The organism is Sphingomonas sp. CCH21-G11 (assembly GCF_001555965.1).
GTDB lineage: Bacteria > Pseudomonadota > Alphaproteobacteria > Sphingomonadales > Sphingomonadaceae > Sphingomonas.
In genome coordinates this window covers 1-57,671 of record NZ_LSHX01000049.1, presented here as the reverse complement: position 1 = coordinate 57,671, position 57,671 = coordinate 1, and the positions used below count along the sequence as shown (strand labels likewise).

At 66.8% G+C, this 57,671-nt stretch carries 46 protein-coding genes (1 of these 46 running past the window's edge); 21 read left to right on the top strand and 25 right to left on the bottom strand.

What is annotated here, in order from left to right:
- Window positions 1-863, top strand: partial view of an ATP-dependent protease ATPase subunit HslU gene (gene hslU / locus AX676_RS12995; RefSeq protein ID WP_066480552.1) — the 3' portion only. 436 nt of this gene lie to the left of the window's left edge; only the last 863 of its 1,299 coding nucleotides appear in the window; its start codon lies off the left edge, out of view; its stop codon occupies window positions 861-863.
- A 3-nt stretch (window positions 864-866) separates the two neighbouring features.
- Here hslU and galU read toward each other — a convergent pair whose 3' ends face one another.
- Window positions 867-1,727, bottom strand: a complete 861-nt coding sequence (galU, locus tag AX676_RS12990; protein WP_066480551.1) for a UTP--glucose-1-phosphate uridylyltransferase GalU — start codon at window positions 1,725-1,727, stop codon at window positions 867-869.
- Window positions 1,728-1,871: 144 nt separating this feature from the next.
- Between galU and wecB the strand changes: the two genes are divergently transcribed.
- Together wecB and wecC are read left to right on the top strand one after the other, a co-directional pair.
- A complete protein-coding gene (gene wecB, locus AX676_RS12985) occupies window positions 1,872-3,014 on the top strand; it encodes a non-hydrolyzing UDP-N-acetylglucosamine 2-epimerase (RefSeq protein WP_066480641.1) in 1,143 nt (380 codons plus the stop codon).
- Window positions 2,998-4,293 (top strand): UDP-N-acetyl-D-mannosamine dehydrogenase, encoded by a 1,296-nt coding sequence (gene wecC, locus AX676_RS12980; RefSeq protein ID WP_066480550.1) that lies wholly within the window; start codon window positions 2,998-3,000, stop codon window positions 4,291-4,293. The genes wecB and wecC overlap by 17 nt, the downstream gene beginning before the upstream one ends.
- A gap of 265 nt (window positions 4,294-4,558) precedes the next feature.
- Here wecC and AX676_RS12975 read toward each other — a convergent pair whose 3' ends face one another.
- The 3 genes from AX676_RS12975 to AX676_RS12965 all read right to left on the bottom strand — a co-directional run bounded on the left by AX676_RS12975 (window position 4,559) and on the right by AX676_RS12965 (window position 7,445).
- Complete coding sequence (locus tag AX676_RS12975) at window positions 4,559-5,158, bottom strand: class I SAM-dependent methyltransferase (RefSeq protein ID WP_066480549.1); 600 nt, start codon at window positions 5,156-5,158, stop codon at window positions 4,559-4,561.
- A 101-nt stretch (window positions 5,159-5,259) separates the two neighbouring features.
- Window positions 5,260-6,390 carry a glycosyltransferase family 4 protein gene (locus AX676_RS12970; RefSeq protein WP_066480548.1) on the bottom strand — a complete coding sequence of 377 codons (1,131 nt, stop codon included), beginning with the start codon at window positions 6,388-6,390 and terminating at the stop codon, window positions 5,260-5,262.
- Window positions 6,387-7,445 (bottom strand): glycosyltransferase, encoded by a 1,059-nt coding sequence (locus tag AX676_RS12965; protein ID WP_066480547.1) that lies wholly within the window; start codon window positions 7,443-7,445, stop codon window positions 6,387-6,389. Before AX676_RS12965 ends, AX676_RS12970 begins: the two co-directional genes overlap by 4 nt.
- Window positions 7,446-7,558: 113 nt before the next feature.
- On the opposite strand from AX676_RS12965, the gene AX676_RS12960 reads away from it, so the two are divergent.
- Complete coding sequence (locus AX676_RS12960) at window positions 7,559-9,022, top strand: right-handed parallel beta-helix repeat-containing protein (protein WP_066480546.1); 1,464 nt, start codon at window positions 7,559-7,561, stop codon at window positions 9,020-9,022.
- Window positions 9,023-9,029: 7 nt separating this feature from the next.
- Here AX676_RS12960 and AX676_RS12955 read toward each other — a convergent pair whose 3' ends face one another.
- The 5 genes from AX676_RS12955 to AX676_RS12935 form a co-directional block, all read right to left on the bottom strand.
- Complete coding sequence (locus AX676_RS12955) at window positions 9,030-10,346, bottom strand: hypothetical protein (RefSeq protein ID WP_156437761.1); 1,317 nt, start codon at window positions 10,344-10,346, stop codon at window positions 9,030-9,032.
- A gap of 70 nt (window positions 10,347-10,416) precedes the next feature.
- Entirely contained in the window at window positions 10,417-11,427 is a 1,011-nt protein-coding gene (locus AX676_RS12950) for a glycosyltransferase family 2 protein (RefSeq protein ID WP_082731148.1), read from the bottom strand.
- On the bottom strand, window positions 11,420-12,340 hold the full coding sequence (locus AX676_RS12945; RefSeq protein WP_066480544.1) for a hypothetical protein: 921 nt from the start codon (window positions 12,338-12,340) through the stop codon (window positions 11,420-11,422). The genes AX676_RS12950 and AX676_RS12945 overlap by 8 nt, the downstream gene beginning before the upstream one ends.
- A gap of 5 nt (window positions 12,341-12,345) precedes the next feature.
- Window positions 12,346-13,608, bottom strand: coding sequence for a sugar transferase (locus AX676_RS12940; RefSeq protein WP_066480543.1), 1,263 nt, complete (start codon window positions 13,606-13,608; stop codon window positions 12,346-12,348).
- Between the two features lie 135 nt (window positions 13,609-13,743).
- A complete protein-coding gene (locus AX676_RS12935) occupies window positions 13,744-14,172 on the bottom strand; it encodes a hypothetical protein (RefSeq protein WP_066480542.1) in 429 nt (142 codons plus the stop codon).
- 75 nt (window positions 14,173-14,247) lie between these two features.
- On the opposite strand from AX676_RS12935, the gene AX676_RS12930 reads away from it, so the two are divergent.
- The gene (locus AX676_RS12930) at window positions 14,248-14,997 is read left to right on the top strand and encodes a metallophosphoesterase family protein (RefSeq protein ID WP_066480536.1); all 750 of its coding nucleotides are present in this window, start codon (window positions 14,248-14,250) and stop codon (window positions 14,995-14,997) included.
- Window positions 14,998-15,022: 25 nt separating this feature from the next.
- Here the strand turns inward: AX676_RS12930 and AX676_RS12925 are convergent, their stop codons facing one another.
- The 6 genes from AX676_RS12925 to AX676_RS12900 all read right to left on the bottom strand — a co-directional run bounded on the left by AX676_RS12925 (window position 15,023) and on the right by AX676_RS12900 (window position 22,534).
- Entirely contained in the window at window positions 15,023-16,234 is a 1,212-nt protein-coding gene (locus AX676_RS12925; RefSeq protein ID WP_066480535.1) for a hypothetical protein, read from the bottom strand.
- Window positions 16,234-18,387: a GumC family protein gene (locus AX676_RS12920; protein ID WP_197417133.1), complete on the bottom strand. Its 2,154-nt coding sequence runs from the start codon at window positions 18,385-18,387 to the stop codon at window positions 16,234-16,236. The genes AX676_RS12925 and AX676_RS12920 overlap by 1 nt, the downstream gene beginning before the upstream one ends.
- A gap of 66 nt (window positions 18,388-18,453) precedes the next feature.
- Complete coding sequence (locus AX676_RS12915; protein ID WP_156437759.1) at window positions 18,454-19,155, bottom strand: polysaccharide biosynthesis/export family protein; 702 nt, start codon at window positions 19,153-19,155, stop codon at window positions 18,454-18,456.
- 38 nt (window positions 19,156-19,193) lie between these two features.
- A complete protein-coding gene (locus tag AX676_RS12910) occupies window positions 19,194-20,690 on the bottom strand; it encodes an O-antigen ligase family protein (RefSeq protein WP_066480532.1) in 1,497 nt (498 codons plus the stop codon).
- A 166-nt stretch (window positions 20,691-20,856) separates the two neighbouring features.
- The gene (locus AX676_RS12905; protein WP_066480638.1) at window positions 20,857-21,096 is read right to left on the bottom strand and encodes a hypothetical protein; all 240 of its coding nucleotides are present in this window, start codon (window positions 21,094-21,096) and stop codon (window positions 20,857-20,859) included.
- A gap of 244 nt (window positions 21,097-21,340) precedes the next feature.
- Window positions 21,341-22,534: a M48 family metalloprotease gene (locus AX676_RS12900; RefSeq protein ID WP_066480531.1), complete on the bottom strand. Its 1,194-nt coding sequence runs from the start codon at window positions 22,532-22,534 to the stop codon at window positions 21,341-21,343.
- Window positions 22,535-22,796: 262 nt separating this feature from the next.
- On the opposite strand from AX676_RS12900, the gene AX676_RS12895 reads away from it, so the two are divergent.
- The 5 genes from AX676_RS12895 to AX676_RS12875 all read left to right on the top strand — a co-directional run bounded on the left by AX676_RS12895 (window position 22,797) and on the right by AX676_RS12875 (window position 31,490).
- Window positions 22,797-25,499 (top strand): beta strand repeat-containing protein, encoded by a 2,703-nt coding sequence (locus AX676_RS12895; RefSeq protein ID WP_066480530.1) that lies wholly within the window; start codon window positions 22,797-22,799, stop codon window positions 25,497-25,499.
- 251 nt (window positions 25,500-25,750) lie between these two features.
- On the top strand, window positions 25,751-27,190 hold the full coding sequence (locus tag AX676_RS12890; RefSeq protein WP_082731145.1) for a TolC family protein: 1,440 nt from the start codon (window positions 25,751-25,753) through the stop codon (window positions 27,188-27,190).
- The gene (locus AX676_RS12885; protein WP_066480527.1) at window positions 27,187-28,911 is read left to right on the top strand and encodes a type I secretion system permease/ATPase; all 1,725 of its coding nucleotides are present in this window, start codon (window positions 27,187-27,189) and stop codon (window positions 28,909-28,911) included. Before AX676_RS12890 ends, AX676_RS12885 begins: the two co-directional genes overlap by 4 nt.
- Before the next feature lies 1 nt (window position 28,912).
- The gene (locus tag AX676_RS12880) at window positions 28,913-30,226 is read left to right on the top strand and encodes an HlyD family type I secretion periplasmic adaptor subunit (RefSeq protein WP_231726098.1); all 1,314 of its coding nucleotides are present in this window, start codon (window positions 28,913-28,915) and stop codon (window positions 30,224-30,226) included.
- Between the two features lie 13 nt (window positions 30,227-30,239).
- Window positions 30,240-31,490 carry a glycosyltransferase gene (locus AX676_RS12875; RefSeq protein ID WP_066480526.1) on the top strand — a complete coding sequence of 417 codons (1,251 nt, stop codon included), beginning with the start codon at window positions 30,240-30,242 and terminating at the stop codon, window positions 31,488-31,490.
- A 195-nt stretch (window positions 31,491-31,685) separates the two neighbouring features.
- Here the strand turns inward: AX676_RS12875 and AX676_RS12870 are convergent, their stop codons facing one another.
- From AX676_RS12870 to AX676_RS12855, 5 genes are all read right to left on the bottom strand, one after another.
- A complete protein-coding gene (locus tag AX676_RS12870; protein WP_066480525.1) occupies window positions 31,686-32,111 on the bottom strand; it encodes a DUF7674 family protein in 426 nt (141 codons plus the stop codon).
- Between the two features lie 113 nt (window positions 32,112-32,224).
- Complete coding sequence (locus tag AX676_RS17420) at window positions 32,225-32,362, bottom strand: DUF2474 domain-containing protein (protein WP_082730859.1); 138 nt, start codon at window positions 32,360-32,362, stop codon at window positions 32,225-32,227.
- 1 nt (window position 32,363) lies between these two features.
- On the bottom strand, window positions 32,364-33,371 hold the full coding sequence (cydB, locus tag AX676_RS12865) for a cytochrome d ubiquinol oxidase subunit II (RefSeq protein WP_066480524.1): 1,008 nt from the start codon (window positions 33,369-33,371) through the stop codon (window positions 32,364-32,366).
- Window positions 33,368-34,864 carry a cytochrome ubiquinol oxidase subunit I gene (locus tag AX676_RS12860; RefSeq protein ID WP_066480522.1) on the bottom strand — a complete coding sequence of 499 codons (1,497 nt, stop codon included), beginning with the start codon at window positions 34,862-34,864 and terminating at the stop codon, window positions 33,368-33,370. Before AX676_RS12860 ends, cydB (AX676_RS12865) begins: the two co-directional genes overlap by 4 nt.
- Window positions 34,865-35,112: 248 nt before the next feature.
- Entirely contained in the window at window positions 35,113-36,573 is a 1,461-nt protein-coding gene (locus AX676_RS12855; RefSeq protein ID WP_066644518.1) for an oligosaccharide flippase family protein, read from the bottom strand.
- Between the two features lie 436 nt (window positions 36,574-37,009).
- Between AX676_RS12855 and AX676_RS12850 the strand changes: the two genes are divergently transcribed.
- From AX676_RS12850 to AX676_RS12835, 5 genes are all read left to right on the top strand, one after another.
- Complete coding sequence (locus tag AX676_RS12850) at window positions 37,010-38,470, top strand: oligosaccharide flippase family protein (protein WP_066644518.1); 1,461 nt, start codon at window positions 37,010-37,012, stop codon at window positions 38,468-38,470.
- A gap of 248 nt (window positions 38,471-38,718) precedes the next feature.
- The gene (locus tag AX676_RS12845) at window positions 38,719-40,215 is read left to right on the top strand and encodes a cytochrome ubiquinol oxidase subunit I (RefSeq protein ID WP_066480522.1); all 1,497 of its coding nucleotides are present in this window, start codon (window positions 38,719-38,721) and stop codon (window positions 40,213-40,215) included.
- Entirely contained in the window at window positions 40,212-41,219 is a 1,008-nt protein-coding gene (gene cydB / locus AX676_RS12840; RefSeq protein ID WP_066480524.1) for a cytochrome d ubiquinol oxidase subunit II, read from the top strand. Before AX676_RS12845 ends, cydB (AX676_RS12840) begins: the two co-directional genes overlap by 4 nt.
- A 1-nt stretch (window position 41,220) precedes the next feature.
- Complete coding sequence (locus AX676_RS17415) at window positions 41,221-41,358, top strand: DUF2474 domain-containing protein (RefSeq protein WP_082730859.1); 138 nt, start codon at window positions 41,221-41,223, stop codon at window positions 41,356-41,358.
- A gap of 113 nt (window positions 41,359-41,471) precedes the next feature.
- A complete protein-coding gene (locus AX676_RS12835; protein ID WP_066480525.1) occupies window positions 41,472-41,897 on the top strand; it encodes a DUF7674 family protein in 426 nt (141 codons plus the stop codon).
- 195 nt (window positions 41,898-42,092) lie between these two features.
- Here the strand turns inward: AX676_RS12835 and AX676_RS12830 are convergent, their stop codons facing one another.
- The 5 genes from AX676_RS12830 to AX676_RS12810 form a co-directional block, all read right to left on the bottom strand.
- A complete protein-coding gene (locus AX676_RS12830; RefSeq protein ID WP_066480526.1) occupies window positions 42,093-43,343 on the bottom strand; it encodes a glycosyltransferase in 1,251 nt (416 codons plus the stop codon).
- A gap of 13 nt (window positions 43,344-43,356) precedes the next feature.
- Entirely contained in the window at window positions 43,357-44,670 is a 1,314-nt protein-coding gene (locus tag AX676_RS12825) for an HlyD family type I secretion periplasmic adaptor subunit (protein ID WP_231726098.1), read from the bottom strand.
- A 1-nt stretch (window position 44,671) separates the two neighbouring features.
- The gene (locus tag AX676_RS12820; protein WP_066480527.1) at window positions 44,672-46,396 is read right to left on the bottom strand and encodes a type I secretion system permease/ATPase; all 1,725 of its coding nucleotides are present in this window, start codon (window positions 46,394-46,396) and stop codon (window positions 44,672-44,674) included.
- A complete protein-coding gene (locus tag AX676_RS12815) occupies window positions 46,393-47,832 on the bottom strand; it encodes a TolC family protein (protein ID WP_082731145.1) in 1,440 nt (479 codons plus the stop codon). The genes AX676_RS12820 and AX676_RS12815 overlap by 4 nt, the downstream gene beginning before the upstream one ends.
- A 251-nt stretch (window positions 47,833-48,083) precedes the next feature.
- The gene (locus AX676_RS12810; protein ID WP_066480530.1) at window positions 48,084-50,786 is read right to left on the bottom strand and encodes a beta strand repeat-containing protein; all 2,703 of its coding nucleotides are present in this window, start codon (window positions 50,784-50,786) and stop codon (window positions 48,084-48,086) included.
- 262 nt (window positions 50,787-51,048) lie between these two features.
- Here AX676_RS12810 and AX676_RS12805 point away from each other — a divergent pair, with 262 nt between their 5' ends.
- From AX676_RS12805 to AX676_RS12780, 6 genes are all read left to right on the top strand, one after another.
- The gene (locus tag AX676_RS12805; RefSeq protein WP_066480531.1) at window positions 51,049-52,242 is read left to right on the top strand and encodes a M48 family metalloprotease; all 1,194 of its coding nucleotides are present in this window, start codon (window positions 51,049-51,051) and stop codon (window positions 52,240-52,242) included.
- 244 nt (window positions 52,243-52,486) lie between these two features.
- Complete coding sequence (locus AX676_RS12800) at window positions 52,487-52,726, top strand: hypothetical protein (RefSeq protein WP_066480638.1); 240 nt, start codon at window positions 52,487-52,489, stop codon at window positions 52,724-52,726.
- A gap of 166 nt (window positions 52,727-52,892) precedes the next feature.
- Window positions 52,893-54,389: an O-antigen ligase family protein gene (locus AX676_RS12795; RefSeq protein ID WP_066480532.1), complete on the top strand. Its 1,497-nt coding sequence runs from the start codon at window positions 52,893-52,895 to the stop codon at window positions 54,387-54,389.
- A gap of 38 nt (window positions 54,390-54,427) precedes the next feature.
- Window positions 54,428-55,129: a polysaccharide biosynthesis/export family protein gene (locus AX676_RS12790; RefSeq protein WP_156437759.1), complete on the top strand. Its 702-nt coding sequence runs from the start codon at window positions 54,428-54,430 to the stop codon at window positions 55,127-55,129.
- Window positions 55,130-55,195: 66 nt separating this feature from the next.
- Window positions 55,196-57,349 (top strand): GumC family protein, encoded by a 2,154-nt coding sequence (locus AX676_RS12785; protein WP_197417133.1) that lies wholly within the window; start codon window positions 55,196-55,198, stop codon window positions 57,347-57,349.
- Window positions 57,349-57,671: hypothetical protein (locus AX676_RS12780; protein ID WP_197417803.1), on the top strand; the 323-nt coding region annotated here is incomplete at its 3' end. The genes AX676_RS12785 and AX676_RS12780, both read left to right, overlap by 1 nt.

Sequence of the window (57,671 nt, the reverse complement as noted above, 5' to 3'; positions counted from 1 at the left end):
GCGAGGCATTCCGCCAGCGCTTCCGCGACGGCCATCTCGACGACAAGGAAGTCGAGATCGAGGTCGATGCGGCCCCGACGATGCCGTTCGAAATCCCCGGTGCGCCCCAGATGGGCATGATCAACCTGAGCGAGATGATGGGCAAGGCGTTCGGCGGCGGCCAGCTGAAGCGCCGCAAGCTGCCGGTCCCCGCCGCCTGGGCCAAGCTGGTCGAGGAGGAAGCCGACAAGCGGCTGGACCAGGACGAGGTGAGCCGTGCCGCGCTGGCCGATGCGGAGGCCAACGGGATCGTTTTCCTGGACGAGATCGACAAGATCGCGGTCAGCGATGTTCGTGGCGGATCGGTCAGCCGCGAGGGCGTGCAGCGCGACCTGCTGCCGCTGATCGAGGGGACGACGGTGGCGACCAAATACGGGCCGATGAAGACCGACCATGTGCTGTTCATCGCATCCGGCGCATTCCACGTCGCCAAGCCGAGCGACCTGCTGCCCGAGCTTCAGGGCCGCCTGCCGATCCGCGTCGAGCTGAAGGGGCTGACCGAGGAGGATTTCGTCGCGATCCTGTCCGACACCAAGGCGAGCCTGCCCGAACAGTATAAGGCGCTGATCGGCACGGAGGATGTGACGATCGACTTCACCCCCGACGGCATTCGCGCGGTCGCGCGCATTGCCGCCGAAGTGAATGGCGAGGTCGAGAATATCGGCGCGCGCCGGCTTCAGACCGTGATGGAAAAGCTGCTCGAGGAAGTCAGCTTCGATGCAGAGGATCGTCGCGGCGAAACGCTGGTGATCGACGCGGCCTATGTCGATCGCCAGCTGGCCAGCATCGCCCGCAACACCGACCTCAGCCGTTACGTGCTGTAGCTTCTAGCGCGCGGCCAGGAACGCCTCGACCTGCGGGGCGAGCTCGGGACGGGCCAGCGCCAGCGCGATGTTGGCGCAGATGAAGCCCGCCTTGTCGCCGCAATCATAGCGGTCGCCGTCGAAGGTATAACCGTGGAAGGGCTGGACGCCGATCAGCTTGGCCATGGCATCGGTCAGCTGGATTTCGCCGCCCGCGCCGGTGACGGGATTGTCGAGGATCTTCATCACCTCGGGCTGCAGGATGTAGCGGCCCGGGATCATCAGATTGGATGGCGCGGTGCCCGCCTTGGGCTTTTCGACCAGCGCGGTCACTTCGGTCAGCTTGCCGTCGCGTGTACCCGGCGTGATGATGCCGTACTTGTCGGTTTCGCTGTCCGGCACCTCCAGCGCACCGATCACATTGCCGCCGACTTGTTCGTACGCCGCGACCATCTGGGCGAGGAAATTGGGGGTGCCGACCATCAGCTCGTCGGGCAGCAGCACCGCAAAGGGTTCGTCGCCGACGATCTCGCGCGCGCACCACACCGCGTGGCCGAGCCCCAGCGGTTCCTGCTGGCGCACATAAACGGGCGATCCGGGGGTCATCCGCGTGCCCTCGATCAGCGACATCGACTTGCCGCGTGCACGCATCGTCGTCTCGAGCTCGAACGCGATGTCGAAATGGTCCTCCAGCGCGCCCTTGCCGCGACCGGTGACGAAGATGATCTGCTCGATACCCGCTTCCAGCGCCTCTTCGACCGCATATTGAATCAGCGGCTTGTCGACGACGGTCAGCATCTCCTTCGGCATCGCCTTGGTGGCGGGCAGGAAGCGCGTGCCGAGACCGGCGACGGGAAAAACGGCCTTGCGGACGGGCTTGATCATCTTGGCAGAACCTCCGGTGACGCCGCTGTCGGATAGTGGGCCGTCCGGGGCAAGGCAAATCCTTTCGCGGGTGCAGCATGAAATGCATCCGCGAACCGTCCCGTTTTAGCGACGAGTTAAGCCGCCACGGCTATGGGTCACGTCATGACCGCCGCCGCCGCTCAGAAAACCGTGCTCCTCGTCTTCGGCACCCGGCCGGAGGCGATCAAGCTGTTCCCCGTCATCCGCGCGCTGCGCGAAACACCCGGTCTGCGGGTCCGCACCTGCGTCACGGCGCAGCACCGCGGGCTGCTCGATCAGGTGCTGGCGATTGCCGGAATCTCGCCCGACATCGACCTGGACCTGATGGAGCCAGGCCAGACGCTCGACCGGCTGACCGCGCGGCTGCTGACCGGGCTCGGCGAAGTGATGGACGCCGAGCGCCCCGGCCGGGTGATCGTGCAGGGCGATACCGCCACCGCAATGGTCGGCGCACTGGCGGCCTATTATCGCCGCGTGCCCGTCGCGCATGTCGAGGCGGGGCTGCGTTCGGGCGACATCTGGCAACCCTGGCCCGAGGAAGTGAACCGGCGCATCGTCGCCCCGATCGCCGACCAGCATTTCGCCCCGACCGAGACTGCCGCCGAGGCGTTGCGGCGCGAGAATATCGACCCGGCAACGATCCACGTCACCGGCAACACGGTGATCGACGCGCTGCTGGCGACGCGGGCGGCGATTGCCGACGATCCGGCGATGGCGGCGGGGCTGGACGCGATCGCCCATCGCTTTGCCGGCAAGCGCATCGTGCTGGTCACCACCCATCGCCGCGAGAATTTCGGCGAAGGGATGGAATCGATCGCGCGCGCTATCCAGCGCATCGCCGATCGGCCCGATGTCGCGGTGCTGTTCCCCATGCATCCCAACCCCAACGTGGTGGCGGTGATGGACCGACATCTGGGCGCCCGCGACAACGTCGCGCGGATCGACCCGCTCGATTACCCGCACTTCATACGCGCGCTCGATCTCGCCCACCTCGTCCTGTCCGATTCGGGCGGGGTGCAGGAGGAAGCCCCCGCGCTGGGCAAGCCGGTGCTGGTGATGCGCGAGACGACCGAGCGGCCCGAAGGCGTCGCGGCGGGCACCGCGCGGCTGGTCGGCACCGATACCGACCGCATCGTTTCCGGAATCTTCACCCTCCTCGACGATAGCCATGCCTATTCGGCCATGGCGCGCGCCCACAATCCGTTCGGCGACGGCCATGCGTCCCAAAGGATCGCAAGGATCGTCGCTGATGGTTTCGGATGCTGAACTGAACGTCGTCATGATGGGGCTGGGCTATATCGGCCTGCCCACCGCCGCCGTCATCGCGCGCAGCGGCGCGCGCGTGCTGGGGATCGACGTCAACGCCCAAGTCGTCGAAACCGTCAATTCGGGCCGCGTCCATATCGAGGAAATCGATCTGGACGGCCTGGTTTCCGGCGTGGTCGCGCGCGGGATGCTGCGCGCTGCAACGCTGATCGAACCCGCCGACGTCTTCGTCATCGCCGTGCCGACGCCGTTCGATGCCGATCACGCGCCCAATATCGGTTATGTCCTGCAGGCCGCGACCAACATCGCCGCGGTGCTGAAGGCCGGGGATACGGTCATCCTCGAATCGACCTCGCCGGTCGGCACCACCGACAAGGTGGCGGAACTGCTCGCCCGGCTGCGCCCCGACCTGAAGGTGCCCGGCCATTGCACCGGCACCGCCGACATCGCGGTCGCCTATTGCCCCGAGCGCGTGCTGCCCGGCCGCATCCTGGTCGAGTTGATCGACAATGACCGCGTGATCGGTGGCGTGACCCCGCGCTGCGCGCGCAAGGCATTGCAATTCTATCGCCGCTTCGTGCGCGGTGCCTGCGTCACCACCAGCGCGCGCGCGGCGGAGATGACCAAGCTGACCGAAAACGCCTTCCGCGACGTCAACATCGCCTTCGCCAACGAATTGTCGGTGCTGGCCGACGGCATGGGCATCGATGTGTGGGAAGTGATCCGGCTGGCCAACCGCCACCCGCGCGTCAACATCCTGGCCCCCGGCCCCGGCGTCGGCGGGCATTGCATCGCGGTCGACCCCTGGTTCCTGGTGCATGGCGACCCCGCCAACAGCCGCCTGATCCGCACCGCGCGCCACGTCAACGACGACAAGATCGCCTATACGATCGGCCGCGCCGAGGGGCTGATCGACAGCCTGCCCGGTGCGCCGGTCGCGTGCCTGGGCCTGGCGTTCAAGGCGAATATCGACGATTTCCGCGAGAGCCCGGCGCTCAAGGTCGCCTCGCATCTGGCCCAGCGTTATGGCAGCCGGGTGCGGATCGTCGAACCCCATGCCGCCGAACTGCCCGGCGATTTCGCGGGCACGGCAGCGACGCTGATCGACATCGACGAAGCGATCGAAACGTGCCCGATCTTCATCGTCCTGGTCGACCACGACGTGTTCAAGTCCGTGCCGCTCGACGAGCGCGCGGGCAAGCTCGTCTACGACACGCGCGGAATCTGGCCCGACCAGCCGCGTGCGACGCTTGCAGTGGAGTTACGCAAAGCAGGGTGAGCGGGCGGGAAGATCGCCTCCAAAGCCCTCCTAACCCGCACACCGTTACCGTCACCCCGGCCTTGTGCCGGGGTCCACCGTGCCGCCTGGCGTGTCGCGTGGCAATCGTCGCTGAACCCTTAGCGATGGCCCAGCGTCGCGGAATGTCGGGGGTCAGCGCCTGTGGCGCGGTGGACCCCGGCACAAGGCCGGGGTGACGAAAATGAGGCCGTGCAAGAAGGAAAGAATCCGGGGGGGCACGCTGACGGGCGGGCGGCCCCGCCCCTCACGCTTTGGCGAAATCCGCCATCAATTGTTCCAGCCGCTCGCGCTCGACCGGCTGCTTGGTCGCGATCAACCACAGGTCGAACGCCTTGGGCCGCCGCCGCACGCCGAGCGACGGGAAATATACCTTAGCCGCCTCGGTCAGCGTCTTGGCGGTGAAGCCGGTCTTGTGCGCCATATAGGTCTGGCCCCGCGCGATCGCGTCCGAATGGCCATAGAAGATGTCGAGCGGCGTGATCGGCCCGGCGGGCGACTGATAGAGCGGATCGCCCAGCCGGTCGGCGACGATATGCTCGGCGACGCTCAACAAGTCGGGACAGGTCACGACGATGAAGCCGTCGGGCTTCAGCACGCGGCGAAACTCGGCGAGCACCGATGCGACCTCGTGCGCGAAGACATGCTCGATATTGTGCGAGGAGAAGACCGCATCGACGCTGTCGCTTTCGACATTGGTCATGTCGGTGATCGTACCCACGATGTCCGGGCGTGCGCCGGGATCGATGTCGAAGCGGATCTCGCGCCAGCGGCCGTCCTGGAACCCCGCAGTCATGTTCTCCAGCGATGCCCAGCCGCAGCCGACGTGAAGGACGGTTTTGGTCATTTGCCTCGACTCACTCCAATGCACCCCGTGTCCGAACGGGCGTGCCGGTTGCTCAAGCACATCGACGGCGATCGGCCAAGGCGCGCGCCGCCTCGCGCCGTTTACCCCTCACCATCGATGATCGCGATCAGCCGCCGGTTGATCTCACGCACGTCGAAGCGCGCTTCCGCCATCGCCCGGCTCGCCGCGCCCATCGCCGGGATCAGGCCGGGCTGGTCGACGAAGCGCATCATCGCGGCCGCCAGCGCCTCTGCATCGCGCGGCGGCACCATGAAGCCGTTGACGCCCTCCTCCACGGTTTCACGGCATCCGACCGCGCTGGTCGTGACGACGGGCCGCGCCATCGCCATCGCCTCCTGCGTGCTGCGCGGCACCCCCTCGCGATAGGAGGGCAGGACGAAAACGCTCGCGTCGCGGATCCAGTCGGCGACGTTGTCGACATGACCATGCCATTCGACGATCCCGTCAGCGACCATCGCGTCGATCTCGTCCGCGCTCAGCCCGCCGGGATTGAGATCGCGGCCGCCGAGCAGGATGAACCGCGCGCCCGGCGCCTGCGCGCGGACACGGGCGGCGGCGCGGACATATTCACGCACCCCCTTTTCGCGCAGCAGTCGTGCGACCATGAGGAACACCGGCGGTCCCGCCACCGGCGGCGGCGCGCTGAACCGATCGAGGTCGACGCCGATCCCGCCGAGCACCGTGACCTTGGCCGCGTCGACCATGCCGGCATCGATGAATTGCCGGGCGTCGTCGCGGTTGAGCATGACGACGCGGTGGGCGGCCCCCAGCCCGAGGCGATAGAGCGTCGTCGCGGCCGTCCGCAGCGCACGACGCTTAAGGGTCGTCGCCCCCTCGCCCTCGGTGAAGACGAAGCCGAGACCCTCGATCATCGCGATCCGCCGCCGCACGCCAGCCGCGCGCGCCGCCAGCATCCCGTAGATCACCGGCTTCACGAAATAGCCGAACACGATGTCGGGCTTCAGCGCGTCGAGCTGTCGCCACAGCCGCGCGGTATCCCGCAGGTCGCGCAGCGGCCGCAGCCCGACGCGGTCGAGCGAGAAGTCGACCGGCTCCGCGCCGCAGGCCCGGGCAACCGCGCGCTGCGGCTCATCCCAATCGGGTGCAAGGGCGAGCACATGGTCGCCGCGCGCGGCAAGCTCGCGGATCAGGTCCCCGCGGAAATTGCCGACGGTCGAGCCGTTGTTGGTAATGAACGCGATCGTCTTCATGCCGGGCGTGCCGCGGCGATCGCATCGGCCAATGTCGCGACGACCGTCGGCGCGATGGCATCCACCGAATAATGCCGTTCGACGCGGGCCCGCGCGGCATTGCCCATGGCGAGCCGGCGCGCGCGGTCGGTGGCCAGTTCGGCGATCGCCGCGCTCCATTCCTCGACGGTGTCGGCGAGCAGCCCGACCGCGGGGTCGACGATCGTCGCGTTGACGCCGACGGGCGAGGCGATGACGGGGCGCGCGGCGGCCATATACTGGATGAGCTTGTAGCCGCACTTGCCGCGTTCCCACGGGCTGTCGCGCAGCGGCATCACGCCGATGTCGATCCCGGTCAGCAATTCGGCTTCCGTCGCTTCGGTCCACGGATGGCAATGCTGGGTGAACGGCAGGTCGAGGATCGGGTCGGCGCCGATCGTGACCAGCTCGAGCGGAACGGTTCCCGCCAGTTGCGCCATCGCCGCGATGACGGGGTCCAGATAGCGCGCATTGGCCGGCGTCCCGATCCAGCCGATCCGCACCGCGCCGGTTTTCGCAGGTGCCGTGACCGGATAGCGGCCCGGATCGACCACGGTCGGCACCTCGACCACCCGCCGTGCGCCATGACGCACGGCATAATCGGCGAGATAGGGGTTGCCCGCAGTGATCGCCGCCGCCCCCCGGATCAGCGGCGTCAGCTTCTCCGCCAGCACCCGGCGGACGAGTGCCGACCCGCTCAGATCGTAATTGTGGAAGATCGCGTCGTCATAGTCGACGACATAGGGAATGCCCCGCGCCGTCAACGCCCGCTCGGTCGCGCCGGGCAAATAGGGAAACAGCTCCTTCTCGATCCATGCGACATCCGGGGCGGGACCCGCGAGACGCGCCGCGCGGCGGGCGATTGCGCGAACGGTTTCCACCTTGCTCTTCGCGCCATCGTTGAAATAGCCGTTCAGATAACGGTCACTGAAGAAGGGCGATACATCCACCGACGCGCCTGCTTCGCGGAGCGCCGGGATGAACTGGCTCAGGCGCAGCCGGCTGCTCGGGCCCAGATCGGTGTAGCGGGGCATCATCAGGATGGTGCGACCCTGAAGGGATGAAACGACGCGATGGATGATCGAAACTCCGGCTTTTGCGGCGCTGCCCCTAGCATCGCCGGCGTGTCGCCGCCAGTGCGCCGCCGGCCATGAAGGCGACACGTCGCGCAATCGTCGGCGGACTGGCCGGCGCCGGGATTGCGGCCGCGATCGCCCGCGCAACCGGCGCGGATGCGGTGCGCGTGACCGATTTTCGCCGCGCGGACGACGTCGACGACAGCGACGCCTTTCGCCGCGCCCTTGAGACCGGACGCCCCGTCCACGCCCCGGCGGCCGGCGGGTCGGGACCGGAAGGGCGCTATCTGGTCGCGACCGCCGAACCGAACCTGCCAACGGGCGCCATGCTGTTCGGCGACGGGCCGGGGCGCACGATCATCGCGCGGTCCTATGCGCGCCCGGCACCGTTCCTGTTCCATGCCGACAGCAAGTCACCCGACCCGGCCCGAAACCTTCAGGGCATCGCCTTTCGCGACCTCTCGCTCGAGGACGATGTGGTGCGCCGCGGGTTCAGCGAATTCGACTATCTGGTCATGCTGAACGGCGTCACCGGCGCGCGCTTCGAGCGCGTGAACTTCACCGGCTTTCGCGGCGACGGGCTGCATCTCGGCTCGTCGACAATCTCCGCGGTGGAGCGCCACAATCGCGATGTCGTGGTCCGCGACTGCCGGTTCGACGGCATCAACGCCAACAATCGCAACGCCATTTCGGTCATCGACTGCGACGGGCTGCTGATCGAGGACAGCGCGTTCCTGAACTGCACCCGGCCGGGCGACGGGACGCCGCTTCGCGGCGATCCGATGAATCCGCGGACCGGGCTGGCGCAGCCAGGCGCCATCGACTGCGAGCCCAATGGCGACCGTTTCGCGATCATTCGCAACGTCGTCATCCGCCGCAACCTGTTCCAGGGGGGCGGCGGCAACGCGGTCGCCCTCAACCTGCGGCCCAACGACGCGGTCGACATCGCGCAACAGGGCTTTACCATCACCGAAAATCGCATCGTCGATCGTGCCGGCGGCTTCGCGATCTTCGGCTATGGCCCGGGCAGGTCGCTCACCGGAACCCCGCGCTACGAGCTGATGGTCGCGGAAAACGAGATACGCGGCTGCGCGACCCCGTTCATCGTCGATGGCGTCCGTGGCGTGCGGATCACGCGCAACCGGATCATCGAATGTTCAAAGATGGCGGAGATCGGCTATCGCGGCATGGTGGCCGAGGTCGAGGTCGACGAAAACCGCTTCGAGCGCGCCGGCAATCAAGCCCCCGGCCACGCGCTGTGGATACGGTCATCCGACCGGCTGGCGTTGACCGGCAACATGTTCGTCGACTGCGGCGCGGCAGGGGCACGCAACGGCGTTGCCATCGCCTTTGTCGACGGCGTCAACCGCAACCTGACGCTGTCCGGCAACCGCTTTGCGAGCCCCGATGGTCGAACCGCGCAGGCGATGACCGTGTTCGCGGCGGCAAGGATCGACGCGAGGAGCGCGCGGGTCAGCGCCAACCGGGTCGAATTCCGCGCAACCCCGGTTGAGGCAGTGCTCGGCCTGGGCCGCTGAGATCGGCTCAGGCGGTCGCCACGTTTGCTGCTGCCGCCCCGCCCGGATCGACGTTTCGACGGATGCCCAGGCTGAGCACCGGCAGGAAATACATCCACTGGAAGATGAAGGATTCGATGTACGGGTTGGTGAACATCGCCATCGCGCTCGCGGTGAAGCCGCCGGCCATGTAGATGTCCTCCGGCCGCAACAGCTTCTCGGCGACCCGGCGGAACAGCAGAGCCCCGTACACGACAAACACGCTGGCATAGACCAGCGTCCCGATGAAGCCGACGCGAAGCAGCGAGGCGAGCGGAATGACCTCGTAGCGCCAGGGGAACAGGTCGCTGCGCAGATAGCGAACGCCGATGCCGTGGCCGACGCCCAGTCCCCAGCTTTCCTCGACGCCGTCCCATAGCGCGACCACCTGTTCGGTGCGGAGCGCGCCCCCGCCAGACTGGAGCTCGTCGATGAATTCCCCGATGACGACCTGGAGGTCGACGGTGTCCAGGGCGACGTCGATCAGGACCACCGCCAGCAGCGACAGAACGCCGAGCAGGACGGTCGGCCAGAACACGGACTCGCTGTTGCCGTCCTCGTCCGTCAGGCCGACGCGCGCGCGCAGCACCACGCCTGTCACGAAGCCGACCGGCACCGCGAGGATCAGCGCGGAGCGGCCCGAGGTCAGCGCGCAGACGACCAGCGCAAGCGGCAGCAGCATCCGCAGGAAGCGATTTCGCACCAGCGTCGGCTGCGCGAAAAATGCCCCCGACAGGAAAATGAGCGAGCCATAGACGAGGATGTTGGCACCCGAATATCCGCGCGCGACGTTGACGTTCACGTCCTCCGACAGGAACTGCACCGATTCCTTGCCGAAGGTCAGAAACGCATAGAAGAAGGCCGCCACCGAGAGCACTGCGACCCAGGTGAGGAGCACGAGCAGCCGGACAGGCCGGGTCGTTCCCATTTGCTGGAACATCGCGGTTCCGATCAGCAGCCAGATCAGCGGTGCGAGGATGTAGACGATCAGCGTCTGGTTGACCGCCTCACGCGGCGCGCCAGAGGAATAGCCGATCCATATGTAGAAGGCGGTCACGACGACGCCGCAGAAATACAGCATCAGCATCGTGTCGAGATATGCCGCCTTGCGAACGATCAGCAGCGACGCGATCGCCGTCAACAGCAGCAGCGCCGCGGTCGCCTCCTGAAAGGAGTGGGGTACGACCACACAAATGGCGAGCGTCGCGAAGATCAGCCAGCGGGTGATCCCGGACAACAGGATCTCTCCGGCGGAACGGCCCATCACCGGCGGCTGGTACATCCCCGGGGTCAGTGCAGACGGCATGACGATCGCCTTGTCGCCCGCGCGTCGGACGACAGCGCCGCGTGTCCGGTCCGCAGATCATCGCACAGCTTCACGCGCCGCCCTTCCCTTGTTCCGCGTCGATCCGGATCGCGGTGCGGTTCCGGTCAAGCGCGCTCGCAAGCGTGCGCGCCAGACGCGGGGTCGCGCCATATAGCATGGCAAAACCTTGCCAGGTGAAGCCCAATTCTTCCGGCGAGCGCCGCAGCACCGCGCGCGCGGAACGGGCCAGCGGTTCGGCGACATAGGTCGCCAGCGCGACCGCGAACGCGCCGGCCCGCGAGAAATGCTTGAAGGCGTAAATCAGATTGGCCTGGAGCGCGTAGGACAGGCGGTGCGCCTTGACCTGTTCGGAGGTGCCGCCACGCTTGTGATAAACCTCGGGCTCGGCGAAATAATGGATGCGATGGCCCCGTGCGCGGATCCGCCGCGATAGATCGAGGTCTTCGAGGTACACGAAAAAGCGTTCGTCGAACCCGCCGATCGCGCGATAGATGTCCCGCCGGACCAGGTAGAACGCGCCGATGACATGGTCGACATCGCGGCTGCTGAGGTGATCGAAGTCGGCCATGATGATTGGCGGGAACCACCGTCGCGCCAGCGCCGAGACATGGCTGAGACCCAGGCTGGCGCCGACGAAACTTCGCCAGGTCGGAAAGCGGCCGCAATGGCGCTGGACCGCCCCGGCTTCGTCGACCAGACGCACGCCAAGCACGCCGATCTGCCCGCCGTCGGCCTGTTCAAGACGGGCGACGCATTGATCGAGCGCACCCGGGTGAAGCTCCGTATCGGGGTTGAGCAACAGGATAAGGGGCGCGCTGCCGCGATCCGCCGCCAGGTTGCACGCCCGGCCGAAACCCAGATTGGCGCCCGCACGAATGACGACGAGAGGCAGGCCGGGCACGTCGACATCCGCCGATCCGTCGGTCGATCCGTTGTCGACGACATAGACGCAGCCGACACGGTCGCCGCCATGCGTCGCGATCGACGACAGGCAACGCGCCAGCAACGGCCCGGCGTTCCAGTTGACGATGACGATGTCGATGCACGCCCGCTCAGCCATGTTCGAGCCCGGGATAGCCATATCGGGCCGCCACCGCGGCAACCCGGGCGCGGTCCTGAAGATGCGCGTTCCGGCCGAGCAGCGATTGCTTCAGGAACGGAAAGCCCATGTCGACCAGCGCGGTGGCCGAGGTCAACGAAGGATCGTTGACCGGCCCGCTGATCACCGGCGTGCCCGTTATCTTCCGCCACAGTGCCGTCACCAGTCCCGGAACATCGGACCGCGAATCCGGATCGTACCACAGCGCCCCCACCGCCAGCGCCCGTGAAGCGACCCGCGCCAGCCGCGTTTCCTGCAGCGTCACGACATCCTGCCAGCGGTCATAGGCGTGCATCATGTCGATCACGGGCCGCAGTGCCGCGATCAGGTCGGGCGTCACCTGACGGAAGAACAGGGCATAGGACTGCACATGGTTTTCGGCATTCGCGCTGGCGAGAAAGCCGGTCAGCCGCCACGATGTCGTCGCGATCAACGCATCGACATCGCCCAACGGGCCGAGGACGGAATCGTTCTGAAGGTAAAGATGTGCACCCGGCGCGCCGTTCGCGACCGCGTGCAGCGCAATCGAATAGGCGGAGAAATCGAAGCCGCCGAGCGCCTTCCAGTAAAGCGCGTCGCACGTTTCGACGAGGCCATCGGGAATCTGGCCGGGATCGGGCGTCGCCACGACGACCATCAGCCTGCCCGACAGGCCCCGTACGAGGGCGAGCGTATGGCGTTGCGTCGCGCTGAGCGTGCCGTCGGGGGCGAACAGGAACAGGCAGTTCCAGCGATCCGCCGGACGCACGGGGACGACCGCGTGCCATTGCGGAAAGGCGCGCCGGCCGGCGAGCCGCCGTTTCAGCCTGGACAACCGCACCAGCAGCGACGGCGCGGAGGGCACGAAATCCCAGTTGCGGATCATCGACGCCATGCGGGTCAGCGTGATCCGAAGCCCGTTATCATCGTGCGGATCGTGCGCGCCACGATCAACAGGTCGATCCAGGGCGAGTAGTTCTTGATATAGTAGAAGTCGTAATGGAGCTTGGCCCGGACCTCGTCGACCTCGGCGACATGGCCCTGGCACACCTGTGCCCAGCCCGCGATTCCGGGGCGGACGACGTGGCGATAGCGGTAGAAGGGGATTTCGCGCTCGTACCAGCGCGACAGCACCTCCGCTTCGGGGCGCGGCCCGATCCAGCTCATTTCACCGCGAAGGACATTGATGATCTGCGGCAGCTCGTCGATGCGGCTGTGGCGCAGAAAGCGCCCCACCGGCGTGACCCGGTCGTCGCCTTCGCGCGTGATCGCGGCCTCGAGCGTCGAGGGCTGGGTCTCCAGCACCCGCATCGTGCGGAATTTGTAGACGGTGAACGGCTTGCCCCGGTAGCCGATCCGCGTCTGGCGAAACAGCGCGGGGCCCGATGAGGTCAGCCGGATGATCAGCGCGACCAGCAGCAGCGGCACCAGCAGCACCACCCCGGCGATCAGCGCCATGATCCAGTCGACCGCGTGCTTGATCGACATGTAGGCCGACAGCGGCACCAGCGAACCGAAGCTGTTTTCCGACAGATGCTCGAGCTCGACGCGCCCCGTCAGCGACTCCAGCAGGTGCTTGACGTGATAGACGGGTACGCCCGCGAGCGCGAAGTCGGCCAGCCGCCGGTCCCATTCGGTCGGCAGATCGACCCGCAGATCGGTGGCCACGGCATCCAGCTGACCGAAATCCGCATCCGGCGACGATAGCGGGACCCATGTGACGCCGGTCACATGGTTGATCAGCTTGACGTCGTCGAACGGCAGGTAGCCGATCCGAAGCATCCGGAACCGTTCGGTATGCACCTGGAAAAACAGGAACCAGCCGACACTGACCGCGAAGGCGGAGATCAGCATGATGCGGTTATAGTCGAGCCGCCCGAGCAGGTAGATCATCGTCAGCGTGAAGAACGAGATCGTGAACGCCGGAAGGATATAGACGCTCTTCTCGACGCCCGGAAAAATCGTCACGTTTCGCAGGAGCCACGCGCCCGCGACAATCGCCAGCGTCGCCCCGATCAACGTCTGGTTGAGGATTTCGATCGTGTCGACTTCAAGGGTAAGGGCACGGATGACATAGGGCAGCAGCACCGCAGCGCACAGGCAGCCGATGACCTGAACGTCGAAACGGATCCACAGGGATCTTTTGGGCTGAACGGAGACCATCACACTCTCAAATTCGGCGCCGGGCCGGGTCGGAAGGCGCAACGCTGCGGGGATCGGCCCGCCACGGCGCGGCGTTAGGGCGAAATGGGGTCGCTGGGCAAGCCGCTGAATGCGCCGCGTCGCCCGTCCGCGTCGCTATTTCGGTCCGTTGGGGCTCGGCAGGGTGGCGGTGCGCCTCACGCTCAGCGTACCCTCGGTCGCGCGCGTCGAAGGCAGGTCGCTCGGCCCGATGCGGTTCTGGACGCGGCTTTCGATCCGCCCCAGCACCCGCTGGTTCAATCGCTCGCCCGCCTGTCGATACTGGCGGCGCGCCACGCGCTGCTGCGGATCGCTGACCCGCTGGCCCAGTCGCGGCGTAGGACGCACGCTCGGATCCGGGGCGGATACACGATCCAGATCCGCGACATTCTCATCGGTGATCAGGAGGGGACGTTCGGACCGCTCGACGGGTTTGGCCACACGCTCGCCGGGCTTGCGCAGTCGCTTTGCCTCGCCGGCGACGCCGGGCGACGGAAAAAGCGCGATCAGGGCCCACGCCAATGCCAGGGCCAACAACTTGTTCATGGCGACCCTCTGCCACGATTGTGTGCAGAAGCGAAGAGCCTATATGGACGTCCGATTAGTACAGGCCCCCGAAGAATGTTCCAGTTCCTGCTTGGCAAGCGCAAAGGCGTTCCTGACGCACGCGTTCCCGACGAAAGACGCTTCTACGCGATCGGCGACATCCACGGTCGTCACGACTGTCTGGTCACGTTGCTTGCGGCGATCGACGACGATGCCGCGCGCGCGGGCCAGCCCTATCAACTGATCTTTCTGGGCGATCTGATCGATCGCGGCCCGGACAGCGCGCGCGTGGTCGAACACCTGATGTCGATCGCGGAGGCCCGCCCCGACACCATCCTGTTGATGGGAAACCACGAGGAGGTGCTGCTGCTCGCCGCCTCGGGCAATCGCAACGCGCTGTCGTTGTTCAACCGGATCGGCGGGCGCGAGACGCTGCTCAGCTACGGGGTCAGCCAGGCCGAATATGACGAGGCCGATCTGTCCGAGCTTCAAAAGCTGATCATCCGCAATGTCCCGGAAGCGCACCTGACGTTCATGGCGCAATTCGCGCAGTCAGTGACGATCGGCGACTATCACTTCGTCCATGCCGGCGTTCGCCCCGGCATCCCGCTGGACGAACAGCGCGACAGCGACCGGCGGTGGATCCGCGAGGAGTTTACCCGCTTCACCGGCGATCACGGCGCGGTGATCGTGCATGGCCACACCGTCACGAGCGAGGTCGAGATGCTACCCAACCGGATCGGCATCGATACCGGCGCCTATCAGAGCGGACGGCTCACCGCGCTGGGCCTGACGGGCAGCGAGCGGTGGATATTGCAAAGCTGATCGGTATCGCGACCGGCGGCGGCGGTCAGCGGCTCAGGCTGACATTGTCGATATAGCCTGCCGCCCCCCCGAGCGAGTCAGCGGCCTGCGCAACGACCTCGATCCACTGCGCCGGGCAATCGCGCGGAACGACCGCATCGAGCTTGAACGGCTGCCCCTCGGGTCCGACACTCGGGAACGCCTGTCGGCCCAGTTCGCGGCGGCCATCGGCGCAGGCGAGCCTCAGATACGGCAGATTGTCGCCGAGCCCCGCCGTATCGCTGGCCATCGCGCGGATCGAAACCGCACCCGGCGACAGCAGCAGCAGCTGACGCGCGGCGACGCCCCCCACGCCCATCGGCGTCTCGAAATACAGCGCCGGACCGTCAAAGGCGGGCCGTTGCTCGACGACGATTTCGCTTTCCGGTCCGCGCGACCAGTCAAAGGGGGTCGCGTCGGCCAGCGGCTGGTCGAAGCTGCCATTGCGCAGACCGCGACGGTCCGCACCGGGGCGATAGCTCTGGAACAGTGTCCACGCGCCGGCGACCTGGCCGCGTTCGACCATCCGCGTCGTCACGGTCGCCAGCGTCAGGTCGCTGACCGGCGCGCCGCGTTGCCGGAGCGCGCGATAGAGCTGGTTGACGCTGTCGAACGCGGTGCCGCTCTGGGCCAGTTGCTGGACGAACTGGGTCGACCAGGAGGGGCGACGCGCGAGGATGTCGGCAAGCGGTGCCCGGATCGCGGGATCATCGATCGCGCCGATCAGGATCGGGAACAGGATGCCCAGCGCATCGCGCGACGTGCGCATCGCGGTGTCATAACGGCGCAGCGCGCCCGGAATGTCATCGCGTGCGACCGCATCCTCGATCAGCCAGAGCTGAACCACGAGCTCGCGGCGCGAAAGCTGTTCGGAAAAGGCGATCTGCCGGCGGGCCAGCGCGGTCTGACCGCGCCGATCGTTTGCCAGGCCCAGCGCACCCGCCGCCACCGCTGACAGGGGCTCGCTTCGCAATGCCGACTGGGCCAGCCGGCGCGCGCGCGCGATGTCGCCGGCGGTCGCGGCCGCGGTCATGCTGCGAAGTGCAACCAGCCCCGCGGCCTCCGCATGTCCCGGCGCGATGCGCAGCGCCAGTTCGGGGTTTCGCTTCGCGACGACGGAGGCCAGGCTGTGCTGGCCCACCAGAACCAGCAGGCCGAGCAGCACGAGGGCAAAGAGGATCGCGCGCCCGGTCGGCAGCTGGATGGCGCGTGACGGCATCAGCCGTTGCCGCCCCGGCCCTGCTCCGATCGGCCGTAACCATAGCCATAGTCATAGCCATAGCCGAAATGCGCCTTTTTCGGCTCGAATTTGGTCACGACCACGCCGATGATGCGCGCATTTGCGCTGGCGAGGCGGCTCAGTGCGGTGCGAACGATGCTGGCACGGATGCCGTGCGATTCGACGGCGTAGACGATGCCCTCCACGCGGCTGCCGATCAGCGGCGCATCGGCCAGGCCCATCACCGGGGGGGAATCGATCACGATATGGTCGAAATGCTTCGACAGTTCCTCGATCAGCGAGGCCAGCCGGTTGCCGGTCAGCAGTTCGGCGGCATTGGGCGGGATCGGCCCGGCGGTCATCGCGACGAAGCCGAAATCGTTCACCGGCACGAGCAGGCTGTCGATCACCGCGCCGCCCGACAGGTAATTGCTCAGCCCGCGATCGTTCTGGGCACCGATCAGGTGGTGAACCGAGGGCGACCGCATGTCGCCGTCGATCAGCACCACCTTGCGATCGGCGCGCGCCAGCATCGTCGCCAGCGCGAACGACGTCGTCGACTTGCCTTCGGCCGGCCGTGAGCTGGTGACTGCAAGCGATTGCGGCACGCCGTGATCGGTCGAGAACTGCAGGTTCGTCTGGACCGCAAGATAGGCGTCGACGATCGAGGACTTGCGATCGCGCAGCGCATCGATCGGCGAGTCCGACGACTTGGGCACGCTGCCGAGCAGCGGCAGGCCGAGCATGCGCTCGACCGCCCCCGGATCGGCGATCGCCTCGTCGCTCTGCTCAAGGATGAAGGCCGCGATGGCACCCAGCGACATGCCGACGAACAGCGCGAGAACCAGGTTGAGCACCAGGCGGGGGCTCGACGGTCGCGACGGCAGTTGTGCTTCGTCCACGACGGCGACGTTGTTGACGCCGACCCCGCCGGCGATGCCGATTTCCTTGTACCGCTGGAGCAGCGCGTCATAAAGCTGACGATTGGTGTCAACTTCGCGCTGGAAGATGTTGTACTGGATGCTGCGACGACGCTGGTCGAGGAAGCTTTCCTTCAACGCGTCGACGCGTTCGCGCAACGATTCCTCGCGGTTCACCGCGGCCTGATATTCGGCGGCAAGGCTGCTGCCGATGCGCTGCTCTTCACGCGCGATGCTCCGGTCGAGCTGCCGGATTTCGCCCGCCGCCGCGCGCAGCGGCGGATAATCGGGCTCAAACTGGACGAGCAGCTTCTCATATTCGGCGGCGCGCTCCGCCCGGCGTGCCCGCAGCGAATTGAGCGCGTTGTTGTCGAGCGCCTCCTCGACGTCACCCGACCGGCCGCGCGACGCCTTGTACTTGCCCTCGACCGCCAGCCGGTCCGCGGTGGCGGCGGACAACACGCCGTTCAGCGCGACAAGGTCATACGCAATCGTCGACTGTTCGGAGCCTTCCTTGCCCTGCGGCAGCGTAATGATCCGCTCGTTCGAGGCGTAATTCTGCAGCGACCGCTCCGACGCATCGAGGCGGGTGCGCAGCTGCGCCAGCCGGCTTTCCAGGAAACGCCGGGCGTAGGAGGTCGCCTCGTAGCGCCGCTCCAGCGTCGCGCTGATGAAATTTTCCGACCAGGCATTGGCGACGCGCTGCGACAGGGCCGGATCGGGGCTGGTAAAGCTGATCTCGACCAGGCGCGACTGGCGCGCCGGCGTGATGCGGATGTTGTCGAGCAGGATTTCGCCCGCCTTCTTCACGCGCTTCGACCGGCTGACCGCCGACAGCCGCCGGTCGCTGCTGTCGGTGAACAACCCTTCGCTGTCGGCCTCGCCGAACATCTCGAAAAAGGCGACGTCGTCGACCAGACGCAGACGCGTCGCGACCTGCTCGGCCAGCGAGCGCGCACGCAACAGGCCATATTGCGTCTGATAGAATTCCTGGTCGGCGTCGGTCGCCTCCTGCTCGACACCCTGAATGTTCACGATCTTGCCCGATTCACGCGAAATCTCGATCGTGTTGGTCGCGGTATATTGCGGCGTCATCAGCAGCGTGATGATCAGCCCCAGGACGAGGCACACGCCGATGATGCCCAGGATCACGCGACGCCAGCGCCACACGATCCGCCAATATTGGCGCAGCAACGGTGTCTGGGCCTCCGCCGTCATTTCGACCGGGACCAAGCCGACACTTCCCGAGCCAAGCCTGCGAACATTATTTGCTTTGTTCATGAACAGTGCTCGACTTCGTTATTGCAGCAGGACGATGAGGGGTGCCGAGATGATCGGCGAGAGCGCGACGAGATCGCGGAACAGCCGGCGCTCCGGCGAATCCCCCACGATGATCACGTCATTGGCGAAGATCGGCGGGTCCTTGTAAACCCCGCGGCGGATCGCCGCGATGTTGTACAGCCCGGCCATGCGCTGGTTGTCGACCGTGCGCAGCACCACCACGTCCTCGAGCTTGCCGAATTCCGACACGCCCTTGGCCGACGCGATCGCGCGCATCAAGGTCATCTGGTTGGTCACGGGATACAGCCCCGGCTCCGTCACCGACCCGTCGACCGTGACGACCTGGCTGACCGAATTGAGGATGTTGACGGTGACGACCGGATCCTTGACGTAGCGGCGCAGCGCATTCTCGATATCGCGCGCAACCTCATATGCCGCCTTGCCCCGTACATCGATCGTGCCCGCCAGCGGCATCGAGATCCGCCCGCTCGCATCGATCTGGACCTCCAGGCTCAGGTCGGAAATGCCGTAGACGTCGATACCGATCGTATCGAGCGGCCCCACCAGCGCCGGGCGGTCGGCGGCAACCAGGTCGCCGCGCGTCGGCTCCGGCAGCGCCTCGGTTTCGACCACCGTCAGCCCGGGGCGGGAAACCAGACGCTCCCTCGAGCAGCCCGAAACGAGCAGCGCGACCGCAAGAACAGATAAAATTAACCGCATATCGTCAAGTAATCCGCCAAAAATCCCGCGAGCTATAGTCAGCCGGCATGGACAGGTAAAGCATTGTCGGTCCGCGTCCGCCGTGCCGTCACGGCGGTCACGCCAGGAACCGGCAGCAGCATCCAGATCGCACCGATCGCGGTCACCACCATGATGATCGGTGTCCGTGCCGGATAATCGACCGCGCTGGCCAGCAGCACCATCAGCAGTATCGCCGATCCCGCGCGCGCCGGGCGAATGAACGCGGTGTCGGGCGCCATGCGCCAGACCCGGATCGAGCGGATCAGCCACCAGGCGATGAACGCCACGATCATCGCCACCCCCGGCACTCCGGCCTCGATCAGGACCTGAAGATAGTCATTGTGCGCTTCGTTCAGATAGCTCGTCGAAAGCAGGTCGAAAGGCTCATAATGCCGATAGAGCGGCTCGAAAGCGCCCAGCCCCGCCCCGAACGGCGCATAGTCCCGGGCGATTTCAAGCAACGTCGGCCAGGCGCGCAGGCGCAGGTCGTCGTCGACCGACAATGCAAACAGCCGCTGCACCGATGCCGCGCGACCGATGGTCAGTGCGAGCGCGACGATCGCCGTCGCGCCGAGCGCCGCCCCGCCGGCGACCAGGCGCCGGGTGCGCCTGCGCATCCCGCGAAGGAGCGTCCCCAGGCGCGGCAGCACCAGCACGATCGCGGCCAGGAGGCCGATCGTGCTGACGACCAGCCCCGCGCGCGACCCGGTCACGGGCACCATGACGATCAGAAATGCCGCCGCACCCGCACCCAGCAGCGCGCGCAGGCGCGTGCGATCCGCCGCCATGCCGCGCGGCGTCGCCCACAGCGCCACCAGCGGCAGGCCGCAGCCGAGCAGCAGCGCCTGATGATTGCGGTTCGCGAACAGGCCGACCGCAGCCTCGCGATTCGTCACGGCATACCAGCGCAGCGGCGAATCTTCGCCGCTCGACACCTGCGCCAGCCCGAGCACCGCGCTGGCAAGCACCAGGAACATGACCGGGGTGACGAGGTTGGCGATCCGCTGGCGTGACAGGAACTGCAGGCCGATCAGCGTCGCCGCCGCCGGCAGCAGCGCGAACAAGGCGTTGGCCGCGCGGTCGGGCGACAGGGCGAAGGGGCGCCAGGGCTGATCGAACTGCGCGACCGTCGCCGCCTGCTCGGCGAGGTCGCGACCCGGTAGCGCGGTCCAGATCATTGGCGGAAGCGGCACGAGCTGCGCGACGATCAGCGCGGCAATCAGCGCCAGGAACATCGCGGGCAGGCGGGACAAGCCGGGGCGCGCCGGCGGGATCAGCAGCACGAACAGGCCGATGACGACCACGCTGACGCAACGTACCACGGGCTGGGCGAGCGAATCCGCCCGCGATGCGCCGCCCAGCAGCGCAATGACCAGCAGGAAGCTCCAGAAAAGCCAGGTTTCGGTGCCGATCCGCCCCCCGCGAACGGCGTTTTCGTCAATCTCCGCCAGCTCTACCGTCAACACCCTGATCCAGTCTTCTGCCGTGCGCGCCGGCACCCTGTCACGTGCCATATCCGCGTCCGGGCGGGGGACTCAAATGAAAATCGCGCGGCGAGCGATGCGATGCAGTCCACTGCGCGAACCGGGAAACCGGGCCGCGCGATCGCGGCGCGCACACAAATAAAAAGGGCGCTCCTTCCAGCGAAGGAGCGCCCTTTTCTATTCCGAGAGCCGAGGCTTACGGGCTGGTCGCTTCATCATCGTCGGCGATGATGATGATGCCGGCGATCACGGCAGCCGCCGCGACGACGCCAATGATGATCCCGCTGCTGCCTTCAGCCTTTTCCTTCTCAGCAACCACCTTGCCGGCGCGAACCGACGGCGCAAGCGACAGCTTGCTGGCGTCAGCGGCCGAGGCGATCGCCGGAACGCTGACCAGCGACATCGCTACCGCGGTAGCCATCGCCTTCTTCAACATGTTCATTTCCGACACTCCCTTCGCAATATACTCGTACTCGTGCGGTGCTATTGCACGAGGCTTACACGCATTCAACCCGTTTCCGTTCCCGATCGGCGGGCGCGGAACCAATCTCACGCGGGATGCAGCAAAAATGCAACGCAGTCGCCGCATTTTCCCGGGCCGTCGCCGCGCCTCGCAAGAGACCCGGCCCCGACCCGGACTGCTTCCCGTCCTTCGCTAACTTACAGTCATTAATCAAGTGTCACCTGTCGAACGCTTTCATTTTGGCGTCGAGCTGGCGCCTGCGGTCAACGAGTTGAGCGCGTAAGTCGTCCGGCGGCATGGCATCTTCGCGGTTGGCGGCGATCGCGGCCGAAATCGCGTCGGCATCGCGCGCGCGCGTCCGCCAGCCGGGATGTGTACCGTCGCCGATCAATGGCGCCGCCGCCCTTCCGGCCCGGCGCCAGAATGCTGCAGGCGCGAACACATCATAGCCGGCCCGTGCGCTGAGGACGATGCCGAGCCGGTCGGCATCCGCCTCGGCGGCGCGAAGGATCGCGCCGTTTCGTCCGAATCCGGCGAACAGGCCTTTATCCACGCGCGCACGCGCGAAGCGCTCGCGGTGGCCCAGCATGATATGCGCCAGCTCGTGCCCGATCAGAAAGGCCAGTTCGTCGTCATTGGCGACCCGGTCGAGCAGTCCGGTCGAAACGCTGATCGTCCGCGCGTCCGCCGACGCTTCCGATCGGGGATCGGGCAGCAGCTGGACGAACGCCGCGCAGACCGGCCGGGGGTCGAGCGCGATGTCGACCTCGCCGGCGCCGCGCGCGACCCTTAGCGTGACCGGGCGTGCACGCGCGGCTGCCTCGCTCGACGCGCGGTCGAGCAGCGCCAGGGCAGCTTCCACGCCGTCAAAGGTTGCCTGCGCAGCCGGCAGTTTGCGCGGCAGCGGTCCGCCGTCGATCGCGACGATCCCGTCGCCGGGCCGCAGCCCGGCCCGGTCGCCCGGCCCGTCAGGCACCACCACGCTCACCGCGACCGGCGCCGCCAGCCCGAACAGGTCACCGGCCACCGACCGCACCTCGGGCGCGAATTGCGCCGCATCATAGAGCATGATGCCAAGCTCGGGCCGCGTTTCGGGGCACAGGGCGACGTTGGCCGCCTTCAGCTGCCACCCGATACGCGCCACGCGCGCATCCGCCGCCTGAAGCAGGCGCAGCTGGGCCGCAAGCCCGTCGTCAGTGGCCGCGCGGGCCCGCGGATGTCCCGGCGACAGGATCGCGACAACGGCCAATGCCGCCGCAATCGGGAGGGTCGGGCCACCCCCGCGGCGGCGGCCGCGCCGAAGGCGTTGACCGCGCTCGTGGGAAAAACCCCGGAACGGATTGAATACGGTCGTCGCAACGATGCTGCGGATCGTCTTGACGTTAACCAGATATTTACCTGCGATCACCATCGCTTGGCCCCAAGTCCGATCCCATTGTTGCACCCGCGACAACACGGCAGAAAAATAGGGCTAGTCGCTTGCCATCGATTCCACGCTCGGTTAAGTCGTGCACGATTTGTGATCAAACGGGGGGGCACGCCGAGCATTTGCGGGACTATCCAACCGTTCGTCGGTCCGCAAGGCGCGGACGGTGCGGCGAACTGTTTTCACGTTTTTGAATTTTGGTTTCGCGCGGCCCCGCCGCGACAAGCATCCTGAAGGGAGTAGTTAAATGGCGACGTTTATCGGAACGGCAGGCGACGACAATATTGTCGGCACCGCCGAGAACAACACGATCATCGGCAATGCGGGCAACGACACGCTCGACGGTGCGGCGGGTGATGACAGCATCGACGGTGGTGCAGGCACCGACACGCTCATCGGCGGAACCGGCAACGACACCCTGAACGGTGGCGCGGACAACGACACGTACACGGTTGCCGACGCCGGCGACGTGATCGTGGAAAGCTCGACGGGCGGCGCGAACGACGTGGTCAACGCCAGCGTGTCGTATGTGCTGAACTCGGGTGCGTGGGTCGAAACGCTGAACCTGACCGGCACCGGCAACAACTTCGTCATCGGCAACCAGTTCGCGCAGACGCTGAATGGCAACGCGGGCAACAACGTGCTCGACGGCGGCCGCAACACCGCGCAGCCGACGCTCGGTGACACGCTGGTCGGCGGTGCTGGCGACGACGTCTACGCCATCCGCAACCCGGGTGACGTGGTGACCGAACTTGCGGGTGGCGGCACCGACATCGTGTACATCGACGCCGACGCGCTGCAGGCGGCGGGCCAGGCGATCGCGACCTACGCGCTCACCGCAGGCACTGCGGTCGAGACGCTCTCGGCTGCCAATCAGTCGGGCACGCAGGCGCTCGTCCTGACCGGCAACGCGCTCGACCAGACGGTCGTCGGCAACTTCGGTGCCAACACGCTCAGCGGCGGTGGCGGCAACGACACCCTGATCGGCCTCGGCGGCAACGACACCTATGTCCTGGGCGCGGGCACGATCACCTTTGTCGAGGCGGCTGACGGCGGCACCGACACGATCACCTTCGCGGCGGGTGCGGCGGCGACGTTCACCCTGAATGCGGATGCCTCGATCGAAGTCATCACCGCCAGCAACGGCGTGAACGTGATCACCGGCAACAACCTGTCGCAGCGCATCAACGGTGCCGCGGGTGCGGTCGGCGTCGCCGAAACGCTGAGCGGCGGTACGGCGGGCGCGGACACGCTGGCGGGTGCCGGCGGTGGCGACACCTACCTGGTCAACTCGACCGATGACGTGATCATCGAAACCGGCTTCGAGGCCGACGGTGTCACCGCGACGGCCGATGTCGTCCAGTTCACCGCGACCACGGGCGGTTACGCTCTGGCCGAAGGCGTCAATGTCGACAGCCTGACCGCGACCGCGGCGACCGGCAACGTCGTTCTGGTCGGTAACGCGCTGACCCAGACGCTCACCGGCAACGCCGGCAACAACGTCCTGAACGGCGGCACCTCGGCGACAGGCACCGGCGACACGCTGGTCGGCGGCGCGGGCAACGACACCTATCGCGTCTACACCGCGCTCGACGTCGTCACCGAAGCAGTCGGTGAAGGCACGGACTCGGTGTTCACCAGCGCGTCCTACACGCTGAGCGCCAATGTCGAGAACCTCTCGGCGGCGGACCAGGGTGCGACCACCGGTGAATATGTCCTGACCGGCAACGACCTCGCCAACCAGATTGTCGGCAACTTCGCCAACAACACGCTGGTCGGTGGCCTCGGCGTCGACACCCTGACCGGCCTGGGCGGCAACGACGCCTATGTCGTGAACGGCGCTGACGTGATCAGCGAAGCCGTCGGCGGCGGCACGGACTCGATCACCTTCGCGACCGAAGCCGGCTTCGTGGCCTACACCCTCACCGCGGGTGCGGAAGTCGAAACCATCACCCTCGGCGGCAACGTCGTCTCGGTGACCGGCAATGCGCTGGCGCAGCGCATCAACGGCGCGACCGGCAACGTCGCCGAGACGCTGATCGGTGGCGGCGGTGCCGACACGCTGGCGGGTGGCGCGGGCAATGACGCCTACACCGTCGACAGCACCGACGATGTCATCATCGAAACCGGCCTCGCCGCTGACGGTGTGACGGCGACGACCGACACGGTCACCTTCACGGCGACCACCGGCGGCTATGCGCTCGCCGACGGCGTGGCCATCGACTCGCTGACCGCCACGGGCACCGGCAACGTCTTCCTGGTCGGTAACAGCGGTGCGCAGACGCTCACCGGCAACTCGGGGAACAACATCCTCAACGGTGCCGGCGTGGCTGGCGGCGGCGGCGACACCCTCGTCGGTGGCGCGGGCGACGACATCTACCGCGTCTTCTCGTCGTCGGACGTCGTGACCGAACTGGCGAACGAAGGTAACGACACCGTGTTCGCGAGCGTCAACTACACGCTCGGTACCAATGTCGAGAGCCTGGTTGCGGCAGACGCCACCGCGGTCGACAACCTGGTGCTCCAGGGCAACGCGGCCAACAACACGATCGCGGGCAACTTTGGCCGCAACGTGCTGTCGGGTGGTGACGGTATCGACAACCTGTTCGGCCTGAGCGGTGCGGATACCTTCCACTTCGCCGCGACCGGTGTGGGCAATGCCGACAACGTGCTCGACTTCAGCTCGGCGGAAGGCGATCGCATCTCGCTCGACCAGGGTGTGTTCGCCTTTGGCGGCCCGACCCTGACCGCGGCGCAGTTCGTGATCGGTGTCAGCGCCACGGCGGCTTCGGCGCAGATCCTGTACGATCAGGCGACCGGTCGCCTGTTCTACGACGCGGACGGCACCGGTGCCGGCGCGGCGGTGATCTTCGCCACGCTGGTTCCCGGCACGGCGCTGACCAACAACGACATCGTGATCACGGCGGCCGCGACCATCCCGACCCCGTAATCGCAATATCGCGAACCAAGGATCAGGGGGTCTCCACCGCGGTGGAGGCCCCCTTTTCTTTTGGATGGAGCGGGAAAATGCGCGCGGCGGCTCATGCGCGCGCGTGCGGCCGCGCCGCGAATGGCTCTGGATCGAGCACCGGCCAGCGTTTCTGTAGACGCGACGCCTCAAATCACTTAACGCGCCACCGATGTTTCGATAGGCCAGCGGGTCGAGGACAGCGTTCCTTGCAAGGTTTCCAAACGTAAAGAATGACGTACGCTTCCAAGTCTGTTGCCGTGCCATCGCGTGCGCCGTTGATCGGCGCGCTGGTGCTGGCCGCGTCGCTGGCGATGCCTGGCGCCGCCGCCGCGCAATCGCTGACGCTGCCGGGGGCGAGCCCCCGCCCCCTCGTTGTCGACACCGCCGCCGACCCGATCCTGAAACTGGGTCAGGACGGTGCGGGCGATCCGCGTTTCCGCGAAACGGTGCTGACCGCGATCGCGCGCCACCCGGCCCTGGCCGAGGTGCAGGCGCAGCTTGAGGAAGCCAAGGCGGCGAAGCGCGAGGCCCGCGCGGCGTTGCTGCCCTCCGCCGAATATTCGGTGTCCGCCTATCAGATTATCGACCGATCGTTCCGCAACAGCCTCGACAACATCATCCAGCGATCGGTGCTCGAACGGCGCACCGACCTGACCGGACAGGTGAGCCAGCTGTTGTGGGATTTCGGCGCGACCTCCTACCGCATCGGCGCCGCCGGCGACCGGCTGCGCGCCGCCAGCGCCTCGATCGACGGCACCGCCGACGAAATCGCGCTGCGCACGATCGCGGCGTGGTACGACATCTTCGCCGGCCGCACCCTGCTGGGTCTCGCCGAGGCGTATCGCCAGAGCGTCGTCGACAACCGCGATTCGGTCAAACAGCGGATCGATCAGGGAGCGTCGGCGGCATCCGACATCGCGCGCGTCGACACCGCGATCGCCTCGCTCGACACACGCCTGGCCCGCTACCGTCGCGAGCTCGCCAATGCCGAGGCGCGCTATCAGGAGCTGACCGGCGCGCCCCCGCCGCCCAACATGACGCGGGGACCGACGCTGGGCGTCGTGCCCGCCGGCGTCGAGGCCGCGCGCGACGCGGCGGCGAACATTCCGACGGTGACGATCGCACGCGCGCAATCCGAAGCTGCGCGGCGCGAAGCGAAGGCCCTGCGCGCCGACACGCTGCCCCAGCTTTCCGCCAGCGTCGAGGGCGGACGCTACGGCGCGTTCGAGGTCACGCGCGATTATGACGTCCGTGCGCGCCTGACGCTGCGCCAGCGCCTGTTCGGCGGCATTTACGAGCGCGCCGAACAGGGCGAATCCCGCGCCGACGCCGCGCGTGCCCGCGCCGACCGCGTCCGCGAAGAAGCCGGGCGCGATGCCGCGACCGCCTATACCGACCTGATGGCGGTCGAGGCGGAACTGGCCAGCCTGGCCTCGGCCTATGTCGCCAGCCGCCAGACGCGCGATGCGCTCACCACCCGCTTTCTCGCGGCGCGGGGCAGCCTGCTCGACGTGCTAGCCGCCAACGACACCTATTTCGGCACCGCGGCAGCCTATATCCAGGCGATCGCGGGGCGCGACGCCGCGCGATATGTGCTATTGTCGCGTACCGGCAGGTTGCTGACCGCGCTGGAAATTCCCTCGGCCGCCGAAGAAAGACCGTTGCCATGAGCGATCCGCAGGAGCTGGTCGAAGCCCCCCGCAAGCGATTTGCCGAGTGGCTGATCGAGCCGATGATGCGCAATCGCGCGACCTATGCGAAGGTCGCGCTCGCCGCGCTGCTGATCAACATCTTCGGGCTCGTGTCGTCGCTGTTCTCGATGACGGTGTACGACCGCGTGCTGCCCAACAACGCGATTTCGTCGCTGGTCGGGCTCAGCATCGGGCTTGGCCTCGTCATCATCTTCGACTTCATCCTGCGTTCGCTGCGCGCCTATTTCGTCGACGTGGCGGGGGTAAATGTCGACCGCGAGATCGGTGAAAAGGCTTTCGAGCGCCTCGTCGCGATGCCGCTCAACGCGCGGCGGGGTTCGACCGGCGCGCTGGCCGGCACGATGCGCGAGCTGGAGACGCTGCGCGATTTCTTCACCTCAGCCACGCTGACCGCGATGATCGACGTCCCGTTCATCCTGCTGACCCTGGCGGTGATCGCGCTGATCGGCGGCTGGGTGGTGGCGGTGCCGCTGGCGATGGTCCCACTGACCATCATCGCGGGCGTCGCGACGTTTCCGGCCATGGACCGCCTGGCGAGCGAGGCGATGCGCGAGGGTCTGAACAAGCAATCGGTGCTGGTCGAGGCGATCGGCGGCATCGAAACGGTCAAGTCGAGCGGCGCCGGCGACCTGCTCGGCCAGCGCTGGCTGCGCACGATCGACAGCTATTCGGACATGGCGACGCGCCAGCGCCTGCTCGCCAATATCAGCACCAATGTCGCCAATGCCGCCCAGACGATCTCGTTCGCGGGTGTCGTGATCGTGGGCGTGCTGCTCGTCGAAACGCGCGACCTGACGCTCGGCGGGCTGATCGCGTGCTCGCTGCTGTCCAGCCGTGCGGTCGCGCCGCTGGCCCAGATCGCCCAGCTGCTGTCGCGTATCACCGCGACGCGCACGGCCTACAGCGTGCTCAACCCGTTCATGAGCGAGGACCCCGGGCTGGTGACCGGCCTGAAGCCCGCGGTGATCGAGGGCACGGTCGAGTTCCGCAACGTCAGCTTCCGCTATCCCGGCGCAAAGGAAGACGCGCTCGACAAGCTCAACCTCAAGATCAACGCCGGTGAGCGCATTGCGCTGCTCGGCCGGGTCGGGTCGGGCAAGTCGACGATCGCGCGCCTGGCGCTCGGCCTCTACACCGCCACCGATGGGCTGGTGATGGTCGACGGCACCGACATCCGCCAGATGGACCTGCCGACGCTGCGCCGCCATGTCGGCGCGTCGCTGCAGGAAAGCGTCCTGTTCACCGGGTCGATCCGCGACAACATCGCACTCGGCCGCCGCCAGGTCGATGACGAGGAGATGCTGCGCGTCGCCCGGTTGACCGGCGTGCACGATTTCATCGGCCGGGTCGCCAACGGCTATGACCTGACGCTCGCCGACCGGGGCGAAAGCCTGTCCGGCGGCCAGCGCCAGAGCATCGCGCTCGCGCGCGCGTTGGCGGGCAGGCCCAAATTCCTGGTGCTCGACGAACCGACGAGCGCGATGGATTCCGAAAGCGAGAACCAGTTGATCAGTCGGCTGGAAGAAGAGACCCGGGGCCGCACGCTGCTGGTCATCACCCACCGTATGCCGCTGCTTCGCCTGGTCGATCGCGTCGTCATCATCACCGACGGCAAGGTCGCGGCCGACGGCCCGCGCGATGAAATCCTGCGCCGCATCACCCGCCCGGTAGCCGCCTGACATGAACATGCAATCCACCGCCCTGGTCGTCGTCCCCCAGCCGTTGCACAAGACGCCGGCACGGTCGTCCAACCTGCTGCTCTGGGTCATCGTCGGCATGATCGTCGTGCTGGTCGGCTGGGCGGCGCTGACCCAGATCGACCGGACCGTGAACGCGTCCGCGCGCGTCGTGCCGACCGCGCAGCTCCAGCGCGTTTCCAATCTGGAGGGCGGCATCGTCGCCGCGATCCTGGTCAAGGCGGGGGACACGGTGGCGACGGGCACCCCCCTGGTCCAGCTCGACCAGACCGAAACGGGTGCGGCGCTGGGCAGCAACAGCTCGACGGTCAATGCGCTGTCGGTGAAGGTGGCGCGGCTCGAAGCCGAGATTGCAGGCCGCACGCCCGTTTTTCCGAACGCGGAGGATGCCGCGACGCGCGAGCAGATCGGCATCGAGCGGTCGCTCTACATCTCGCGCCAGGCGGATTATGCCAGCCTGACGTCGGCCGCCCGCGCACGGATCGCGCAGGCCGAGCGCGCGGTCGCGGAGGCCGAGGGCCGGCTGTCGGCACTGCGCGTGTCGCGCAATTCGGCGATCGAGCAGGCGGACCTGCTCCGCCCGCTGGTCGAAGCCGGGGTCGAGCCCCGCCTCAGCCTGATGCAGGCCGAACGTACCGCCAATGTCGCGTCCGAGGAAGCCGCCGCAGCGCAAGCGACGGTCTCGCGCGCGCGCGCCAGCGTCACCGAGGCGCGCGCCGCGCTCGCCCAGGCGCAGCAGGAGTGGCGATCGCAGGCCGCGGGCGAGCTTGCCGCCGCGCAGGCCGAACTGATCACGCGCCGCCGGACGCTGCCGGCGCTGCGCGACAAGGTCCAGCGCACGCTGGTCCGCTCGCCGCTGCAGGGCAAGGTCAACCGGGTGCTGGTCAACACCGTCGGCGGCACCATCCGCCCCGGCGAACCGCTGGTCGAAATCGTGCCGTCGGAAAGCGGCCTGACGGTCGAGGCGGCGGTACGGCCGCAGGATATCGCCTTCATCCGCCCGGGCCAGCGCGCGCTGGTCAAGCTGACCGCCTACAATTTCTCCACCTATGGCGGGCTCGATGGCGTGGTCGAGGGGATTTCGCCCGACGCGATCGTCAACGAACGCACCGGCGACACGCATTATCTGGTGCGCGTGCGTACCAAGGAAGCCGGGATCCGCGATGCGGCGGGCAACATGCTGCCGATCACGCCGGGCATGATCGCCGACGTCGCACTGATCGGCGACAAAAGGTCGGTGCTCAGCTATTTCCTGACGCCGTTCACGCGGCTGTCGGAAACCGCGTTCCGCGAATGATCCTTCGTCGCGCATGAAGATCCTGCTGGTTCACCAGAACTTCCCGGCACAGTTCGTCCATCTCGGCCCCGAACTGGCGCGGCGCGGGCACGAGGTCGCGGCGCTGTCGATGATCGACGTGCCGCCGATGCCGGGCGTCACCGGCTATCGCAGCATCGCCAAGGTCGGCACCAAGTCAGAGCACCAATGGGCGCTCGACACCGAAGCCAAGCTGATCCGCGCGCATGCCGCGACGGTAAAGGCGTCGGCGATGCGGCGCGAGGGCTATGTGCCCGACGTCATCGTCGCGCATCCCGGCTGGGGCGATACGCTGTTCCTCAAGGATGTGTGGCCCGAAGCGCGGCTCGCGCTCTATTGCGAGTTCTTCTACGGCTACAAGGATTCCGACCACGATTTCGATCCCGAGTTTCCGCCGGTCAAGGACGAGATCGAGCATCGCTGCGGCGTGAAGGTGAAGCAGCTGCCCCAGCGGCTGATGTTCCCGATGGCCAATGCCGGGATTTCGCCCACCCATTTCCAGGCGTCGAGCTATCCCAGGCCCTTTGCCGACCGGATCACCGTCATCCACGACGGCATCGACACCGACAAATTGCGGCCGCGCGACGACGGCCATATCAAGTTCGCCAGCGGCACGTCGCTGACGCGCGCGGACGAAGTCGTGACCTTCGTCGGCCGCAATCTCGAGCCCTATCGCGGCTATCACATCTTCATGCGCGCCCTGCCCGAGCTTCAGCGGCTGCGCCCCAGGGCGCATTTCGTCATCATCGGCGGCGACGGCGTCAGCTATGGCCGCGCGGCGGACAAGGGCACGACGTGGAAGGAAACCTTCCTCAACGAAGTGCGCGCGCAACTCGACATGTCGCGCATCCATTTCGTCGGGCGGCTGAATTATGCGGTGTTCACCGAAGTGTTGAGCCTCAGCCGGCTGCACATCTACCTCACCTATCCCTTCGTCCTGTCGTGGAGCATGCTGGAGGCGATGGCGCTGGGCGCGCCGATCCTGGGCAGCGACACCGCGCCGGTCCGCGAACTGATCCGCGACGGTGAGAACGGGATGCTGACGCCGTTCTTCGAGCCCAAGGCGCTGGCCGAACGCGCGGCGATGATGCTGGCCGACGACGCGCTGCGCACCCGGCTGAGCGCGAACGCGCGCCAGACGATCGTCGACGGCTACGACCTCAAGACCCGCTGCCTGCCCCGCCAGATCGAATGGGTCGAGGGGTTGGAGAAGCTGGACCCCCTGCCCCCGATGTTCGAGGGGTAGCCCCCGTGGCGGGGCGTGGTGGTTGGGCACGCAATCTCCCGCCGCTGACGAGTCTCGAAGCGGGCTTTGAAGCTCGCCTGCGTAGCCAGCGCGAGCCGGGGCGCCAATTAGCAACCGATCGGACTGAGGTGCTCGTCTGCTTTTGAGGCCGCCGAGGGTAGGCGCGAATGGCAGGCTGTGGTTGGTTAGCTGCCACTAGGTATCGAACCTCAACGCCGAAGAGTCGCCTTCCCAAAATCGATAAAGCTTTTCCCACCATTTACGGGTTTCCGGGCCAAGGTACGGCTCGAAGTCTGATGCATGAACGCCGCCATCACCTCTAAATCGGTCGTTGCCGCCTAGCTGATTTTGTATGCTCTCCAGGAACCCGATTGTCGCAGCCTCCTGTACATATTCGTCCCCCTCGATGTGCCAAAGCTCGACGACTTCAAAGACATTTTCGAAGTTCGCAATGTCCCCTCGACGCATTCGGTCGATTAGGTGCCTCGCAAGATCGCCCAACGCGATGTATTGCGGCAAATTTGGCTCGCCTGAGTAGTCAGCTAGGAACTCTTGCCACTGGCCACTGAACGACGGGTCAGCCTCAAGCATCGGTGCAAACATTTCATCGCGTTCGATCATTGGCTTAGTTTGACGGCTCACCTGCGAGTCAGCAATGGGGTCGCAAGCCGCCATTCCGTTTCTGACCTACCGACGCCCAGAAGCGGCCATCAACCCGCTAACTCAGGCACCCCCTACCCCACCAGCCAGCGGCGCAGCACGAACGCCACCACGCCCAGCACCGCGACGCTCGCGCCCCAGATCGCCGCCAGCCACGCCAGCCGCCGCCACAGCGGCTGGCGGTCGGCGGGAAGCTCGGGCAGGCGCGGCATCTCAGTGATAGCCCTCGACGCCCACCTTGCCGCGGAACACCCAATAGGCCCAGCCGGTATAGGCCAGGATCAGCGGGATCAGCACGGCGGCACCGACCAGCATGAACCACTGGCTGGTCGCGGGCGCGGCGGCGTCGACGATCGTCACGCTCTCGGGGATGATGTATGGGAACATGCTGATCCCCAGACCGATGAAGCTCATCAGGAACAGGGCGAGCGCGAGCAGGAAGGGCCGCACCTCACGCCGCTTCTTGAGCGAGCGATAGAGGGCGAAGGCGGTGATGCCGACCAGCAGCGGAACTTGCGACGTCGCCAGGATCGCCGGAAACTCGAGCCACTTGGCGCGATAGTCGTAATTCAGGCCCAGCGTCATCAGGCTGACCAGCGCGATCGCGACCAGCGTCAGCACGCCCGCCTGGCCCGCCAGGCGAAACGCATGATCCTGCGTCCCGCCGTCCGTCTTCCAGATCAGCCAGGTCGCACCCAGCAGCGCATAGCCCGCGACCAGGCTCAACCCCGTCAGCACGCTGAACGGGCTGAGCCAGTCGAGCCAGCCGCCGGCATAGGCGCGGTCGGCGACCTTGATCCCCTGAAGCAGCGCGCCCAGTGCCACGCCCTGTGAGAACGCCGCCATAATCGACCCGCCGGTGAACGCCGCGTCCCACGCCTTGCGGTGGGCCGGATCACGCCAGCGGAACTCGAACGCAACGCCACGAAAAATGAGCGCGAGCAGCATCGCGATGATCGGCGGATACAGTGCCGGCAGCACGATCGCATAAGCCAGCGGAAATGCCGCGAACAGGCCGCCGCCGCCCAGTACCAGCCAGGTTTCGTTGCCGTCCCACACCGGCGCGATCGCGTTCATCGCCTTGTCGCGCTCGTCGCCGACCTCGAACACCGGGAACAGGATGCCGATGCCGAGGTCGAAGCCGTCCATGACGACATAAGCGAACACGGCAAAGGCGATCAGGAACGCCCACACCATCGCCAGCGTCGGATCGACGGTCATTCCGCCGGCTCCAGCTGGCCGACCTGGCGACCCTGCGCCGGACCCGGCGTGATTCCGGCCGTGCGGATCGGCCCTTCCTCGTCGATGCGCGGCTCGTGCAGCTGCACGCCCTTGCCCATCAGCTTCAGGATATACCAGGTGCCAAAGCCGAACACTGCGAAATAGACGATGACGAACGCCACCAGCGACGCCCCGACCGCGGGCGCAGCGAGCGGGGACGCGCTCTGCGCGGTCGTCAGGAAGCCATAGACGGTATAGGGCTGGCGGCCGACCTCGGTTGTCACCCACCCCGCGATCACCGCGACGAAGCCCGATGGGCCCATCACGATCGCCGCGCGATGCAGCAGCGGCCAGTCGAACAGCTTGCCGCGCGCGCGCGCGAGCAGGCTCCACAACCCGAGCCCCAGCATGGCGAAGCCGATGCCGACCATGATGCGGAACGACCAGAACAGGATCGCCACCGGCGGCTCCTTGTCATCCGGCACCGTGTCCAGCCCGGCGAGCGGCGCATCGAGTTCGTGCTTGAGGATCAGCGACGATGCCTTGGGCACCTCGATCGCATAATCGATGCGCTTCTCGGCCGGATCGGGGATGCCGAACAGGATCAGCGGCGCGCCGTCTGGGTGGCTGTCATAATGCCCCTCCATCGCCATGATCTTCGCGGGCTGATGCTCCAGCGTGTTGAGGCCGTGCAGGTCGCCGGCGAAGATCTGGATCGGCGCGACGATCGCCGCCATCCACATCGCCATCGAGAACATGACGCGCGCCGCCTCGCGCGAGCGGGGCAACTCGGGATGCTCACGCACCTCGACCGGATCGTCGCCATCGACGTCCGGCCTGTCCTCGCCCCGGCGCAGCTTGAGCAAATGCCACGCCCCGACCGCGCCCACCACGAGCGCGGTGGTGAGGTAGGCGGCAATGACCGTATGGACCAGCCGATAGGGAAAGCTGGGGTTGAAGATGATCTCGATCCAGCTGCCGGCGGGGACGAACTGGCCGACATCGTTGATCGCGAAGCCGGTGGGCGTGTGCATCCAGCTGTTGACGCTCAGGATCCAGAAGGCGGAGATGAAGGTCCCGATCGCGACCATGCAGGTGGCCGCGAAGTGCAGCTTGCGCCCGACCCGCTCCATGCCGAACAGCATGACGCCGAGGAATCCCGCCTCGAGGAAGAAGGCGGTGAGCACCTCATACGCCATCAACGGCCCGATCACCGGCCCGGCCTTGTCGGAAAACACCGACCAGTTGGTGCCGAACTGGTAGGACATGACGATGCCGGACACGACGCCCATCGCGAATGCGACGGCAAAGATCTTCACCCAGAATTTGAACAGGTCGAAATAAACCTGCCTGCCGGTGCGCAGCCACAGCCCCTCCAGCACCATCAGATAGCTGGCAAGCCCGATCGAAAAGGCCGGGAAGATGAAGTGGAAACTGACCGTGAACGCGAACTGGATTCGCGCCAGCACCACGGGATCGAAACCGTCAAACATCGCGCACTCCGCACGTCCAAACGGCGTTTCCGGCTCCTCTGCCGATCGGGCGTGACGACGCTGTCGGCCGCATCACCATGAACGGCATATAGGCACGCGCGGCCCTGATTGCGACGCCGACTTTAGGCCATGGCGCGCAACCGCCGCCATCCTGCTGTCGGTGGCCACACCCCACGCGCCTATCGCCGTCCGCCAGTCGCCGGCGCGCTCGATCATCGCCGTGATTGCCGCCGCGGCGGACCGGTCGATCACGCATTGCCGCGCTGCAGGCGCAGCCGCCCTCTCATCACGCGCAACGCATGGCCGATTTCCAGCAGCAGCGGATGGCGGACGATCCTGAGCGCCACGATCCACGCGAGCACGGTCAAGAGCGCGATCTGGGCCAGTACCGCGAGCGGCACATCCGCGCGCCATCCGCTGATCGACATGATCGCGACCATGGGGATGAGCGTCCCCAACGCAATCAGGAGGTTGCGCCCGATCACCCGGCCGATCTCGGCTGCCGTCACGCCGGTCAGCCGGCACATGTGCGGCAGGTACAGCGCCGCCGCGACAGTGGATTCGATCGCACGCCCGAGCGCAGCAGCCTCCAGGCTGATCAGGCAACCCGCGGAAATCAGCACCAGCCCGAGCAGGGATCGAAACCCTTCATAGCGTGCCTGACGCGCGAGTTCGTCGCGAAGGGTGAACAGCTCATAGCTCATCGCGAACAACATCGTGACGGCCTGCGCGACCATCAGGATCGTCAGCACCGGTGCCGCGGCGAGCCAGCGCGGACCGAAGGCATGCTGGATGATGGGCCCCGCCAGCACCGCGACCGTCAGCAGAAAAGGCCACATGATCGCCAGCAGCATGTCGAGGCCGCGCAGATAGGTCGCGCGAAGCTCGCCGGTCGAGCGGTTGTCATGCGCCAGCTTCGCGAACAGCACGCGTGCGGCAACGCCGAAGATGTTGCTGTAGATCGCGGTGTAGAGCGTGCTGGCGCGCGTGAAGATGCCCAGCGCCGCCAGCCCCATGACCCGGCCCATGACCAGCTCGGTCATCCGCATCGACAGGACCGAGACGCCGCCGATCGACATGACGCGAAGGCCGAAGGGCACGATCCGTCGCCAGTCGTGAAGCCCCGGCCGCATCATCAGATGGCCCGGCAGCGCCAGGTTCATGCCGACCGCACCGATCAGCGCATAGGCGATCGCACCATAGGCCGCGCTCAGATAGCTGGCGCCGAGCAACACCGAGACGATCGTGACGGTCGTCGACCCGATGGCGCGGAGCATCAGCACGATCGACACCGGCTTGAATCGCATTTCGCGCTGCAACAGGGCCGCTGGCAGGAATTCGAAGATGCCGATCAACGGCACGATCGCCAGCAGTTTGAGGACGTCGGCGACACCGGCCTCGGTGAACAGCGCCGCACCCGCGAAGCTGGCCAGATAGGTAACGACCGCCAGCAACAATGCGAGGAGCGCGTTGACCGTGAAGACCGACGACAGGGTCGGATCGGTCAGTTCGATCTCGCGGGTCACGAAATGGCCAAGACCAAAGGCGGCGACGATCTGAAGGATGCCGGTGGTCGCAAGTCCGACCGCATAAATCCCCATCTCACGCGGCGTCAGCGTCCGCGCGAGCACGACCATGGCCACGACCATCGCGATGACGGACAGCGACTGCCCGCACAGGGACCAGACCAGGGATCGTCGGACGGACATTGTCACCACTCAAAAAATGCGGGCGTCCAACCGGTGACGCTTTCGCCGCGACGGCATCGCGACCTGCCGTCGCGCATGACGGTCCTCGGGCCGCGGGCAAGCCGCCTCATCCGCCCTTAGATTGCGGGGGGTAAATGGACAAGGGCGCGTGGCCGATCGGCCCTGCGGTTGCCCGGTGCGGCACGCTCGTCTATGCGCCGCCCATCCCCGGCGCGCGGCCGCGCGCCGGGGATGGGCGGCGCATAGACGAGCGTGCCGCACCGGGCAACCGCAGGGCCGATCGGCCACGCGCCCTTGTCCATTTACCCCCCGCAATCTAAGGGCGGATGAGGCGGCTTGCCCGCGGCCCGAGGACCGTCATGCGCGACGGCAGGTCGCGATGCCGTCGCGGCGAAAGCGTCACCGGTTGGACGCCCGCATTTTTTGAGTGGTGACAATGTCCGTCCGACGATCCCTGGTCTGGTCCCTGTGCGGGCAGTCGCTGTCCGTCATCGCGATGGTCGTGGCCATGGTCGTGCTCGCGCGGACGCTGACGCCGCGTGAGATGGGGATTTATGCGGTCGGACTTGCGACCACCGGCATCCTTCAGATCGTCGCCGCCTTTGGTCTTGGCCATTTCGTGACCCGCGAGATCGAACTGACCGATCCGACCCTGTCGTCGGTCTTCACGGTCAACGCGCTCCTCGCATTGTTGCTGGCGGTCGTTACCTATCTGGCCAGCTTCGCGGGTGCGGCGCTGTTCACCGAGGCCGGTGTCGCCGACGTCCTCAAACTGCTGGCGATCGTGCCGTTGATCGGCATCTTCGAATTCCTGCCAGCGGCCCTGTTGCAGCGCGAAATGCGATTCAAGCCGGTGTCGATCGTGCTGATGCTCCGCGCCATCGGGTCGACGACCGTCACGATCGTCTCGGTGTTGCTCGGCGCCAGCTATCTGAGCGCGGCCTATGGTGCGATCGCCTATGCGCTGATCGGTGCGGTCGGCATGAACCTGGCGCTGCCGGGCCATCTGATGATGCGGCCGGGGCTTCACGACTGGCGACGGATCGTGCCCTTCGGCCTTCGCGTCATGTCGATCGGCGGCGTCTCGGTCCTGTCGATGCGGATGACCGAGCTGGTCATGGGCCGGGTCATGGGGCTGGCGGCGCTGGGCATCTTCACGCGCGCCAGCACGCTCTACACCGCGATCTACAGCAACATCTTCGGCGTTGCCGCACGCGTGCTGTTCGCGAAGCTGGCGCATGACAACCGCTCGACCGGCGAGCTTCGCGCGACCTATCTGCGCGGCCTCGACATGCTGCTGGCGATCATGTGGCCTTTTCTGCTGACGGTCGCGGTGCTGGCGGGGCCCATCATCCAGCATGCCTTCGGTCCGCGCTGGCTCGCCGCGGCACCGGTGCTGACGATCCTGATGGTCGCGCAGGCCGTCACGATGTTGTTCGCGATGAGCTATGAGCTGTTCACCCTTCGCGACGAACTCGCGCGTCAGGCACGCTATGAAGGGTTTCGATCCCTGCTCGGGCTGGTGCTGATTTCCGCGGGTTGCCTGATCAGCCTGGAGGCTGCTGCGCTCGGGCGTGCGATCGAATCCACTGTCGCGGCGGCGCTGTACCTGCCGCACATGTGCCGGCTGACCGGCGTGACGGCAGCCGAGATCGGCCGGGTGATCGGGCGCAACCTCCTGATTGCGTTGGGGACGCTCATCCCCATGGTCGCGATCATGTCGATCAGCGGATGGCGCGCGGATGTGCCGCTCGCGGTACTGGCCCAGATCGCGCTCTTGACCGTGCTCGCGTGGATCGTGGCGCTCAGGATCGTCCGCCATCCGCTGCTGCTGGAAATCGGCCATGCGTTGCGCGTGATGAGAGGGCGGCTGCGCCTGCAGCGCGGCAATGCGTGATCGACCGGTCCGCCGCGGCGGCAATCACGGCGATGATCGAGCGCGCCGGCGACTGGCGGACGGCGATAGGCGCGTGGGGTGTGGCCACCGACAGCAGGATGGCGGCGGTTGCGCGCCATGGCCTAAAGTCGGCGTCGCAATCAGGGCCGCGCGTGCCTATATGCCGTTCATGGTGATGCGGCCGACAGCGTCGTCACGCCCGATCGGCAGAGGAGCCGGAAACGCCGTTTGGACGTGCGGAGTGCGCGATGTTTGACGGTTTCGATCCCGTGGTGCTGGCGCGAATCCAGTTCGCGTTCACGGTCAGTTTCCACTTCATCTTCCCGGCCTTTTCGATCGGGCTTGCCAGCTATCTGATGGTGCTGGAGGGGCTGTGGCTGCGCACCGGCAGGCAGGTTTATTTCGACCTGTTCAAATTCTGGGTGAAGATCTTTGCCGTCGCATTCGCGATGGGCGTCGTGTCCGGCATCGTCATGTCCTACCAGTTCGGCACCAACTGGTCGGTGTTTTCCGACAAGGCCGGGCCGGTGATCGGGCCGTTGATGGCGTATGAGGTGCTCACCGCCTTCTTCCTCGAGGCGGGATTCCTCGGCGTCATGCTGTTCGGCATGGAGCGGGTCGGGCGCAAGCTGCACTTCGCGGCCACCTGCATGGTCGCGATCGGGACCTTCATCTCCGCCTTCTGGATCCTGAGCGTCAACAGCTGGATGCACACGCCCACCGGCTTCGCGATCAACGATGTCGGCCAGTTCGTCCCCGCCGGCAGCTGGATCGAGATCATCTTCAACCCCAGCTTTCCCTATCGGCTGGTCCATACGGTCATTGCCGCCTACCTCACCACCGCGCTCGTGGTGGGCGCGGTCGGGGCGTGGCATTTGCTCAAGCTGCGCCGGGGCGAGGACAGGCCGGACGTCGATGGCGACGATCCGGTCGAGGTGCGTGAGCATCCCGAGTTGCCCCGCTCGCGCGAGGCGGCGCGCGTCATGTTCTCGATGGCGATGTGGATGGCGGCGATCGTCGCGCCGATCCAGATCTTCGCCGGCGACCTGCACGGCCTCAACACGCTGGAGCATCAGCCCGCGAAGATCATGGCGATGGAGGGGCATTATGACAGCCACCCAGACGGCGCGCCGCTGATCCTGTTCGGCATCCCCGATCCGGCCGAGAAGCGCATCGATTATGCGATCGAGGTGCCCAAGGCATCGTCGCTGATCCTCAAGCACGAACTCGATGCGCCGCTCGCCGGGCTGGACACGGTGCCGGATGACAAGGAGCCGCCGGTGGCGATCCTGTTCTGGTCGTTCCGCATCATGGTCGGCATCGGCTTCGCCATGCTGGGGCTCGGGTTGTGGAGCCTGCTCGCGCGCGCGCGCGGCAAGCTGTTCGACTGGCCGCTGCTGCATCGCGCGGCGATCGTGATGGGCCCATCGGGCTTCGTCGCGGTGATCGCGGGGTGGGTGACAACCGAGGTCGGCCGCCAGCCCTATACCGTCTATGGCTTCCTGACGACCGCGCAGAGCGCGTCCCCGCTCGCTGCGCCCGCGGTCGGGGCGTCGCTGGTGGCGTTCGTCATCGTCTATTTCGCAGTGTTCGGCTTTGGCACCTGGTATATCCTGAAGCTGATGGGCAAGGGCGTGCAGCTGCACGAGCCGCGCATCGACGAGGAAGGGCCGATCCGCACGGCCGGAATCACGCCGGGTCCGGCGCAGGGTCGCCAGGTCGGCCAGCTGGAGCCGGCGGAATGACCGTCGATCCGACGCTGGCGATGGTGTGGGCGTTCCTGATCGCCTTTGCCGTGTTCGCTTATGTCGTCATGGACGGCTTCGACCTCGGCATCGGCATCCTGTTCCCGGTGTTCGAGGTCGGCGACGAGCGCGACAAGGCGATGAACGCGATCGCGCCGGTGTGGGACGGCAACGAAACCTGGCTGGTACTGGGCGGCGGCGGCCTGTTCGCGGCATTTCCGCTGGCTTATGCGATCGTGCTGCCGGCACTGTATCCGCCGATCATCGCGATGCTGCTCGCGCTCATTTTTCGTGGCGTTGCGTTCGAGTTCCGCTGGCGTGATCCGGCCCACCGCAAGGCGTGGGACGCGGCGTTCACCGGCGGGTCGATTATGGCGGCGTTCTCACAGGGCGTGGCACTGGGCGCGCTGCTTCAGGGGATCAAGGTCGCCGACCGCGCCTATGCCGGCGGCTGGCTCGACTGGCTCAGCCCGTTCAGCGTGCTGACGGGGTTGAGCCTGGTCGCGGGCTATGCGCTGCTGGGTGCGACCTGGCTGATCTGGAAGACGGACGGCGGGACGCAGGATCATGCGTTTCGCCTGGCGGGCCAGGCGGGCGTGCTGACGCTGGTCGCGATCGCGCTGGTCAGCCTGATGACGCTGGGCCTGAATTACGACTATCGCGCCAAGTGGCTCGAGTTTCCGGCGATCCTGGCGACGTCGCAAGTTCCGCTGCTGGTCGGCATCACCGCCTTCGCCCTCTATCGCTCGCTCAAGAAGCGGCGTGAGGTGCGGCCCTTCCTGCTCGCGCTCGCCCTGTTCCTGATGAGCTTCATCGGTCTGGGGATCAGCATGTTCCCATACATCATCCCCGAGAGCGTGACGATCGTCGACGCCGCCGCGCCCGCGACCAGCCAGTGGTTCATGCTGGTCGGTGCCGCCGTGCTGATCCCGCTGATCCTGGCCTATACCGGCTGGGCCTATTGGGTGTTCCGCGGCAAGGTGGGCGTCGAGGGCTATCACTGAGATGCCGCGCCTGCCCGAGCTTCCCGCCGACCGCCAGCCGCTGTGGCGGCGGCTGGCGTGGCTGGCGGCGATCTGGGGCGCGAGCGTCGCGGTGCTGGGCGTGGTGGCGTTCGTGCTGCGCCGCTGGCTGGTGGGGTAGGGGGTGCCTGAGTTAGCGGGTTGATGGCCGCTTCTGGGCGTCGGTAGGTCAGAAACGGAATGGCGGCTTGCGACCCCATTGCTGACTCGCAGGTGAGCCGTCAAACTAAGCCAATGATCGAACGCGATGAAATGTTTGCACCGATGCTTGAGGCTGACCCGTCGTTCAGTGGCCAGTGGCAAGAGTTCCTAGCTGACTACTCAGGCGAGCCAAATTTGCCGCAATACATCGCGTTGGGCGATCTTGCGAGGCACCTAATCGACCGAATGCGTCGAGGGGACATTGCGAACTTCGAAAATGTCTTTGAAGTCGTCGAGCTTTGGCACATCGAGGGGGACGAATATGTACAGGAGGCTGCGACAATCGGGTTCCTGGAGAGCATACAAAATCAGCTAGGCGGCAACGACCGATTTAGAGGTGATGGCGGCGTTCATGCATCAGACTTCGAGCCGTACCTTGGCCCGGAAACCCGTAAATGGTGGGAAAAGCTTTATCGATTTTGGGAAGGCGACTCTTCGGCGTTGAGGTTCGATACCTAGTGGCAGCTAACCAACCACAGCCTGCCATTCGCGCCTACCCTCGGCGGCCTCAAAAGCAGACGAGCACCTCAGTCCGATCGGTTGCTAATTGGCGCCCCGGCTCGCGCTGGCTACGCAGGCGAGCTTCAAAGCCCGCTTCGAGACTCGTCAGCGGCGGGAGATTGCGTGCCCAACCACCACGCCCCGCCACGGGGGCTACCCCTCGAACATCGGGGGCAGGGGGTCCAGCTTCTCCAACCCCTCGACCCATTCGATCTGGCGGGGCAGGCAGCGGGTCTTGAGGTCGTAGCCGTCGACGATCGTCTGGCGCGCGTTCGCGCTCAGCCGGGTGCGCAGCGCGTCGTCGGCCAGCATCATCGCCGCGCGTTCGGCCAGCGCCTTGGGCTCGAAGAACGGCGTCAGCATCCCGTTCTCACCGTCGCGGATCAGTTCGCGGACCGGCGCGGTGTCGCTGCCCAGGATCGGCGCGCCCAGCGCCATCGCCTCCAGCATGCTCCACGACAGGACGAAGGGATAGGTGAGGTAGATGTGCAGCCGGCTGAGGCTCAACACTTCGGTGAACACCGCATAATTCAGCCGCCCGACGAAATGGATGCGCGACATGTCGAGTTGCGCGCGCACTTCGTTGAGGAAGGTTTCCTTCCACGTCGTGCCCTTGTCCGCCGCGCGGCCATAGCTGACGCCGTCGCCGCCGATGATGACGAAATGCGCCCTGGGGCGCAGCCGCTGAAGCTCGGGCAGGGCGCGCATGAAGATGTGATAGCCGCGATAGGGCTCGAGATTGCGGCCGACGAAGGTCACGACTTCGTCCGCGCGCGTCAGCGACGTGCCGCTGGCGAACTTGATATGGCCGTCGTCGCGCGGCCGCAATTTGTCGGTGTCGATGCCGTCGTGGATGACGGTGATCCGGTCGGCAAAGGGCCTGGGATAGCTCGACGCCTGGAAATGGGTGGGCGAAATCCCGGCATTGGCCATCGGGAACATCAGCCGCTGGGGCAGCTGCTTCACCTTCACGCCGCAGCGATGCTCGATCTCGTCCTTGACCGGCGGAAACTCGGGATCGAAATCGTGGTCGGAATCCTTGTAGCCGTAGAAGAACTCGCAATAGAGCGCGAGCCGCGCTTCGGGCCACACATCCTTGAGGAACAGCGTATCGCCCCAGCCGGGATGCGCGACGATGACGTCGGGCACATAGCCCTCGCGCCGCATCGCCGACGCCTTTACCGTCGCGGCATGCGCGCGGATCAGCTTGGCTTCGGTGTCGAGCGCCCATTGGTGCTCTGACTTGGTGCCGACCTTGGCGATGCTGCGATAGCCGGTGACGCCCGGCATCGGCGGCACGTCGATCATCGACAGCGCCGCGACCTCGTGCCCGCGCCGCGCCAGTTCGGGGCCGAGATGGACGAACTGTGCCGGGAAGTTCTGGTGAACCAGCAGGATCTTCATGCGCGACGAAGGATCATTCGCGGAACGCGGTTTCCGACAGCCGCGTGAACGGCGTCAGGAAATAGCTGAGCACCGACCTTTTGTCGCCGATCAGTGCGACGTCGGCGATCATGCCCGGCGTGATCGGCAGCATGTTGCCCGCCGCATCGCGGATCCCGGCTTCCTTGGTACGCACGCGCACCAGATAATGCGTGTCGCCGGTGCGTTCGTTGACGATCGCGTCGGGCGAAATCCCCTCGACCACGCCATCGAGCCCGCCATAGGTGGAGAAATTGTAGGCGGTCAGCTTGACCAGCGCGCGCTGGCCCGGGCGGATGAAGGCGATATCCTGCGGCCGTACCGCCGCCTCGACCGTCAGGCCGCTTTCCGACGGCACGATTTCGACCAGCGGTTCGCCGGGGCGGATGGTGCCGCCGACGGTGTTGACCAGCACCCGGTTGACCTTGCCCTGCAGCGGCGAGCGGACCAGCGTGCGCTGGACCTTGTCGCGCAGCGCCGGCAGCGTCCGGCGGCGCGTGATCAGTTCGGCCTGCGCGGCGGCAAGCTCGCCCGCGGCCTGCGATCGCCACTCCTGCTGCGCCTGGGCGAGCGCGGCGCGCGCCTCGGTGACGCTGGCGCGCGCGCGCGAGACCGTCGCTTGCGCTGCGGCGGCTTCCTCGGACGCGACATTGGCGGTACGTTCGGCCTGCATCAGGCTGAGGCGGGGCTCGACCCCGGCTTCGACCAGCGGGCGGAGCAGGTCCGCCTGCTCGATCGCCGAATTGCGCGACACGCGCAGTGCCGACAGCCGGCCCTCGGCCTCCGCGACCGCGCGCTCGGCCTGCGCGATCCGTGCGCGGGCGGCCGACGTCAGGCTGGCATAATCCGCCTGGCGCGAGATGTAGAGCGACCGCTCGATGCCGATCTGCTCGCGCGTCGCGGCATCCTCCGCGTTCGGAAAAACGGGCGTGCGGCCTGCAATCTCGGCTTCGAGCCGCGCCACCTTCACCGACAGCGCATTGACCGTCGAGCTGTTGCTGCCCAGCGCCGCACCCGTTTCGGTCTGGTCGAGCTGGACCAGGGGGGTGCCCGTCGCCACCGTGTCCCCCGCCTTGACCAGGATCGCGGCGACGATGCCGCCCTCCAGATTGGAAACGCGCTGGAGCTGCGCGGTCGGCACGACGCGCGCGGACGCGTTCACGGTCCGGTCGATCTGGGTCAGCGCCGCCCAGCCGACCAGCACGACGATCATGCCGACGATGACCCAGAGCAGCAGGTTGGACGACCGTGCCGGCGTCTTGTGCAACGGCTGGGGGACGACGACCAGGGCGGTGGATTGCATGTTCATGTCAGGCGGCTACCGGGCGGGTGATGCGGCGCAGGATTTCATCGCGCGGGCCGTCGGCCGCGACCTTGCCGTCGGTGATGATGACGACGCGATCGACCAGGCGAAGCAGCGGCATACGGTGGGTGATGACCAGCAGCGTGCGGCCCCGGGTCTCTTCTTCCAGCCGACTGATCAACTGGTTCTCGCTTTCGGAATCCATCGCGCTCGTCGGTTCGTCGAGCACCAGGAATTTGGGCCTGCCCGCCAACGCGCGCGCGAGCGCGATGCTCTGGCGCTGGCCGCCGGACAGGCTTTCGCCCCGGTCGGCGAGCGTCAGGTCATAGCCGTTGGCGACCCGGCCGATGAAATCGTGCACGCCGGTCAACCGGGCGACGCGCAGCATCTCCTCGTCATCGACCTGGCGGCGGCCGAGTGCGATGTTGTCGCGGATCGACCCGGTGAACAGGACGCTTTCCTGCAGCGACGCGCCGACATGGCGGCGCAGCGTCGGCAGGTCCATCTGGCGGATGTCGGTGCCGTCGACCATCACCAGCCCATCGGTGGCGGTGTAGAGGCCGAGCGCCAGGCGCGCGATCGTCGACTTGCCCGACCCGACCCGGCCGAGCAGCGCAATGCGCTCACCGGCGTTGATCTTGAGGTTGAGCTTGTCGAGCGCGTCTTCCTTTGCGCCGGGATAGCGGAAGCTGACGTTGCGGAACTCGACCGTGCCCTCGATCACCGCGGGCTTCAGGCCGGTCACCAGCCCGGGGTCCTCGCTCATGAACGGGTTGAGCACGCTGTAGGCCGTGCGCGTCGCGGTGATACGCGACAGCAGCTGGGCGATCTGGGCCAGCGGCGCGACCGCACGGCTGGACAGCAGCGAGCACGCGATCAGCCCGCCGAGCGTCAGGTCGCGCGTTTCGACGAGCAGCACGCCCACGATCACGACACCCGCGAACGAGATCGTCTGGGCGGCATTGGCGACATTGGTGCTGATATTGGCGAGCAGGCGCTGGCGCGTCGCCATGTCCGAATAGCTGTCGATCGTGCGCAGCCAGCGCTGGCCGAGCAGGTCGCCGGCGCCGCTCGACTTGACCGTTTCGATGCCGCCGATCGCCTCGACCAGCACCGATTGCTTGTTCAGACCCTCGCGCATCGCCTCGCTCGCCAGGCGGTCCATGGCCGGAAACGTCGCGACGCCCGCGATGATGGTCAGTGGGACCATCGCCAGCGGCACCGCCACCACCCAGCCGCCGATCAGCGCGATCACCGCCAGGGTCAGCAGGATGAACGGGACGTCGATCATCGCGGTCAGCGTGGCTGAGGTGAAGAAATCGCGCAGCGTCTCCAGCTCGCGCATCGTGCCGGCCAGCGCGCCGGTCGAACCCCGCCGCGCGTTGAGCGGCATCGCGACGAGGCGCTCGAAAGCCTTTTCACCGATCTCGCGGTCGACATTTACCCCCGCCACGTCGACGAAATAGGCGCGCAGCGAACGCAGGATGAAGTCGAAGATGATGACGAGGCCAAGCCCGATGCTGAGCCCGACCAGCGACGAAATCGCGTTGTTGGGCAGCACGCGGTCGTACACCGTCATCGAGAACAGCGACGACACGAGCCCGAAGATGTTGATCAGCAGCGCGGCGAGCGCGACCTTCGCATAGGTCGCGCGATTGCGCATCATCGGCTCGATCAGCCACTCGGCAAATCGCTTGCGGGGGGCTTCGACCAGCTCCTGCGGATCGCTCATGGCAACGGTCTTTCTTCGGCGGCCGAGGGAATTTCCAGCGCGGTCAGCAACCTGCCGGTACGCGACAATAGCACATATCGCGCGGCGTCGCGCCCCGCGATCGCCTGGATATAGGCTGCCGCGGTGCCGAAATAGGTGTCGTTGGCGGCTAGCACGTCGAGCAGGCTGCCCCGCGCCGCGAGAAAGCGGGTGGTGAGCGCATCGCGCGTCTGGCGGCTGGCGACATAGGCCGAGGCCAGGCTGGCCAGTTCCGCCTCGACCGCCATCAGGTCGGTATAGGCGGTCGCGGCATCGCGCCCGGCTTCTTCGCGGACGCGGTCGGCGCGGGCACGCGCGGCGTCGGCGCGGGATTCGCCCTGTTCGGCGCGCTCGTAAATGCCGCCGAACAGGCGCTGGCGCAGCGTCAGGCGCGCACGGACGTCATAATCGCGCGTGACCTCGAACGCGCCGTAGCGTCCGCCCTCGACGCTGGCGGAAAGCTGGGGCAGCGTGTCGGCGCGCAGGGCCTTCGCTTCGCGCCGCGCAGCTTCGGATTGCGCGCGTGCGATCGTCACCGTCGGAATGTTCGCCGCCGCGTCGCGCGCGGCCTCGACGCCGGCGGGCACGACGCCCAGCGTCGGTCCCCGCGTCATGTTGGGCGGCGGGGGCGCGCCGGTCAGCTCCTGATAGCGCGCCTCGGCATTGGCGAGCTCGCGACGGTAGCGGGCCAGGCGTGTGTCGAGCGAGGCGATCGCGGTGTCGACGCGCGCGATGTCGGATGCCGCCGACGCTCCCTGATCGATCCGCTGTTTGACCGAATCGCGGTTGTCGACGACGCTCTGGCGATACGCCTCGGCGAGACCCAGCAGGGTGCGGCCGGCGAAGATGTCGTACCACGCCGCGATCGTGCGCAGCGCGATTTCGTCGGCGGTGCCGTCGATCGAGGCGCTGGCGGCGCGCAGCCGGTCGCCGGCGGCGCCGATGCGGTAGGAGGTCGCGCCGAAATCCCACAACAGCTGGCTCACCTGTCCGGTCAGGTCGGTGCGCCGTTCGAGCACCGATCGCTGGATGATGTTGTCGAGGCTGTTGCGGAACGATCGGTCGATAATCTGATAGGCGGACACCGAATATTCGGCGGAGGGCAGCAACGCCGCGCGGGCCTCGCGCTTCGCCGCCTTGGCTTCCTCAAGCTGCGCCTGCACCTCGGCCAGGGCCGGGTGGCGCGCGATCGCGGTCAGCACCGTTTCGCGGAAACGCGGATCGCCCGCACCGTCCTGACCCAGTTTCAGGATCGGGTCGGCGGCGGTGTCGACAACGAGGGGGCGGGGGCTCGCCCCCGGCAGCGTCAGCGATTGCGCGGCGGCGGCGCCAGGCATCGCCAGCGACGCGGCCAGCACCAGCGCGCCGATCAACGGCGCACGCGATGGCACGGCAACAGACTTGGAAGCGTACGTCATTCTTTACGTTTGGAAACCTTGCAAGGAACGCTGTCCTCGACCCGCTGGCCTATCGAAACATCGGTGGCGCGTTAAGTGATTTGAGGCGTCGCGTCTACAGAAACGCTGGCCGGTGCTCGATCCAGAGCCATTCGCGGCGCGGCCGCACGCGCGCGCATGAGCCGCCGCGCGCATTTTCCCGCTCCATCCAAAAGAAAAGGGGGCCTCCACCGCGGTGGAGACCCCCTGATCCTTGGTTCGCGATATTGCGATTACGGGGTCGGGATGGTCGCGGCCGCCGTGATCACGATGTCGTTGTTGGTCAGCGCCGTGCCGGGAACCAGCGTGGCGAAGATCACCGCCGCGCCGGCACCGGTGCCGTCCGCGTCGTAGAACAGGCGACCGGTCGCCTGATCGTACAGGATCTGCGCCGAAGCCGCCGTGGCGCTGACACCGATCACGAACTGCGCCGCGGTCAGGGTCGGGCCGCCAAAGGCGAACACACCCTGGTCGAGCGAGATGCGATCGCCTTCCGCCGAGCTGAAGTCGAGCACGTTGTCGGCATTGCCCACACCGGTCGCGGCGAAGTGGAAGGTATCCGCACCGCTCAGGCCGAACAGGTTGTCGATACCGTCACCACCCGACAGCACGTTGCGGCCAAAGTTGCCCGCGATCGTGTTGTTGGCCGCGTTGCCCTGGAGCACCAGGTTGTCGACCGCGGTGGCGTCTGCCGCAACCAGGCTCTCGACATTGGTACCGAGCGTGTAGTTGACGCTCGCGAACACGGTGTCGTTACCTTCGTTCGCCAGTTCGGTCACGACGTCCGACGACGAGAAGACGCGGTAGATGTCGTCGCCCGCGCCACCGACGAGGGTGTCGCCGCCGCCGCCAGCCACGCCGGCACCGTTGAGGATGTTGTTCCCCGAGTTGCCGGTGAGCGTCTGCGCACCGCTGTTACCGACCAGGAAGACGTTGCCGGTGCCCGTGGCGGTCAGCGAGTCGATGGCCACGCCGTCGGCGAGCGCATAGCCGCCGGTGGTCGCCGTGAAGGTGACCGTGTCGGTCGTCGCCGTCACACCGTCAGCGGCGAGGCCGGTTTCGATGATGACATCGTCGGTGCTGTCGACGGTGTAGGCGTCATTGCCCGCGCCACCCGCCAGCGTGTCGGCACCGCCGCCACCGATCAGCGTCTCGGCGACGTTGCCGGTCGCGCCGTTGATGCGCTGCGCCAGCGCATTGCCGGTCACCGAGACGACGTTGCCGCCGAGGGTGATGGTTTCGACTTCCGCACCCGCGGTGAGGGTGTAGGCCACGAAGCCGGCTTCGGTCGCGAAGGTGATCGAGTCCGTGCCGCCGCCGACGGCTTCGCTGATCACGTCAGCGCCGTTCACGACATAGGCGTCGTTGCCGCCCAGGCCGGTCAGGGTGTCGACGCCGAGGCCACCGACCAGCGTGTTGTTGGCGAAGTTGCCGACAATCTGGTTGGCGAGGTCGTTGCCGGTCAGGACATATTCACCGGTGGTCGCACCCTGGTCCGCCGCCGAGAGGTTCTCGACATTGGCGCTCAGCGTGTAGGACGCGCTGGTGAACACCGAGTCCGTGCCTTCACCGACTGCTTCGGTGACGACGTCGAGCGCGGTGTAGACGCGATAGGTGTCGTTGCCCGCGCCGCCGACCAGCGTGTCGCCGGTGCCTGTCGCCGAGGTGCCGCCGTTCAGGACGTTGTTGCCGGCGTTGCCGGTGAGCGTCTGGGTCAGCGCGTTACCGACCAGAACGACGTTGCCGGTCGCCGCGGTCGCGGTCAGGCTGTCGACATTGACGCCTTCGGCCAGAGCGTAACCGCCCGTGGTCGCGGTGAACTGGACGACATCGGCCGTCGCGGTGACACCGTCGGCCTCGAAGCCGGTTTCGATGATCACGTCATCGGTCGAGTTGACCAGGTAGGTGTCGCCACCGCCGGCACCCGCCAGCGTGTCCGCGCCCGCCGTACCGCCGCTCAGCGTTTCGGCGACGCCGACCGCACCCGCGGCACCGTTGATGCGCTGCGACAGGTTGTTGCCGGTGATCACGTTCACGCCGTTGCTGGCGGTGATGACTTCGATCGAGGCATCCGCATTCAGGGTGAACGTCGCCGCCGCACCCGCCGCGAAGGTGATCGTGTCGGTGCCGCCGTCAGCCGCCTCGACAAAGGTGATCGTGCCCGCGCCCAGGACATAGGTGTCGTTGCCGCCGAGGCCGATCAGGGTGTCGTTGCCGCCACCGCCGCTGAGCGTGTTGGCACCGAAGTTGCCGACGACCGTCTGGTCGAGCGCGTTGCCGGTCAGGACGAGCGCCTGCGTGCCCGACTGATTGGCAGCCGAGAGCGTCTCGACCGCAGTGCCTGCGGTGAGCGCGTAGGTCGCGATCGCCTGGCCCGCCGCCTGCAGCGCGTCGGCGTCGATGTACACGATGTCGGTGCCGCCACCCGCAAGTTCGGTCACCACGTCACCCGGGTTGCGGATGGCGTAGACGTCGTCGCCAGCACCGCCGACCAGCGTGTCACCGAGCGTCGGCTGCGCGGTGTTGCGGCCGCCGTCGAGCACGTTGTTGCCCGCGTTGCCATTCAGCGTCTGCGCGAACTGGTTGCCGATGACGAAGTTGTTGCCGGTGCCGGTCAGGTTCAGCGTTTCGACCCACGCACCCGAGTTCAGCACATACGACACGCTGGCGTTGACCACGTCGTTCGCGCCGCCCGTCGAGCTTTCCACGATCACGTCGCCGGCGTCGGCAACCGTGTACGTGTCGTTGTCCGCGCCACCGTTCAGGGTGTCGTTGCCGGTTCCGCCGATGAGCGTGTCGGTGCCTGCACCACCGTCGATGCTGTCATCACCCGCCGCACCGTCGAGCGTGTCGTTGCCCGCATTGCCGATGATCGTGTTGTTCTCGGCGGTGCCGACAATATTGTCGTCGCCTGCCGTTCCGATAAACGTCGCCATTTAACTACTCCCTTCAGGATGCTTGTCGCGGCGGGGCCGCGCGAAACCAAAATTCAAAAACGTGAAAACAGTTCGCCGCACCGTCCGCGCCTTGCGGACCGACGAACGGTTGGATAGTCCCGCAAATGCTCGGCGTGCCCCCCCGTTTGATCACAAATCGTGCACGACTTAACCGAGCGTGGAATCGATGGCAAGCGACTAGCCCTATTTTTCTGCCGTGTTGTCGCGGGTGCAACAATGGGATCGGACTTGGGGCCAAGCGATGGTGATCGCAGGTAAATATCTGGTTAACGTCAAGACGATCCGCAGCATCGTTGCGACGACCGTATTCAATCCGTTCCGGGGTTTTTCCCACGAGCGCGGTCAACGCCTTCGGCGCGGCCGCCGCCGCGGGGGTGGCCCGACCCTCCCGATTGCGGCGGCATTGGCCGTTGTCGCGATCCTGTCGCCGGGACATCCGCGGGCCCGCGCGGCCACTGACGACGGGCTTGCGGCCCAGCTGCGCCTGCTTCAGGCGGCGGATGCGCGCGTGGCGCGTATCGGGTGGCAGCTGAAGGCGGCCAACGTCGCCCTGTGCCCCGAAACGCGGCCCGAGCTTGGCATCATGCTCTATGATGCGGCGCAATTCGCGCCCGAGGTGCGGTCGGTGGCCGGTGACCTGTTCGGGCTGGCGGCGCCGGTCGCGGTGAGCGTGGTGGTGCCTGACGGGCCGGGCGACCGGGCCGGGCTGCGGCCCGGCGACGGGATCGTCGCGATCGACGGCGGACCGCTGCCGCGCAAACTGCCGGCTGCGCAGGCAACCTTTGACGGCGTGGAAGCTGCCCTGGCGCTGCTCGACCGCGCGTCGAGCGAGGCAGCCGCGCGTGCACGCCCGGTCACGCTAAGGGTCGCGCGCGGCGCCGGCGAGGTCGACATCGCGCTCGACCCCCGGCCGGTCTGCGCGGCGTTCGTCCAGCTGCTGCCCGATCCCCGATCGGAAGCGTCGGCGGACGCGCGGACGATCAGCGTTTCGACCGGACTGCTCGACCGGGTCGCCAATGACGACGAACTGGCCTTTCTGATCGGGCACGAGCTGGCGCATATCATGCTGGGCCACCGCGAGCGCTTCGCGCGTGCGCGCGTGGATAAAGGCCTGTTCGCCGGATTCGGACGAAACGGCGCGATCCTTCGCGCCGCCGAGGCGGATGCCGACCGGCTCGGCATCGTCCTCAGCGCACGGGCCGGCTATGATGTGTTCGCGCCTGCAGCATTCTGGCGCCGGGCCGGAAGGGCGGCGGCGCCATTGATCGGCGACGGTACACATCCCGGCTGGCGGACGCGCGCGCGCGATGCCGACGCGATTTCGGCCGCGATCGCCGCCAACCGCGAAGATGCCATGCCGCCGGACGACTTACGCGCTCAACTCGTTGACCGCAGGCGCCAGCTCGACGCCAAAATGAAAGCGTTCGACAGGTGACACTTGATTAATGACTGTAAGTTAGCGAAGGACGGGAAGCAGTCCGGGTCGGGGCCGGGTCTCTTGCGAGGCGCGGCGACGGCCCGGGAAAATGCGGCGACTGCGTTGCATTTTTGCTGCATCCCGCGTGAGATTGGTTCCGCGCCCGCCGATCGGGAACGGAAACGGGTTGAATGCGTGTAAGCCTCGTGCAATAGCACCGCACGAGTACGAGTATATTGCGAAGGGAGTGTCGGAAATGAACATGTTGAAGAAGGCGATGGCTACCGCGGTAGCGATGTCGCTGGTCAGCGTTCCGGCGATCGCCTCGGCCGCTGACGCCAGCAAGCTGTCGCTTGCGCCGTCGGTTCGCGCCGGCAAGGTGGTTGCTGAGAAGGAAAAGGCTGAAGGCAGCAGCGGGATCATCATTGGCGTCGTCGCGGCGGCTGCCGTGATCGCCGGCATCATCATCATCGCCGACGATGATGAAGCGACCAGCCCGTAAGCCTCGGCTCTCGGAATAGAAAAGGGCGCTCCTTCGCTGGAAGGAGCGCCCTTTTTATTTGTGTGCGCGCCGCGATCGCGCGGCCCGGTTTCCCGGTTCGCGCAGTGGACTGCATCGCATCGCTCGCCGCGCGATTTTCATTTGAGTCCCCCGCCCGGACGCGGATATGGCACGTGACAGGGTGCCGGCGCGCACGGCAGAAGACTGGATCAGGGTGTTGACGGTAGAGCTGGCGGAGATTGACGAAAACGCCGTTCGCGGGGGGCGGATCGGCACCGAAACCTGGCTTTTCTGGAGCTTCCTGCTGGTCATTGCGCTGCTGGGCGGCGCATCGCGGGCGGATTCGCTCGCCCAGCCCGTGGTACGTTGCGTCAGCGTGGTCGTCATCGGCCTGTTCGTGCTGCTGATCCCGCCGGCGCGCCCCGGCTTGTCCCGCCTGCCCGCGATGTTCCTGGCGCTGATTGCCGCGCTGATCGTCGCGCAGCTCGTGCCGCTTCCGCCAATGATCTGGACCGCGCTACCGGGTCGCGACCTCGCCGAGCAGGCGGCGACGGTCGCGCAGTTCGATCAGCCCTGGCGCCCCTTCGCCCTGTCGCCCGACCGCGCGGCCAACGCCTTGTTCGCGCTGCTGCCGGCGGCGGCGACGCTGATCGGCCTGCAGTTCCTGTCACGCCAGCGGATCGCCAACCTCGTCACCCCGGTCATGTTCCTGGTGCTTGCCAGCGCGGTGCTCGGGCTGGCGCAGGTGTCGAGCGGCGAAGATTCGCCGCTGCGCTGGTATGCCGTGACGAATCGCGAGGCTGCGGTCGGCCTGTTCGCGAACCGCAATCATCAGGCGCTGCTGCTCGGCTGCGGCCTGCCGCTGGTGGCGCTGTGGGCGACGCCGCGCGGCATGGCGGCGGATCGCACGCGCCTGCGCGCGCTGCTGGGTGCGGGTGCGGCGGCATTTCTGATCGTCATGGTGCCCGTGACCGGGTCGCGCGCGGGGCTGGTCGTCAGCACGATCGGCCTCCTGGCCGCGATCGTGCTGGTGCTGCCGCGCCTGGGGACGCTCCTTCGCGGGATGCGCAGGCGCACCCGGCGCCTGGTCGCCGGCGGGGCGGCGCTCGGCGCGACGGCGATCGTCGCGCTCGCACTGACCATCGGTCGCGCGGCATCGGTGCAGCGGCTGTTTGCATTGTCGGTCGACGACGACCTGCGCCTGCGCGCCTGGCCGACGTTGCTTGAAATCGCCCGGGACTATGCGCCGTTCGGGGCGGGGCTGGGCGCTTTCGAGCCGCTCTATCGGCATTATGAGCCTTTCGACCTGCTTTCGACGAGCTATCTGAACGAAGCGCACAATGACTATCTTCAGGTCCTGATCGAGGCCGGAGTGCCGGGGGTGGCGATGATCGTGGCGTTCATCGCCTGGTGGCTGATCCGCTCGATCCGGGTCTGGCGCATGGCGCCCGACACCGCGTTCATTCGCCCGGCGCGCGCGGGATCGGCGATACTGCTGATGGTGCTGCTGGCCAGCGCGGTCGATTATCCGGCACGGACACCGATCATCATGGTGGTGACCGCGATCGGTGCGATCTGGATGCTGCTGCCGGTTCCTGGCGTGACCGCCGTGACGGCACGGCGGACGCGGACCGACAATGCTTTACCTGTCCATGCCGGCTGACTATAGCTCGCGGGATTTTTGGCGGATTACTTGACGATATGCGGTTAATTTTATCTGTTCTTGCGGTCGCGCTGCTCGTTTCGGGCTGCTCGAGGGAGCGTCTGGTTTCCCGCCCCGGGCTGACGGTGGTCGAAACCGAGGCGCTGCCGGAGCCGACGCGCGGCGACCTGGTTGCCGCCGACCGCCCGGCGCTGGTGGGGCCGCTCGATACGATCGGTATCGACGTCTACGGCATTTCCGACCTGAGCCTGGAGGTCCAGATCGATGCGAGCGGGCGGATCTCGATGCCGCTGGCGGGCACGATCGATGTACGGGGCAAGGCGGCATATGAGGTTGCGCGCGATATCGAGAATGCGCTGCGCCGCTACGTCAAGGATCCGGTCGTCACCGTCAACATCCTCAATTCGGTCAGCCAGGTCGTCACGGTCGACGGGTCGGTGACGGAGCCGGGGCTGTATCCCGTGACCAACCAGATGACCTTGATGCGCGCGATCGCGTCGGCCAAGGGCGTGTCGGAATTCGGCAAGCTCGAGGACGTGGTGGTGCTGCGCACGGTCGACAACCAGCGCATGGCCGGGCTGTACAACATCGCGGCGATCCGCCGCGGGGTTTACAAGGACCCGCCGATCTTCGCCAATGACGTGATCATCGTGGGGGATTCGCCGGAGCGCCGGCTGTTCCGCGATCTCGTCGCGCTCTCGCCGATCATCTCGGCACCCCTCATCGTCCTGCTGCAATAACGAAGTCGAGCACTGTTCATGAACAAAGCAAATAATGTTCGCAGGCTTGGCTCGGGAAGTGTCGGCTTGGTCCCGGTCGAAATGACGGCGGAGGCCCAGACACCGTTGCTGCGCCAATATTGGCGGATCGTGTGGCGCTGGCGTCGCGTGATCCTGGGCATCATCGGCGTGTGCCTCGTCCTGGGGCTGATCATCACGCTGCTGATGACGCCGCAATATACCGCGACCAACACGATCGAGATTTCGCGTGAATCGGGCAAGATCGTGAACATTCAGGGTGTCGAGCAGGAGGCGACCGACGCCGACCAGGAATTCTATCAGACGCAATATGGCCTGTTGCGTGCGCGCTCGCTGGCCGAGCAGGTCGCGACGCGTCTGCGTCTGGTCGACGACGTCGCCTTTTTCGAGATGTTCGGCGAGGCCGACAGCGAAGGGTTGTTCACCGACAGCAGCGACCGGCGGCTGTCGGCGGTCAGCCGGTCGAAGCGCGTGAAGAAGGCGGGCGAAATCCTGCTCGACAACATCCGCATCACGCCGGCGCGCCAGTCGCGCCTGGTCGAGATCAGCTTTACCAGCCCCGATCCGGCCCTGTCGCAGCGCGTCGCCAATGCCTGGTCGGAAAATTTCATCAGCGCGACGCTGGAGCGGCGCTACGAGGCGACCTCCTACGCCCGGCGTTTCCTGGAAAGCCGGCTGGCGCAGCTGCGCACCCGCCTCGATGCGTCGGAGCGGTCGCTGCAGAATTACGCCTCGAACGAGCGGATCATTACGCTGCCGCAGGGCAAGGAAGGCTCCGAACAGTCGACGATTGCGTATGACCTTGTCGCGCTGAACGGCGTGTTGTCCGCCGCCACCGCGGACCGGCTGGCGGTCGAGGGCAAGTACAAGGCGTCGCGCGGCCGGTCGGGTGACGTCGAGGAGGCGCTCGACAACAACGCGCTCAATTCGCTGCGGGCACGCCGGGCGGAGCGCGCCGCCGAATATGAGAAGCTGCTCGTCCAGTTTGAGCCCGATTATCCGCCGCTGCGCGCGGCGGCGGGCGAAATCCGGCAGCTCGACCGGAGCATCGCGCGTGAAGAGCAGCGCATCGGCAGCAGCCTTGCCGCCGAATATCAGGCCGCGGTGAACCGCGAGGAATCGTTGCGCGAACGCGTCGACGCGTTGAAGGAAAGCTTCCTCGACCAGCGTCGTCGCAGCATCCAGTACAACATCTTCCAGCGCGAAGTTGACACCAATCGTCAGCTTTATGACGCGCTGCTCCAGCGGTACAAGGAAATCGGCATCGCCGGCGGGGTCGGCGTCAACAACGTCGCCGTCGTGGACGAAGCACAACTGCCGTCGCGACCGTCGAGCCCCCGCCTGGTGCTCAACCTGGTTCTCGCGCTGTTCGTCGGCATGTCGCTGGGTGCCATCGCGGCCTTCATCCTTGAGCAGAGCGACGAGGCGATCGCCGATCCGGGGGCGGTCGAGCGCATGCTCGGCCTGCCGCTGCTCGGCAGCGTGCCCAAGTCGTCGGACTCGCCGATCGATGCGCTGCGCGATCGCAAGTCCTCGATCGTCGACGCCTATCTTGCGGTCCAGACGAACCTGCAGTTCTCGACCGATCACGGCGTGCCGCAATCGCTTGCAGTCACCAGCTCACGGCCGGCCGAAGGCAAGTCGACGACGTCGTTCGCGCTGGCGACGATGCTGGCGCGCGCCGATCGCAAGGTGGTGCTGATCGACGGCGACATGCGGTCGCCCTCGGTTCACCACCTGATCGGTGCCCAGAACGATCGCGGGCTGAGCAATTACCTGTCGGGCGGCGCGGTGATCGACAGCCTGCTCGTGCCGGTGAACGATTTCGGCTTCGTCGCGATGACCGCCGGGCCGATCCCGCCCAATGCCGCCGAACTGCTGACCGGCAACCGGCTGGCCTCGCTGATCGAGGAACTGTCGAAGCATTTCGACCATATCGTGATCGATTCCCCCCCGGTGATGGGCCTGGCCGATGCGCCGCTGATCGGCAGCCGCGTGGAGGGCATCGTCTACGCCGTCGAATCGCACGGCATCCGTGCCAGCATCGTTCGCACCGCACTGAGCCGCCTCGCCAGCGCAAATGCGCGCATCATCGGCGTGGTCGTGACCAAATTCGAGCCGAAAAAGGCGCATTTCGGCTATGGCTATGACTATGGCTATGGTTACGGCCGATCGGAGCAGGGCCGGGGCGGCAACGGCTGATGCCGTCACGCGCCATCCAGCTGCCGACCGGGCGCGCGATCCTCTTTGCCCTCGTGCTGCTCGGCCTGCTGGTTCTGGTGGGCCAGCACAGCCTGGCCTCCGTCGTCGCGAAGCGAAACCCCGAACTGGCGCTGCGCATCGCGCCGGGACATGCGGAGGCCGCGGGGCTGGTTGCACTTCGCAGCATGACCGCGGCCGCGACCGCCGGCGACATCGCGCGCGCGCGCCGGCTGGCCCAGTCGGCATTGCGAAGCGAGCCCCTGTCAGCGGTGGCGGCGGGTGCGCTGGGCCTGGCAAACGATCGGCGCGGTCAGACCGCGCT

Bases quoted from the DNA above. Each gene is read 5' to 3' on its own strand.
- galU (WP_066480551.1), bottom strand. From the start codon at position 1,727: ATGATCAAGCCCGTCCGCAAGGCCGTTTTTCCCGTCGCCGGTCTCGGC.
- wecB (WP_066480641.1), top strand. From the start codon at position 1,872: ATGACCGCCGCCGCCGCTCAGAAAACCGTGCTCCTCGTCTTCGGCACC.
- wecC (WP_066480550.1), top strand. From the start codon at position 2,998: ATGGTTTCGGATGCTGAACTGAACGTCGTCATGATGGGGCTGGGCTAT.
- AX676_RS12975 (WP_066480549.1), bottom strand. From the start codon at position 5,158: ATGACCAAAACCGTCCTTCACGTCGGCTGCGGCTGGGCATCGCTGGAG.
- AX676_RS12970 (WP_066480548.1), bottom strand. From the start codon at position 6,390: ATGAAGACGATCGCGTTCATTACCAACAACGGCTCGACCGTCGGCAAT.
- AX676_RS12965 (WP_066480547.1), bottom strand. From the start codon at position 7,445: ATGATGCCCCGCTACACCGATCTGGGCCCGAGCAGCCGGCTGCGCCTG.
- AX676_RS12960 (WP_066480546.1), top strand. From the start codon at position 7,559: ATGAAGGCGACACGTCGCGCAATCGTCGGCGGACTGGCCGGCGCCGGG.
- AX676_RS12955 (WP_156437761.1), bottom strand. From the start codon at position 10,346: ATGCCGTCTGCACTGACCCCGGGGATGTACCAGCCGCCGGTGATGGGC.
- AX676_RS12950 (WP_082731148.1), bottom strand. From the start codon at position 11,427: ATGGCTGAGCGGGCGTGCATCGACATCGTCATCGTCAACTGGAACGCC.
- AX676_RS12945 (WP_066480544.1), bottom strand. From the start codon at position 12,340: ATGGCGTCGATGATCCGCAACTGGGATTTCGTGCCCTCCGCGCCGTCG.
- AX676_RS12940 (WP_066480543.1), bottom strand. From the start codon at position 13,608: ATGGTCTCCGTTCAGCCCAAAAGATCCCTGTGGATCCGTTTCGACGTT.
- AX676_RS12935 (WP_066480542.1), bottom strand. From the start codon at position 14,172: ATGAACAAGTTGTTGGCCCTGGCATTGGCGTGGGCCCTGATCGCGCTT.
- AX676_RS12930 (WP_066480536.1), top strand. From the start codon at position 14,248: ATGTTCCAGTTCCTGCTTGGCAAGCGCAAAGGCGTTCCTGACGCACGC.
- AX676_RS12925 (WP_066480535.1), bottom strand. From the start codon at position 16,234: ATGCCGTCACGCGCCATCCAGCTGCCGACCGGGCGCGCGATCCTCTTT.
- AX676_RS12915 (WP_156437759.1), bottom strand. From the start codon at position 19,155: ATGCGGTTAATTTTATCTGTTCTTGCGGTCGCGCTGCTCGTTTCGGGC.
- AX676_RS12910 (WP_066480532.1), bottom strand. From the start codon at position 20,690: ATGGCACGTGACAGGGTGCCGGCGCGCACGGCAGAAGACTGGATCAGG.
- AX676_RS12905 (WP_066480638.1), bottom strand. From the start codon at position 21,096: ATGTTGAAGAAGGCGATGGCTACCGCGGTAGCGATGTCGCTGGTCAGC.
- AX676_RS12900 (WP_066480531.1), bottom strand. From the start codon at position 22,534: ATGGTGATCGCAGGTAAATATCTGGTTAACGTCAAGACGATCCGCAGC.
- AX676_RS12895 (WP_066480530.1), top strand. From the start codon at position 22,797: ATGGCGACGTTTATCGGAACGGCAGGCGACGACAATATTGTCGGCACC.
- AX676_RS12890 (WP_082731145.1), top strand. From the start codon at position 25,751: ATGACGTACGCTTCCAAGTCTGTTGCCGTGCCATCGCGTGCGCCGTTG.
- AX676_RS12885 (WP_066480527.1), top strand. From the start codon at position 27,187: ATGAGCGATCCGCAGGAGCTGGTCGAAGCCCCCCGCAAGCGATTTGCC.
- AX676_RS12880 (WP_231726098.1), top strand. From the start codon at position 28,913: ATGAACATGCAATCCACCGCCCTGGTCGTCGTCCCCCAGCCGTTGCAC.
- AX676_RS12875 (WP_066480526.1), top strand. From the start codon at position 30,240: ATGAAGATCCTGCTGGTTCACCAGAACTTCCCGGCACAGTTCGTCCAT.
- AX676_RS12870 (WP_066480525.1), bottom strand. From the start codon at position 32,111: ATGATCGAACGCGATGAAATGTTTGCACCGATGCTTGAGGCTGACCCG.
- AX676_RS17420 (WP_082730859.1), bottom strand. From the start codon at position 32,362: ATGCCGCGCCTGCCCGAGCTTCCCGCCGACCGCCAGCCGCTGTGGCGG.
- cydB (WP_066480524.1), bottom strand. From the start codon at position 33,371: ATGACCGTCGATCCGACGCTGGCGATGGTGTGGGCGTTCCTGATCGCC.
- AX676_RS12860 (WP_066480522.1), bottom strand. From the start codon at position 34,864: ATGTTTGACGGTTTCGATCCCGTGGTGCTGGCGCGAATCCAGTTCGCG.
- AX676_RS12855 (WP_066644518.1), bottom strand. From the start codon at position 36,573: ATGTCCGTCCGACGATCCCTGGTCTGGTCCCTGTGCGGGCAGTCGCTG.
- AX676_RS12850 (WP_066644518.1), top strand. From the start codon at position 37,010: ATGTCCGTCCGACGATCCCTGGTCTGGTCCCTGTGCGGGCAGTCGCTG.
- AX676_RS12845 (WP_066480522.1), top strand. From the start codon at position 38,719: ATGTTTGACGGTTTCGATCCCGTGGTGCTGGCGCGAATCCAGTTCGCG.
- cydB (WP_066480524.1), top strand. From the start codon at position 40,212: ATGACCGTCGATCCGACGCTGGCGATGGTGTGGGCGTTCCTGATCGCC.
- AX676_RS17415 (WP_082730859.1), top strand. From the start codon at position 41,221: ATGCCGCGCCTGCCCGAGCTTCCCGCCGACCGCCAGCCGCTGTGGCGG.
- AX676_RS12835 (WP_066480525.1), top strand. From the start codon at position 41,472: ATGATCGAACGCGATGAAATGTTTGCACCGATGCTTGAGGCTGACCCG.
- AX676_RS12830 (WP_066480526.1), bottom strand. From the start codon at position 43,343: ATGAAGATCCTGCTGGTTCACCAGAACTTCCCGGCACAGTTCGTCCAT.
- AX676_RS12825 (WP_231726098.1), bottom strand. From the start codon at position 44,670: ATGAACATGCAATCCACCGCCCTGGTCGTCGTCCCCCAGCCGTTGCAC.
- AX676_RS12820 (WP_066480527.1), bottom strand. From the start codon at position 46,396: ATGAGCGATCCGCAGGAGCTGGTCGAAGCCCCCCGCAAGCGATTTGCC.
- AX676_RS12815 (WP_082731145.1), bottom strand. From the start codon at position 47,832: ATGACGTACGCTTCCAAGTCTGTTGCCGTGCCATCGCGTGCGCCGTTG.
- AX676_RS12810 (WP_066480530.1), bottom strand. From the start codon at position 50,786: ATGGCGACGTTTATCGGAACGGCAGGCGACGACAATATTGTCGGCACC.
- AX676_RS12805 (WP_066480531.1), top strand. From the start codon at position 51,049: ATGGTGATCGCAGGTAAATATCTGGTTAACGTCAAGACGATCCGCAGC.
- AX676_RS12800 (WP_066480638.1), top strand. From the start codon at position 52,487: ATGTTGAAGAAGGCGATGGCTACCGCGGTAGCGATGTCGCTGGTCAGC.
- AX676_RS12795 (WP_066480532.1), top strand. From the start codon at position 52,893: ATGGCACGTGACAGGGTGCCGGCGCGCACGGCAGAAGACTGGATCAGG.
- AX676_RS12790 (WP_156437759.1), top strand. From the start codon at position 54,428: ATGCGGTTAATTTTATCTGTTCTTGCGGTCGCGCTGCTCGTTTCGGGC.